Source organism: Pelagibacterium xiamenense (assembly GCF_021166475.1).
GTDB lineage: Bacteria > Pseudomonadota > Alphaproteobacteria > Rhizobiales > Devosiaceae > Pelagibacterium > Pelagibacterium xiamenense.
Window position 1 is genome coordinate 562712 of sequence record NZ_JAJOYS010000002.1, and the last position, 57671, is coordinate 620382.

At 62.8% G+C, this 57671-nt stretch carries 52 protein-coding genes (2 of these 52 running past the window's edge); 21 read left to right on the forward strand and 31 right to left on the reverse strand.

Annotation, left to right across the window (positions count from 1 at the left end; translation table 11 throughout):
• Positions 1-206, reverse strand: partial view of an SRPBCC family protein gene (locus LSG43_RS10695; RefSeq protein ID WP_231803916.1) — the 5' end (the start) only. Its footprint begins 235 nt before the window's first position; the window shows 206 of its 441 coding nt (coding positions 1-206); its start codon is at positions 204-206; the stop codon falls past the left edge of the window.
• Between the two features lie 49 nt (positions 207-255).
• Here LSG43_RS10695 and LSG43_RS10700 point away from each other — a divergent pair, with 49 nt between their 5' ends.
• The 3 genes from LSG43_RS10700 to LSG43_RS10710 all read left to right on the forward strand — a co-directional run bounded on the left by LSG43_RS10700 (position 256) and on the right by LSG43_RS10710 (position 2376).
• Positions 256-579 carry an ArsR/SmtB family transcription factor gene (locus tag LSG43_RS10700; protein ID WP_231803918.1) on the forward strand — a complete coding sequence of 108 codons (324 nt, stop codon included), beginning with the start codon at positions 256-258 and terminating at the stop codon, positions 577-579.
• 469 nt (positions 580-1048) lie between these two features.
• A complete protein-coding gene (locus tag LSG43_RS10705; RefSeq protein ID WP_231803920.1) occupies positions 1049-1879 on the forward strand; it encodes a bifunctional allantoicase/(S)-ureidoglycine aminohydrolase in 831 nt (276 codons plus the stop codon).
• Positions 1876-2376 (forward strand): ureidoglycolate lyase, encoded by a 501-nt coding sequence (locus LSG43_RS10710; RefSeq protein WP_231803922.1) that lies wholly within the window; start codon positions 1876-1878, stop codon positions 2374-2376. Before LSG43_RS10705 ends, LSG43_RS10710 begins: the two co-directional genes overlap by 4 nt.
• Here LSG43_RS10710 and LSG43_RS10715 read toward each other — a convergent pair.
• The 3 genes from LSG43_RS10715 to LSG43_RS10725 form a co-directional block, all read right to left on the reverse strand.
• Positions 2373-3158 carry a molybdopterin-binding protein gene (locus tag LSG43_RS10715; protein ID WP_231803924.1) on the reverse strand — a complete coding sequence of 262 codons (786 nt, stop codon included), beginning with the start codon at positions 3156-3158 and terminating at the stop codon, positions 2373-2375. The genes LSG43_RS10710 and LSG43_RS10715 overlap by 4 nt on opposite strands.
• Complete coding sequence (locus LSG43_RS10720) at positions 3155-4012, reverse strand: cytochrome b/b6 domain-containing protein (protein WP_231803926.1); 858 nt, start codon at positions 4010-4012, stop codon at positions 3155-3157. Before LSG43_RS10720 ends, LSG43_RS10715 begins: the two co-directional genes overlap by 4 nt.
• A 90-nt stretch (positions 4013-4102) precedes the next feature.
• Positions 4103-4744 carry a ThuA domain-containing protein gene (locus LSG43_RS10725; RefSeq protein ID WP_231803928.1) on the reverse strand — a complete coding sequence of 214 codons (642 nt, stop codon included), beginning with the start codon at positions 4742-4744 and terminating at the stop codon, positions 4103-4105.
• Between the two features lie 266 nt (positions 4745-5010).
• Between LSG43_RS10725 and LSG43_RS10730 the strand changes: the two genes are divergently transcribed.
• On the forward strand, positions 5011-6633 hold the full coding sequence (locus tag LSG43_RS10730) for a bifunctional metallophosphatase/5'-nucleotidase (protein WP_231803930.1): 1623 nt from the start codon (positions 5011-5013) through the stop codon (positions 6631-6633).
• Between the two features lie 54 nt (positions 6634-6687).
• On the opposite strand, the gene LSG43_RS10735 is transcribed toward LSG43_RS10730, so the two are convergent.
• The 10 genes from LSG43_RS10735 to aptA all read right to left on the reverse strand — a co-directional run bounded on the left by LSG43_RS10735 (position 6688) and on the right by aptA (position 18175).
• Positions 6688-7782 (reverse strand): Gfo/Idh/MocA family protein, encoded by a 1095-nt coding sequence (locus LSG43_RS10735; protein WP_231803932.1) that lies wholly within the window; start codon positions 7780-7782, stop codon positions 6688-6690.
• A gap of 48 nt (positions 7783-7830) precedes the next feature.
• Positions 7831-8616, reverse strand: coding sequence for a ThuA domain-containing protein (locus LSG43_RS10740; RefSeq protein WP_231803934.1), 786 nt, complete (start codon positions 8614-8616; stop codon positions 7831-7833).
• 276 nt (positions 8617-8892) lie between these two features.
• On the reverse strand, positions 8893-9885 hold the full coding sequence (locus LSG43_RS10745; RefSeq protein WP_231803936.1) for an ABC transporter substrate-binding protein: 993 nt from the start codon (positions 9883-9885) through the stop codon (positions 8893-8895).
• Between the two features lie 84 nt (positions 9886-9969).
• Complete coding sequence (locus tag LSG43_RS10750; RefSeq protein ID WP_231803938.1) at positions 9970-10845, reverse strand: ABC transporter permease; 876 nt, start codon at positions 10843-10845, stop codon at positions 9970-9972.
• Positions 10842-11723, reverse strand: a complete 882-nt coding sequence (locus tag LSG43_RS10755; RefSeq protein ID WP_231803940.1) for an ABC transporter permease — start codon at positions 11721-11723, stop codon at positions 10842-10844. Before LSG43_RS10755 ends, LSG43_RS10750 begins: the two co-directional genes overlap by 4 nt.
• Before the next feature lie 4 nt (positions 11724-11727).
• Positions 11728-12519: an ABC transporter ATP-binding protein gene (locus LSG43_RS10760; RefSeq protein WP_231803942.1), complete on the reverse strand. Its 792-nt coding sequence runs from the start codon at positions 12517-12519 to the stop codon at positions 11728-11730.
• A 40-nt stretch (positions 12520-12559) separates the two neighbouring features.
• A complete protein-coding gene (gene hydA / locus LSG43_RS10765; protein ID WP_231803944.1) occupies positions 12560-14011 on the reverse strand; it encodes a dihydropyrimidinase in 1452 nt (483 codons plus the stop codon).
• A 58-nt stretch (positions 14012-14069) separates the two neighbouring features.
• On the reverse strand, positions 14070-15320 hold the full coding sequence (locus LSG43_RS10770) for a Zn-dependent hydrolase (protein WP_231803946.1): 1251 nt from the start codon (positions 15318-15320) through the stop codon (positions 14070-14072).
• 30 nt (positions 15321-15350) lie between these two features.
• Entirely contained in the window at positions 15351-16844 is a 1494-nt protein-coding gene (locus LSG43_RS10775) for a CoA-acylating methylmalonate-semialdehyde dehydrogenase (RefSeq protein WP_231803948.1), read from the reverse strand.
• Between the two features lie 2 nt (positions 16845-16846).
• Positions 16847-18175 (reverse strand): omega-aminotransferase AptA, encoded by a 1329-nt coding sequence (aptA, locus tag LSG43_RS10780; RefSeq protein WP_231803950.1) that lies wholly within the window; start codon positions 18173-18175, stop codon positions 16847-16849.
• 201 nt (positions 18176-18376) lie between these two features.
• On the opposite strand from aptA, the gene LSG43_RS10785 reads away from it, so the two are divergent.
• Positions 18377-19015 (forward strand): TetR family transcriptional regulator C-terminal domain-containing protein, encoded by a 639-nt coding sequence (locus LSG43_RS10785; RefSeq protein WP_231803952.1) that lies wholly within the window; start codon positions 18377-18379, stop codon positions 19013-19015.
• A gap of 1 nt (position 19016) precedes the next feature.
• On the opposite strand, the gene LSG43_RS10790 is transcribed toward LSG43_RS10785, so the two are convergent.
• The 6 genes from LSG43_RS10790 to rirA form a co-directional block, all read right to left on the reverse strand.
• Positions 19017-19373 carry a DoxX family protein gene (locus LSG43_RS10790; protein ID WP_231803954.1) on the reverse strand — a complete coding sequence of 119 codons (357 nt, stop codon included), beginning with the start codon at positions 19371-19373 and terminating at the stop codon, positions 19017-19019.
• Between the two features lie 114 nt (positions 19374-19487).
• Complete coding sequence (locus LSG43_RS10795) at positions 19488-19916, reverse strand: DUF1353 domain-containing protein (RefSeq protein WP_231803955.1); 429 nt, start codon at positions 19914-19916, stop codon at positions 19488-19490.
• A gap of 185 nt (positions 19917-20101) precedes the next feature.
• A complete protein-coding gene (gene preA, locus LSG43_RS10800; protein ID WP_231803956.1) occupies positions 20102-21421 on the reverse strand; it encodes an NAD-dependent dihydropyrimidine dehydrogenase subunit PreA in 1320 nt (439 codons plus the stop codon).
• Positions 21422-21430: 9 nt separating this feature from the next.
• Positions 21431-22777 (reverse strand): NAD(P)-dependent oxidoreductase, encoded by a 1347-nt coding sequence (locus tag LSG43_RS10805; protein WP_231803957.1) that lies wholly within the window; start codon positions 22775-22777, stop codon positions 21431-21433.
• A gap of 84 nt (positions 22778-22861) precedes the next feature.
• Positions 22862-23950: a sodium:calcium antiporter gene (locus tag LSG43_RS10810; RefSeq protein WP_231803958.1), complete on the reverse strand. Its 1089-nt coding sequence runs from the start codon at positions 23948-23950 to the stop codon at positions 22862-22864.
• A gap of 238 nt (positions 23951-24188) precedes the next feature.
• On the reverse strand, positions 24189-24647 hold the full coding sequence (gene rirA / locus LSG43_RS10815; RefSeq protein WP_231803959.1) for an iron-responsive transcriptional regulator RirA: 459 nt from the start codon (positions 24645-24647) through the stop codon (positions 24189-24191).
• Positions 24648-24879: 232 nt separating this feature from the next.
• On the opposite strand from rirA, the gene LSG43_RS10820 reads away from it, so the two are divergent.
• Both LSG43_RS10820 and sseA read left to right on the forward strand, forming a co-directional pair.
• Positions 24880-25821, forward strand: a complete 942-nt coding sequence (locus LSG43_RS10820) for a nucleoside hydrolase (protein WP_231803961.1) — start codon at positions 24880-24882, stop codon at positions 25819-25821.
• Positions 25822-25832: 11 nt separating this feature from the next.
• Positions 25833-26675, forward strand: a complete 843-nt coding sequence (gene sseA / locus LSG43_RS10825) for a 3-mercaptopyruvate sulfurtransferase (RefSeq protein ID WP_231803964.1) — start codon at positions 25833-25835, stop codon at positions 26673-26675.
• Here sseA and LSG43_RS10830 read toward each other — a convergent pair.
• Positions 26672-27823, reverse strand: a complete 1152-nt coding sequence (locus LSG43_RS10830; RefSeq protein ID WP_231803966.1) for a GGDEF domain-containing protein — start codon at positions 27821-27823, stop codon at positions 26672-26674. The two genes, sseA and LSG43_RS10830, sit on opposite strands and share 4 nt — an antisense overlap.
• 431 nt (positions 27824-28254) lie before the next feature.
• On the opposite strand from LSG43_RS10830, the gene LSG43_RS10835 reads away from it, so the two are divergent.
• The 8 genes from LSG43_RS10835 to LSG43_RS10870 all read left to right on the forward strand — a co-directional run bounded on the left by LSG43_RS10835 (position 28255) and on the right by LSG43_RS10870 (position 39375).
• Positions 28255-29022 carry an ABC transporter ATP-binding protein gene (locus tag LSG43_RS10835; RefSeq protein ID WP_231803968.1) on the forward strand — a complete coding sequence of 256 codons (768 nt, stop codon included), beginning with the start codon at positions 28255-28257 and terminating at the stop codon, positions 29020-29022.
• Between the two features lie 71 nt (positions 29023-29093).
• Positions 29094-29846 (forward strand): transporter substrate-binding domain-containing protein, encoded by a 753-nt coding sequence (locus LSG43_RS10840; RefSeq protein WP_231803970.1) that lies wholly within the window; start codon positions 29094-29096, stop codon positions 29844-29846.
• A gap of 63 nt (positions 29847-29909) precedes the next feature.
• Positions 29910-30710, forward strand: coding sequence for an ABC transporter permease (locus LSG43_RS10845; RefSeq protein WP_231803972.1), 801 nt, complete (start codon positions 29910-29912; stop codon positions 30708-30710).
• A gap of 3 nt (positions 30711-30713) precedes the next feature.
• A complete protein-coding gene (locus LSG43_RS10850; protein WP_231803974.1) occupies positions 30714-31472 on the forward strand; it encodes an ABC transporter permease in 759 nt (252 codons plus the stop codon).
• 1 nt (position 31473) lies between these two features.
• Positions 31474-32613 carry a succinylglutamate desuccinylase/aspartoacylase family protein gene (locus LSG43_RS10855; protein WP_231803976.1) on the forward strand — a complete coding sequence of 380 codons (1140 nt, stop codon included), beginning with the start codon at positions 31474-31476 and terminating at the stop codon, positions 32611-32613.
• Positions 32614-32733: 120 nt separating this feature from the next.
• Positions 32734-36072 (forward strand): transglutaminase family protein, encoded by a 3339-nt coding sequence (locus LSG43_RS10860; RefSeq protein ID WP_231803978.1) that lies wholly within the window; start codon positions 32734-32736, stop codon positions 36070-36072.
• 42 nt (positions 36073-36114) lie between these two features.
• The gene (locus tag LSG43_RS10865; RefSeq protein WP_231803980.1) at positions 36115-38484 is read left to right on the forward strand and encodes a circularly permuted type 2 ATP-grasp protein; all 2370 of its coding nucleotides are present in this window, start codon (positions 36115-36117) and stop codon (positions 38482-38484) included.
• 12 nt (positions 38485-38496) lie between these two features.
• On the forward strand, positions 38497-39375 hold the full coding sequence (locus tag LSG43_RS10870; protein WP_231803982.1) for a transglutaminase family protein: 879 nt from the start codon (positions 38497-38499) through the stop codon (positions 39373-39375).
• On the opposite strand, the gene LSG43_RS10875 is transcribed toward LSG43_RS10870, so the two are convergent.
• From LSG43_RS10875 to pdxR, 6 genes are all read right to left on the reverse strand, one after another.
• A complete protein-coding gene (locus tag LSG43_RS10875; protein WP_231803984.1) occupies positions 39372-40124 on the reverse strand; it encodes an ABC transporter permease in 753 nt (250 codons plus the stop codon). The genes LSG43_RS10870 and LSG43_RS10875 overlap by 4 nt on opposite strands.
• Positions 40121-41056: an ABC transporter ATP-binding protein gene (locus LSG43_RS10880; protein WP_231803986.1), complete on the reverse strand. Its 936-nt coding sequence runs from the start codon at positions 41054-41056 to the stop codon at positions 40121-40123. Before LSG43_RS10880 ends, LSG43_RS10875 begins: the two co-directional genes overlap by 4 nt.
• Positions 41053-42255 carry an ABC transporter permease gene (locus LSG43_RS10885; RefSeq protein WP_231803988.1) on the reverse strand — a complete coding sequence of 401 codons (1203 nt, stop codon included), beginning with the start codon at positions 42253-42255 and terminating at the stop codon, positions 41053-41055. Before LSG43_RS10885 ends, LSG43_RS10880 begins: the two co-directional genes overlap by 4 nt.
• 112 nt (positions 42256-42367) lie before the next feature.
• The gene (gene osmF / locus LSG43_RS10890; protein ID WP_439652025.1) at positions 42368-43276 is read right to left on the reverse strand and encodes a glycine betaine ABC transporter substrate-binding protein OsmF; all 909 of its coding nucleotides are present in this window, start codon (positions 43274-43276) and stop codon (positions 42368-42370) included.
• A gap of 343 nt (positions 43277-43619) precedes the next feature.
• Positions 43620-47345, reverse strand: a complete 3726-nt coding sequence (gene metH / locus LSG43_RS10895) for a methionine synthase (RefSeq protein ID WP_231803990.1) — start codon at positions 47343-47345, stop codon at positions 43620-43622.
• A 200-nt stretch (positions 47346-47545) separates the two neighbouring features.
• On the reverse strand, positions 47546-48982 hold the full coding sequence (gene pdxR / locus LSG43_RS10900) for a MocR-like pyridoxine biosynthesis transcription factor PdxR (RefSeq protein ID WP_231803992.1): 1437 nt from the start codon (positions 48980-48982) through the stop codon (positions 47546-47548).
• An 84-nt stretch (positions 48983-49066) separates the two neighbouring features.
• On the opposite strand from pdxR, the gene LSG43_RS10905 reads away from it, so the two are divergent.
• Complete coding sequence (locus LSG43_RS10905; protein ID WP_231803994.1) at positions 49067-49723, forward strand: pyridoxamine 5'-phosphate oxidase family protein; 657 nt, start codon at positions 49067-49069, stop codon at positions 49721-49723.
• 10 nt (positions 49724-49733) lie between these two features.
• Here LSG43_RS10905 and LSG43_RS10910 read toward each other — a convergent pair whose 3' ends face one another.
• Both LSG43_RS10910 and LSG43_RS10915 read right to left on the reverse strand, forming a co-directional pair.
• A complete protein-coding gene (locus tag LSG43_RS10910; protein ID WP_231803996.1) occupies positions 49734-50885 on the reverse strand; it encodes a coiled-coil domain-containing protein in 1152 nt (383 codons plus the stop codon).
• A 196-nt stretch (positions 50886-51081) separates the two neighbouring features.
• On the reverse strand, positions 51082-51663 hold the full coding sequence (locus tag LSG43_RS10915) for a DUF1134 domain-containing protein (protein ID WP_231803998.1): 582 nt from the start codon (positions 51661-51663) through the stop codon (positions 51082-51084).
• A 245-nt stretch (positions 51664-51908) separates the two neighbouring features.
• Between LSG43_RS10915 and LSG43_RS10920 the strand changes: the two genes are divergently transcribed.
• The 3 genes from LSG43_RS10920 (at position 51909) to LSG43_RS10930 (ending at position 53581) form a co-directional block, all read left to right on the forward strand.
• Positions 51909-52334 carry a YHS domain-containing (seleno)protein gene (locus LSG43_RS10920; RefSeq protein ID WP_231804000.1) on the forward strand — a complete coding sequence of 142 codons (426 nt, stop codon included), beginning with the start codon at positions 51909-51911 and terminating at the stop codon, positions 52332-52334.
• 117 nt (positions 52335-52451) lie between these two features.
• A complete protein-coding gene (chpT, locus tag LSG43_RS10925; protein ID WP_231804002.1) occupies positions 52452-53111 on the forward strand; it encodes a histidine phosphotransferase ChpT in 660 nt (219 codons plus the stop codon).
• A 110-nt stretch (positions 53112-53221) separates the two neighbouring features.
• Positions 53222-53581, forward strand: coding sequence for a response regulator (locus LSG43_RS10930; protein ID WP_231804004.1), 360 nt, complete (start codon positions 53222-53224; stop codon positions 53579-53581).
• 31 nt (positions 53582-53612) lie between these two features.
• Here the strand turns inward: LSG43_RS10930 and LSG43_RS10935 are convergent, their stop codons facing one another.
• Positions 53613-54128, reverse strand: coding sequence for a DUF2867 domain-containing protein (locus tag LSG43_RS10935; protein WP_231804006.1), 516 nt, complete (start codon positions 54126-54128; stop codon positions 53613-53615).
• 315 nt (positions 54129-54443) lie between these two features.
• Between LSG43_RS10935 and LSG43_RS10940 the strand changes: the two genes are divergently transcribed.
• Positions 54444-55247: a DUF2189 domain-containing protein gene (locus tag LSG43_RS10940; RefSeq protein WP_231804008.1), complete on the forward strand. Its 804-nt coding sequence runs from the start codon at positions 54444-54446 to the stop codon at positions 55245-55247.
• Between the two features lie 80 nt (positions 55248-55327).
• Here the strand turns inward: LSG43_RS10940 and ctrA are convergent, their stop codons facing one another.
• Positions 55328-56029, reverse strand: coding sequence for a response regulator transcription factor CtrA (gene ctrA, locus LSG43_RS10945; RefSeq protein ID WP_231804010.1), 702 nt, complete (start codon positions 56027-56029; stop codon positions 55328-55330).
• 419 nt (positions 56030-56448) lie between these two features.
• Between ctrA and fliI the strand changes: the two genes are divergently transcribed.
• On the forward strand, positions 56449-57671 hold the 5' portion of the coding sequence (gene fliI, locus LSG43_RS10950; protein WP_231804012.1) for a flagellar protein export ATPase FliI. Its footprint extends 115 nt past the window's final position; 1223 of the gene's 1338 nt are visible here — the first part of the coding sequence; it begins with the start codon at positions 56449-56451; the stop codon falls past the right edge of the window.

Genomic DNA, 57671 nt, shown 5'->3' on the forward strand with positions numbered 1-57671 from the left:
TTGTCCTTTTCGACCTCAACCACATGGACGGGGAACGCGCCCGGAAAGTCGTGAAAATCCCATGTCACCGTCGCGCCGGTCTCCAGCCGTCCTTTGGCCCCGCCGGTCGTGAAGTATCCAGAAAGTTCCTTGGGGTCGGCGACCGCCTCGAACACCTCGTGCACGGGCTTCGAAATCCGCCCCGATACCGTGAATTTGAGTTCCATCTGAGCAATCCTTCTTGTCGATACGCGCATTATGTTATAAAAATATAACATGTCAATCACCGATGATTCGGACAGGATTTTCAAGGCGTTGGCGGATCATCGTCGCCGCGCCATACTGGACGCGTTGCGGGACGAACCCAAAACCACTGGCGCCCTGTGCGAGATGTTCCCGCAGATCGACCGCACCACGGTCCTTCAGCACATGCGCGTCCTCGAAGCGGCCGGTCTCATCATCCCAGAACGCCGCGGCCGCGAGCGCTGGAACCACTTGAACGCCATGCCGATCAAGGAGATTCACGACCGCTGGATTGGTGACTACGCCCAAAACGCCGTGAGTCTGATCTCACGGCTCAAGACGAACCTTGAGGAATAGGCCCCGATTCCGAGGCTTCTCAAGCACTCGGAAGAAACTTATCTCCCTTCCCGAAGCCTCGCATATTCTCTCTCCCACGGACCCGCTTATATGGGCGCAGGCGCAACGAACGTTTGGGCGGGACCGGTCCGGGTCCGATGGGAGTCGTCCCAGCGGAGGCCCAAACGTCACCAGAGCCGGTCGTCGCGCTGCGACGGCGTACTGGCGAAAGCCAGCGGGGATTGACCCCAGCCTGTAAGATGGGCGGACAAGCCAAAAACCCCGGATGTATGCGGCGAGGCGGGCCTCGCTCTAGATCTACTCAGTATGAGGCATCGTCTCGCCGCATACCGTCCACACTCGATGAACCTGAAGGCATTCGCCGGAGGGCATGTTGTCATGTCCGCCAAAATGTGACCGCCTGTTCCGGCCCGCGCCGTTCTGCGCTATCAAGAACGCGGCACCAACACCGACAAAGACAAAAGAGCAAATGGCCGAACGCACCTACGCCACTCCACCCGGCGGTCTCCCGCCCCAGTCGCAGCTCCTCACCGGTCGAGCCGTCTTCACCGAGGCCTATGCCGTCATCCCCAAGGGCGTGATGACCGGCATTGTCACGAGCTATCTCCCCTATTGGGACGAGACGCAGCTCTGGATCATCTCCCGCCCCCTTTCGGGTTTCGCCGAGACCTTTTCGCAATACATCATGGAAGTCGCGCCCGGCGGCGGCAGTGACAATCCCGAGCCCGATCCCGAAGCCGAAGGCGTCCTCTTCATGACCGAGGGCGCCATGACGCTGACCCTCGCGGGCACGCCCCACGAAATGACCGCAGGCGGCTACGCCTATATCCCCTCTGGAACGGCGTGGACCCTCCGCAACACCGGCAACGCCCCCGCCAAATTCCACTGGATCCGCAAGGCCTACGAGGCCGTCGACGAAATCGACAAGCCCGAGCCTTTCGTCGCCAGCGAGGCCGACATCGCCCCCATCCCGATGCCCGATACCGACGGCGCCTGGGCCACCACCCGTTTCGTTGATCCCGCCGACATCCGGCATGACATGCACGTCAACATCGTCACCATTGAGCCCGGCGCCGTCATCCCCTTCGCAGAGACCCATGTAATGGAGCACGGGCTCTACGTTCTTGAGGGCAAGGCCGTCTACCGTCTCAATCAGGACTGGGTGGAAGTCGAGGCCGGCGATTATATGTGGCTCCGCGCTTTCTGCCCGCAGGCCTGCTACGCGGGTGGCCCCGGGCCCTTCCGCTACCTCCTTTATAAAGACGTCAACCGCCACGCCAGGCTGCGGATCGGCCAATGAGCGGCGACCGTACGGTATTGATCGAGCCGCTCACCAAGACCGGCTTCGCCCCCTTCGGCCAGGTCCTCACCACCGAAGGTGCCCACCACTACCCGATCAATAACGGGATGACCGAGCGCTATCACGACCTCGCTAACGTGGCGCTCGCGGGCGAAAACGCCCGCCCGCTCATCTCGATCTTCCGCGGTCGGCCCTATGCTCTGCCCTTGACCCTCGAAATGGTCGAGCGCCACCCGTTGGGCTCGCAGGCTTTCATGCCGCTCAGCCCCCGCCCCTTCCTCGCCATCGTCGCCCCTGATGCCGACGGCACCCCGGCCCAACCGCGCGCCTTCCTCGTCCCCTCAGGCATCGGCGTCAATATCGGCATCAATGTCTGGCATGGCGTGCTGACAGCGCTGGAAGCACAGAGCGACTTCCTCGTCGTCGACCGCGGCGGCGACGGCAATAACCTCGAGGAGCATTTTTTCGAACGGCCGTATACGGTCAGAATGTCCTAAATCCCGGCATACCACTCATACCCGCGGTCTTCCCAATACCCGCCATTCCCGCCATGGAGCCGGGCAAAGTTATCCACCACCTCGATCCTGCGGATATACTTGGCCATCTTGTAGCCGAGCTGGCGCTCGATCCGCACGCGTAGCGGCGCACCGTTGGCCACCGGCAGGGCTTCCTCGTTAAGCCCATAGGCAAGGATGGTCTGAGGATGCCGCGCATCGAGCATATCGATACTCTCGTAATACGGCCCGCGGCTGAATCCGCCCCCGAGACTGTCGAAACAGTGAAACACGCAATACCGCGCGTTCGCCTGCACACCGACTTCATCGAGAATGTGTGCCAACGGCACGCCGGTCCATTTGGCGATACAGCTCCACCCCTCGACGCAATCGTGCCGCGTGATCTGCGTCCGCGAGGGCATATTGCGCAGTTCGGCCAGCGAATACCGCGCCGGCGCCGCGACAAGCCCATCCACCACCAGCGCATAATCGGCAAAATCATTCGCCTTGAGCGCCAGATAGTCCTCGGAGTTGGGGTCCGTCGACCCATTCGGCCGTTGCCCCTGCCGGATCTCGCTTTCCGAGAACTCCTTGGCCAGCGCCTCGCGGCCGAGCAGCGCCCGCTGAACGCCCATCGTCAGTTCGTTGGCGCCGATCATGAAGTCGCGCACCGGATGGCCCCCGCGCAGCACGGCGTCGAACTGATCGCAACCCGAAAGCGCCACCCCGGCGATCCCCGCCGCCGAAGTGGTCAGGAACTTGCGGCGCGAAACAAGACGGCTCATGAGCGGTCCTCCTTTCCCGGATCGACGCGATACCACCCGGTGATCATCGAACGCAGCTCGTTGATGGGGCCGGCCAGCACGACCATGACAATATGAACGATGAAGAACAGAACCAGCACCAGCATGGCGGTGAAATGGATCGTCCGCGCCGTCTGCCGTCCGCCGAACACTTCGATAAGCCATGGCCAGGCTGTGTTCATGCCCGGCGACATGGACAGCCCGGTCAGGATGATCGCTGGAAAGACGATGAAGAAGATAAACGCGTAAGCCAGCTTCTGGAGCGCATTATACCCTTTGTGATGACGGAACCGGAACCGCGCGTGCTCGGCGGCATCCGCCGGCAGCGCTTTGAGATCGGCCCCCTTGGGTACGATATCGCGCCGCAAATGCCCGTTGAAAAAACTCGCGACCGCCCAGACAAAGAGCACGCCCACCAATATCCACGCAAAGAAGAAATGCACGACGCGCCCCGTGGCGAGGTCGCGGTAGGACGGAATGGTCAGCCAGCTCGGAAAGCCCCGGAACTCCGGATTGGCCTCGGTCCCCGAATACCCAAACACCCCCGAGGTATCGATCCTGTTGCCAAGGACCGTCGTATAGCCGGCGTATCCACCTTCGGGGCGTCGCTCGGCGTGCATCGAAAGCACGGAGTTGTCGTATTCGAACCCCGATTCCTGCCCGATATAGAGCGTCGGGTGCGCGTTGAAGATTTGCAGCCCGGAAAACAGCAGGAAGAACAGGCAGATGACCCACACCCAATGGGTCACGCGCGTCCAGATCGACTGGCGGTAGACCAGCGGCCCCTTCGTGCGGTGCGGCTGGGTATCGTCGCGTTCCCCGGTCGTCGCGCTCATCCGCAGCAGTTCTCCCTTTTGTCCGGAACCTACGGTCACCATTTCGCGGGAGTTTCAGAAATTGTTACAGACCGGGCAACGCCGTTCACGTCATCGTGCGGCCCAGTTCAACCCGCGCCGGAGGATCGTCGCCATTTCCGGCACTTCGAATTCCGCTGCAACATGGCCCAGCGCCGAATAAAAGACCTTGCCCTCGCCGTGCCGGCGTTTCCAGGCCACGGGCATCACCGTGCCCTTGAGCCAGGGCGCGTGCGTGCCATCGAACGTCGTCGTCGCCAACACCTCGTTGCCCGGATCGACGTGCATGAAATACTGCTCGGAGCGATAATCGAAACTGCCAATCCCTGCCATGATCGGGTCGTCCGGCGCCGTCACGTCGACGCGATAGTCGATGATGTCCCCCGGATGTGCGACCCACTGCCCGCCCACCATGAAATGATAGGCGATCTGATCCCGGAACGAGTCTCCCATCCCGCCGTGAAATCCGCCAAGCCCGACACCACCCTCGACGGCAGCACACAAATTGCTGAGCTCGGCCTTCTCGATCTTTGCCTGCGTGATGACCGGCACGATGAGCGAAAGGTCCGCGAGCCCTGCATCGGCGAAAGCTGCCGTGCCCTCGACGACCTCGACTGCGAAACCGTCTTCCTTGAGCATCCCCGCAACAGTCTCGGCGCACTGCTTGGGTTCATGCCCTTCCCAACCGCCCCAGGCGATCAATGCCTCACGCATAATGTGATTCCTCCCTCAATTTCGCCCGCAACCTGCACCGGCAAAGCGTTTGTGACAAGGCGTCGGAAACACATGACAAATCCGTCACAAATTGACCGCATGGTCAAAATATATGCTTTTCGCCCTTCCCATTCTGCTGTTTACTTCAGCCAAGTGCATTGTGGTTTTCAACAGCGGGGCGCTTCGCGTCCGGCTGTAATCCAAGCGTCGCAAATGCATGGAATAGAAGGCTCCGTATGCCTTTCATAACAAAGGGAACAAGGGACATGAAACATCTGCTGCTGGGCGCCTCCGCGCTGGCGCTGACCCTGGGCACGGCGGGCACCGCCGCCGCCCAGTCCGAGGGCGAGTTCACGCTCAACATCCTGCACATCAACGACCTGCATTCGCGCATCGAGTCGATCAACGCGTTCGATTCCACCTGCGGCACTGAAGATGAGGAGGCCGGCGAGTGCTTCGGCGGCATCGCGCGCGTCAAAACCGCGATCGACACGCGCCGTGACGCGCTGACCGAAGCTGGCGAAAACGTCATCGTACTGGACGCCGGCGACCAGTATCAGGGCTCGCTTTTCTATACGACCTATAAGGGTGACGAAGTCGTCGAGTTCATGAACATGATCGGCTTCGACGCCATGGCCGTGGGCAACCACGAATTCGACGATGGGCCCGAAGGCCTCGCCGTCCTGCTCGACGGGCTAGACTTCCCGATCATCTCGGGCAACACCGATGTAACCGAAGACGCAACGCTGGCGGGGCGACTCCCGGGCGCGGTCGTTCTCGAAGTCGGCGGCGAAAAGATCGGCATCGTATCGGTGCTCGCCGAAGACACCGCTGAAACCTCATCCCCCGGCGCTGGCGTGCGCTTTATCCAGGCCGAAGACTACCTGATGGGTGCCGTTCAGGGCCTCGAAGCTGCTGGCATCAACAAGATCATCGCTCTGACTCACATGGGCGTCACGCGCGACATCGACATCGCGTCGGCGGTCCCAGGGATCGACGTCATCGTGGGCGGACACTCGCACACGCTGTTCTCGAACACCGAGGAAGCGGAGTACTCCTATCCCTTCATGGTAGAGAACCCCGCAGGCGTCGAGGTTCCCATCGTTCAGGCCTACGCCTATTCGAAATATCTCGGTGAACTCTCCGTAACGTTCGACGCTGATGGCAATGTCGTCTCCGCCGAAGGCGATCCGCTGTTGCTCGACGCGTCCATCGAACCCGATGCCGATGCTGCCGCACGCGTTACCGAGCTCAAGGCTCCCATCGAAGAATTAATGCAGCAGGTCGTCGGCACGGCCACCGATGAAATCGACGGCAGCCGCGAAACCTGCCGCATCGAGGAGTGCGAAATGGGCAACCTCGTTGCCGACGCCATCCTCGACCGAGTTGCCGATCAGGGCGTCCAGCTTGTGATCCAGAACGGCGGCGGCCTGCGTGCTTCGATCGACGCTGGCGAGATCACCATGGGCGAAGTCATCACCGTTCTGCCCTTCCAGAACACACTGGCAACCTTCGAGCTCGATGGCGCGGGCATCCGCGAGGCGCTCGAAAACGGCGTCAGCGACTGGGAGAACGGCGCTGGCCGCTTCCCACAGGTCGCGGGCATTCGCTACACTTGGGAGCGTGACGCCGCCGTCGGTGAGCGCATTGTCTCGGTGGACGTGATGCAGGACGGCGAGTGGATGCCGCTTGAAGACGATACCGTCTATAAGGTGGCTACCAACAACTACATGCGCAACGGCGGCGACGGCTACGCCATGTTCGCAGGCGACGATAAGAACGCCTACGACTTTGGCCCGGGCCTCGAAATCGTCCTCGCCGACTACATCGCCGAACTCGGCGGCGAGTACACCCCCTACCTCGACGGCCGTATTTCCGAAGTCGAGTAGGTCGGGTCCTCCCAACAAAGCAAAGGCGCGCTCGGCAGAGCGCGTCTTTTTCGCTTAGACCGAGCGCAGCGACGCGGCCCGATCGGCGCCCCGGTCGTCACTCAGGCTCACCGTTACCTCGCGCCGGTCGGCATCAGAAACCATCCCCAGATCGAGAACGCGCTGAAGGTTGGCCGCGTGACGGAACGTCGGCTTCTGCGCTACGCCCGTATTCACCGCCTCAACGAACCGGTGGTAATTCGTCGGCACCGGCTCCACCGCAACGTCCTCCCAGCGCGCCTGGTCGATCCCGTCCCCGATACACGCGCGCAGCGTCGTACCCTCGAAGCCGTGATGAATCTCGAGCCCGCCCTTGTCGCCATAGACGCGAAGGCGCAAGGCGTTGTGGTATCCGGGCGCCCACCGCGTCGCATGCACGACCCCCAGCGCTCCGTTCTCGAACTCGAGCGACATGGTGAAGCTGTCGTTCGCATCAAGGACATAGTCCCCGATCCGCCCGTCGGGGACCTTGTCGAACGCCTTCAACCGGCAGAACGCCTTCTCCACTGCCGAGCCGATCCCGTACCACGCGAAGTCGAGGATATGGATACCGATATCCCCCAACGTCCCGTTCGACCCGTGCCGCGTGGAAAGCCGCCACAGCCAGGTCGGATCGGTTCGCCAGTCGCCCCACGCCTTCGAGACCAGCCAGCTCTGCAAATAGCTCGCCTCCACATGCTTGACCGTACCGATCTCCCCGGCGTCCACCATGTCGCGAAACTTCTGGAGTTCGGGAATATTGCGATAGGTCAGGTTGACCATGCCGATGAGCCCCGCCGCCTCCGCGGCATCGGCCATCTCCTGCGCGTGCTCGTAATGCGTCGCCAGCGGTTTCTCGCACAAGACGTGCTTGCCTGCATTGAGCGCCTGCATTGTGGTTGCGTAGTGGAACCGGTCCGGCGTCACATTTGCAACCGCATCGAACTGCCCCCACCCGATCGCTTCCTCAAGCGAGGTGAATACATGCGTAATGCCGTATTCGGCTGCGAATGCCGTAACGCGCTCGTAGTCGACATCGACTGCCCCGACGAGCCGCACGCCGTCGATAGCCGCGAAATGTGCTGCATGGTGCGCGGCCATCTTGCCGGTACCCAGAATGACAAGCCTCATAGGCTCTCCCCAAAGTGTATGATTGAACGCCGCGCAAGGGGCCGGCTGCTACCGGAACCCTGCCTCGCCGGCCTTGTGCAGTTTCAGTCCTCGCTCCTCGATCGGCTCGATCGCCTTTTCGACAGGCACATTCGGCGCATCGTGGATGGCCGTGTACGCGGGCTGCGGGTTGTACGCCCAGTTGACCGCATTGCGCAGCACCTGCCCGACCGTCTTGTCGAAATAGGTCGGATACGTTTCGTGTCCAGGCCGGAAGTAGAAGATATTGCCAGCACCCCGGCGATAGGTCAGCCCGGAACGGAACACTTCTCCGCCCTGGAACCACGAGACGAACACCGTTTCGAGCGGTTCAGGCACCGAGAACGGCTCGCCGTACATCTCCTCGTTCTCGAGTTCAAAATAGTCGCCCACCCCCTGCGCAATCGGATGGCCGGGATTGACGACCCAAAGCCGCTCGCGTTCCCCCGCCTCGCGCCATTTGAGCGCGCACGGCGTCCCCATCAGCCGCTTGAACGGCTTGGAGAAGTGCGAGGAATGGAGCGCGATGAACCCCATTCCCTCATAAACCCGCTTCGCGACGCGTTCGACAATCTCGTCGGCCACGGCGCCATGATCCGCATGTCCCCACCAAAGAAGCACATCCGTCTTTGCCAGCTTCTCCTCGGTCAGCCCGTGCTCGGGGTCCTGCAGAACTACCGTGGACGCGGATATCCCGCTATCCTCGCGCAGCAGATCCGCAATCGCTTCATGCATGCCCTTGGGATAGAGCTGGCCTACCTCGGCATTCTTGTGTTCGTGGATGTTCTCGCCCCAAACGAGTGCATTGATCGTCATGACACACCTTTCTGTTCCTACCGGTGGTACAACAAAACCACCATCCAAAGCGCTTTGGAAGCTAAGCTTCGACCCGGCAGCGTTCTCTCCCCCTATCGCCGTCGGTTATCTGGGAAATCCGTTGAACCCCCTTTGAAGCGTGCATGGCTCCCCCGTTCAACGTTCAGACTCGCTCTATCGCGTTTCGCGTTGGATTTGGAGGGGGTAATTGAGCCCAGAACAAAAAAAGAGGCGGATTGCTCCGCCTCCTTGCAAATGCGCAACGGGTATTCCGAACTATTCGAGCGCGTCGGTGATGACCGTGGTGTAGGCGCCCTCGGGCTCCTCGGTGATCGCCGGATTGTCCGGAGACACTGCCGAAAGGAGCGTATCGACGGTCTGCTGATAGGCGTCCATATCGAGTGCCGGCCCGCCGATCATCTCGCCAACCACGCCAACCTGATAGATCTGGCTTTCAAGGCTCAGCGCGCCCGACATATCGTTGTTGATAACAATCTGTGCGGCTTCTTCGGGATTGTCGATGGCGTATTGCCAACCCCGCATCGAAGCCTCGACGAACCGCGTGATCTGGTCGACGAACTCGGGATCCTCGAGCCGGTCCTCCATCACGTAAAGCCCGTCCTCGAGCATACCTACGCCTTCGTCCGAGAAGTTGAACAGCGTGAGGCTCTCCTCGGGAATGCCCGCATCGAGGACCTGCTTGTACTCGTTGTACCGCATCACCGAAATGCAGTCCGCCTGCCCCTGGAGCAGCGGATCGGCCGAGAACGCCTGACGCAAGACCTCGACGCCGCCCTCGCTGCCGTCGGTGGCGAAGCCCAGCTTCGCCATCCATGCATAGAACGGATACTCGTTGCCAAAGAACCAGACGCCGAGCGTCTTGCCCGGGAAGTCCGCAGTGGTTTCCACTCCGCTTTCCTCCGAGCACACCATTTCTAGCGCCGTGCCCGCAAACGGCTGCGCGACGTTGACGAGCGGCACACCACGCTCGCGCGCAGCCAACCCCGCCGCCATCCAGGTCGTGATGATGTCGGCGCCGCCACCGGCGATCACCTGCTCGGGCGCAATGTCCGGCCCGCCGGGATTGATCGTAACGTCGAGACCGGCTTCCTCGTAATAGCCGAGATCCTTGGCCACCAGATATCCCGCAAACTGCCCCTGATTGACCCACTTGAGCTGGAAGGTCAGCGGATCGAGATCCTGCGCGAACGCGGGAGCCACCGAGGCCATCAGGGCGCCGACGAGCGCCGTCGAAAGAAGTGATTTCATTTTGCCGTTTCCCCTTGTTGTGCGACGCCTTGTTGAGGGTCGTCGAGTGTTGCCGCCGAAGTCGGGCAGGTTTGCCGTCCCGCCCTACCCCGTCCGTCCCGAGCGTATGGACGGATGCCAGAAGGTGACGGCCCGTTCGATAAGGGCAATCACCCCATAGAAAAGCGAGCCGGCAACCGCGGCAAGCGCGATTTCGGCCCAGACCATATCGACATTGAGCCGTCCGATGGCCGCGGATATCCGGAACCCCATTCCCACCACTGGTGTCCCGAAAAACTCGGCAACGATCGCGCCAATGAGCGCGAGCGTTGAATTGATCTTGAGGGCATTGAAGATGAACGGCCATGCCATCGGCAAGCGCAATTTGAAGAGCGTTTGCCAATACCCGGCTGCATAAGTCCGCATCAGGTCCTTTTCCATCTGCCCGGTCGCATTGAGCCCGGCAACGGTATTCACCAGCATCGGAAAAAAGGTCATGACAACGACGACGGCGGCCTTCGACTGCCAGTCGAACCCGAACCACATCACCATGATCGGCGCGATGCCCACGAGCGGCAGCGCGGAGACGAAATTGCCCACCGGCAGCAGCCCGCGCTTCAAAAAAGGCGAGCGATCGATAGCAATTGCAGTGACGAATGCCACCGAACAGCCAATTGTGTAACCAACCAGAACCGATTTCAAAAAAGTCTGCTGGAAGTCCGGCCAAAGTGGGTTGGGGATGGAGAGCAGAATCCGCTCCCAGATGACACTCGGCGGCGGTAGCAGAACCGGTGGCACGTTGAGCCCGCGCACAAGCGCTTCCCACAAGACCAAAAGCGTGACGCCGAACACGACCGGAATGATGAGGCCAATCGCCAGCCGCTGCGGCCGCCCGCGCACGGTTACGCGCACGAGAAATTCATTGAGCCCCCAAGCGGCAAACCAGAACACGAGCGCAAATAGGATCCAGCCGGTATTCATGCCCGCGCCCCCATCGCCCTCTGTGTCAGCACCTGCACGGCTCCAATCAGCATGATCAGTCCCGCCGAAAGCGCCGCCGCCATCAGAAGCGCCGCCCAGATCTGCGTCGTCTGCCCATAGTACGAGCCCGCCAGGAGCCGCGAGCCGAGCCCGCCGGCGGCACCAGTCGGCAATTCACCCACAATTGCGCCGACAAGCGAGGCCGCGACACCAACCTTCATCGACGTGAAAAGATACGGTATCGCGGATGGCCATCTGAGCTTCCAAAACACCTGGGCACCGCTCGCGTTATAGGTTCGCATCAGGTCCAGTTGCAGCGCGTCGGGGCTCCGAAAGCCTTTCACCATCCCCACGACCACGGGAAAGAACGAAAGGTAGGTCGATATCAACGCCTTGGGAATAAGCCCCGTGAGCCCCACCGAGTTGAGTACGACCACGATCATCGGCGCGATGGCAAGAATCGGTATCGTCTGGCTCGCGATGACCCACGGCATCAGCGAGCGATCCACCGCACGATTATGAACGATCAGAACCGCAAGCACGATTCCCAGCACCGTGCCGAAGAGGAACCCGAGCCCGGTCGCGGAAATCGTGATCCACGCGTGAAAAATCAGACTCCGCGGCGTCGCGGGATTGGCATTGACCACCGAATTCCAGAACTCCACCGCCACCTGATGCGGCGCAGGCAGCACCGGACGCTGCTGGGAGTAGACGTCGGCAAGGTACTGGAAAAGCCCCACGCCGGCCTGGTCCGCCCGCGCATACACCCCCTGCTGCCAGGGCGTATTGAGCAGCACGGAAAACCCGTACCAAATGACGACGATCGCCAGGACGACGGTAAGAACGGGAACAAGTCTGCCCTCTGCCAGCCGCCCCATCGCCTCAAGCCTCCTCGTAGGAATGCCCCGCCCGCAATCCCTCTCGGACACGAGCCGCGATTTCAAGAAATTCAGGCGCCTCTCGGATATCGAGCGGCCGCACTTTGGGTAGCGGGCTGTCGATCACGTCGGTCACCCGACCCGGCCGCGGGCTCATCACGACGATCTTGGTGGAGAGATAAACTGCCTCGGGGATCGAATGCGTGACAAAGCAGATGGTCTTTTCCGTCTTTGCCCAAAGGTCGAGAAGCTGCTCGTTCAAATGGTCCCGCACGATTTCGTCGAGTGCCCCAAAGGGTTCGTCCATGAGCAAAAGATCGGCATCGAATGCCAGCGCCCGCGCAATGGATGCCCGCTGCTGCATCCCGCCCGAAAGTTGCCACGGATATTTGTTCTCGAACCCGGTGAGATTGACCATATCAAGCGTTGAAGCGATCCGCCTCTGCTGCTCGCCCTTCGAATATCCCATGATCTCGAGCGGCAGCGCCACATTCCGCGCAATCGTCCGCCACGGGTAAAGCGCGGCGGCCTGAAACACATAGCCGTAGGCTCTATCCTTGCGCGCCTTATCCGGCGTCGTGCCATTGACGGTGATCGTGCCTGCAGTCGGTTGTTCGAGATCGGCGATCACCCGCAGAAACGTCGTCTTCCCGCATCCAGACGGTCCAATGAAGGAAACGAACTCGCCCCTGGTGATATCGAGATCGACATCCGAAAGCGCCTGCACAGCGCCGTCGCCGGTATCGAAAGTCAGCCCCAACCCTTTGGCCGCGACGACGCTTGTACTCTCTGTCAAATCCGTAACGCCCCTCAGCTAGCCGGATGATTTGTCTTGCCTACACCCCGCTCGCCGGAATGCCTGCTCGCTCGACCTTACGCGGCGCAGTCAGCTCCTTCCATTGCGAAAGCGCCTTATTGACAGGCATGTTCGCCTCGCGCGGCACGAATTTGCCGTGCCCCGGCTCGTGCTTCATGGTCGCCTCCTCGACCGAGACATTCCCGCGTGTCAGAACGAATCGCGGCAGTCCTTTAACCGCAATGCCCTCGAAAACATTGTAATCGATCGCCGACTGTTGATTGGCCGCCGAGATCGTCTTCTCGCGCTTGGGATCCCATACGACGATATCGGCATCCGCACCCACAAGGATCGCCCCTTTCTTGGGGTAGCAGTTGAGAATCTTGGCGATATTGGTGGACGTCACCGCAACGAACTCGTTCATCGTCAGCCGCCCAGTATTAACCCCGCGCGTCCACAAGACCGGCATCCGGTCCTCGAGCCCGCCTGTGCCATTCGGAATCTTGGTGAAATCGCCGACGCCATAGCGCTTCTGCTCCGTCGTAAACGCGCAATGGTCGGTTGCCACCACCTGCAGCGAGCCCGACGCCAGTCCCGCCCAAAGCGAATCCTGATGCGCTTTGTCGCGGAAGGGCGGGCTCATCACTCGCCGCGCGGCATGGTCCCAATCGGGGTTCGCATATTCACTGTCATCGAGCACCAGATGCTGAATGAGCGGTTCGCCATAGACCCGCATTCCCTTGGCGCGCGCCCGCCGGATTGCCTCGTGGGCTTGCTCGCTGCTCGTATGCACCACGTAAAGCGGCACGCCCGCCATGTCGGCAATCATGATCGCCCGGTTCGTTGCCTCGCCTTCGACTTCCGGAGGCCGCGAATAGGCATGCGCTTCCGGGCCGTTATTACCCGCCGCCATCAGAGACTGCTGCAGCGAGGCGACGACGTCGCCGTTCTCCGCATGCACAAGCGGCAGCGCGCCGAGTGCCGCACAGCGCTGGAACGAGGCGTACATCTCGTCGTCCTCGACCATCAGCGCGCCTTTATAGGCCATGAAGTGCTTGAAGGTCGTGATCCCGCGCTTGACCACTTCTTCCATCTCGTTGAACACCTGCTCTCCCCACCACGTGATCGCCATGTGGTAGGAATAATCGCAGGACGCCTTGCCGACCTTGTTGTCCCACATCGATATCGCTTCGAGCAGCGACTGATTGGGGCTCGGCAGGCAGAAGTCGACAACCATCGTCGTGCCCCCCGAAAGCGCCGCGCGCGTACCGCTCTCGAAGTCGTCGGTCGAATATGTGCCCATGAACGGCATTTCGAGATGGGTATGCGGATCAATCCCGCCGGGCATCACATAACAACCAGTCGCATCGAGCACCTCGTCGCCGGAAAGATCCGGCCCGATCTCTACGATCGTATCGCCCTCGATTTTGACGTCCGCGGCATAAGTCAGGTCTGCGGTAACGATGGTGCCGTTCTTGACGACTTTGCTCATGATATTCCCCTCTAAGTTCGCGTTAGGGTTGCGTCGTCACAGCGCGACCTCCCACCCGTCACTCCACGATCTCCGCCGTCTCGACAACGGCGTGCAACAAGACATCCGCCCCCGCCACCGCCCATTCTTTGGAAATCTCCTCCGCTTCGTTGTGGCTTAGCCCGTCAACGCACGGACACATCACCATCGCGGTCGGATAAAGCCGGTTGATCCAGCACGCATCATGCCCCGCACCCGAAACGATATCGCGGTGCGAATAGCCCAGCCGGTCAGCCGCGTTGCGCACGGCGGCGACGCAGCCAGGGTCGAACGTCACGGGATCGAAATGCCCCGAGACCTCGATATCCACCGTGAGCCCCAGTTCCTCGGCAATCTTCGGCGCCTCGGCCTCGAACCGCGCCTTCATGGCGTCGAGGATCTCCTGGTTGGGCGAACGGAAATCGATGGTGAAGACCACCTTGCCTGGAATGACGTTGCGCGAATTGGGATAGACGTCGCAGTGCCCGATGGCACCTACAGCCTGCGGCTGGTGGCTCATGGCGATCTCGTGAACGAGTTCGGTCATCCGCGCCATGCCGAGACCGGCATTCCTGCGCATCGGCATCGGCGTCGAACCGGTATGGCTCTCCTTGCCTGTCACCGTCACCTGCAGCCACCAGAGCCCCTGCCCGTGCGTGACGACGCCAATATCCTTACCCTCTGCTTCGAGGATCGGCCCCTGCTCGATGTGAAGTTCGAAGAACGCCTTCATCTTGCGCGCCCCGACTTCTTCGTCGCCCAGCCAGCCGATCCTCTTGAGTTCGTCGCCGAATTTCAGCCCCTTGGCGTCCGTCCGGTCATATGCCCAATCCAGCTCGTGCATGCCCGCGAATACGCCCGAAGCGAGCATGGCCGGTGCGAACCGCGTGCCCTCTTCGTTCGTCCAGTTGGTGACGACAATAGGATGTTTGGTTTTGACATCGAGATCATTGAGCGTGCGGACCAGCTCGAGCGCACCGAGCACTCCGAGCACACCGTCATACTTTCCACCCGTAGGCTGCGTATCGAGGTGCGAGCCGACATAGACCGGCAGCGCGTCCGGGTCAGTGCCCTCGCGGCGCGCGAACATCGTCCCCATCTTGTCGATGCCCATAGTGAGCCCGGCTTCGTCGCACCATTTCTTAAAGAGGTGCCGCCCCTCGCCGTCTTCGTCGGTCACCGTCTGGCGGTTGTTCCCGCCCGCAACACCCGGCCCGATCTTGGCCATTTCCATCAAGGTGTCCCAGAGCCGGTCGCCGTTGATCTTGAGGTTGTCACCGAGTATCGCCATGCTCTTTCGCGCTCCTTGAATTGAGACGTCTTATAGGGTCGGGAATGTAAACTGGGCACCCGACTTGATCCCAGCGGGCCACCGTGTCGTTACGGTCTTGAGCCGGGTATAGAAATGCACACCCTCGGGTCCATAAATCGAATGGTCCCCAAAGAGCGAACGCTTCCAGCCACCAAAGCTGTGATAGGCCACAGGCACCGGAATCGGCACATTGACCCCGACCATACCCACCTCGATGCGATCCGCAAAATCGCGCGCCGCATCGCCGTCGCGGGTGAAGATTGCGGTGCCGTTGCCGTATTCGTGTCCGTTGATCAACCTGACCGCATCGGCATAGTCCGGCGCCCGCACGACCGACAGCACAGGCCCGAAGATCTCCTCGCGATAAATCGTCATCTCCGGCGTCACGCGGTCGAAGAGCGTCCCGCCGACATAGTAGCCGCCCTCATAGCCCTGCAACGAGAACCCGCGACCGTCGACGACAAGCTCAGCGCCTTCCTCGACGCCTTTGTCGATATAGCCCAACACCTTGTCGCGATGCTGCGCGGTGACCAACGGCCCCATCTCCGAGTCCGAATCCGCCGCAGGGCCAATCTTGAGGCTTTCCACCCGCGGCTTGAGCTTCTCGACAAGCGCATCGGCGGTCTTCTCGCCCACCGGAACGGCTACCGAAACCGCCATGCACCGCTCCCCAGCCGACCCGTACCCGGCCCCCATCAGCGCATCGGCTGCCTGGTCCAGGTCGGCATCGGGGAGGATCACCATATGGTTTTTCGCGCCGCCCAAGGCCTGGACGCGTTTGCCTGCCTTTGTGCCCCGCTGATAGACGTATTCCGCAATCGGCGTAGAGCCGACAAAACTCACCGCCTTGATATCCGGGTGGTCCAGAATGTGGTCGACGGCTTCCTTGTCGCCGTGGACGATATTGAGCACGCCTTCCGGAAGCCCGGCCTCCATCAGCAGCTCCCACGCCAGCATCGGCGCGGACGGATCGCGCTCGGACGGCTTGAGGATGAATGTGTTCCCGCAGGCAATCGCCGCCGGATACATCCACATCGGCACCATCGCCGGAAAGTTGAACGGCGTAATCCCCGCGACCACGCCAAGCGGCTGGCGATCGGCATAGGCATCGATGGCCGGGCCGACATTGCGGGTGAACGTACCCTTCAAGAGCTCGGGAATACCACAGGCGTATTCCACGCATTCGATGCCGCGCTGCACCTCACCGAGCGCATCGTCGTGCGTCTTGCCATGCTCTGCGGAAATCGCTCGGGCGAGGTCGGCGGCGTGCCGGTCCAGCAACTCCTTGAACTTGAACATCACCCGCGCGCGCTTGAGCGGCGGCGTATTCCCCCAAGCCGGCTGCGCAGCTTTGGCGCTCGCGACCGCGGCGTCGATCTCTGCCGCCGTCGAAAGCGGCAGCTCGGCGATCTGCTCGCCGGTCGCCGGATTATAGACCGCGCCCTTTCGGGCCGAATTCGAGGTAATTTTTCCCCCGCCGATGGCGTTCTGAATCGTTTCCATCGCTAGTCTACCTCCCCGAGGACCGTGCGGATCGTTTCAACGATCGTGTCTATGTGCTCTTTCTGCACGATCAACGGCGGCGAGAGCGCGATGATGTCGCCGGTGGTGCGGATCAGGACGCCCTTCTCATAAGCTTTAACGAACGCCGAGAAGGCCCGTTTGGTCGGCTGGCCGGAAATGCCCTCGAGCTCGATCGCGCCCACCAGTCCGATATTGCGGATATCGATGACATGCGGCGCACCTTTAAGCGAATGCAGCGCATCCTCCCAATACGGCCCAAGTTCCGCACCCCGCGCCAAAAGCCCTTCCTGCTTATAGGTCTCGAGCGTCGCCAACCCTGCCGCCGCGGCGATCGGATTGCCCGAATAGGTATAGCCGTGGAAAAATTCGATCAGATGCTCGGGCCCGGTCATGAACGCGTCATGGATCTTTGAACTCGTGAACACCGCGCCCATAGGGATAACGCCATTGGTCAGCCCCTTGGCGGTGATCATGATGTCCGGCGTCACACCGAAATAGTCAGCGCCAAACGGCGTTCCGAGCCGCCCATACCCGGTGATGACCTCGTCGAAGATCAGCAAAATGCCGTATTTGTCGCAAATCTCGCGCAGGCGCTTGAGATAGCCCGGCGGCGGAATGAGCACGCCGGTCGAGCCCGCGACCGGCTCGACAATGACCGCCGCGATGGTCGATGCGTCGTGCAGCGCGACGATCCGCTCGAGCTCGTCCGCCAGTTCCACCCCATGCTTGGGCTCTCCGCGCGAAAACGCGTTCTTTTCAAGATCATGCGTATGCGGCATGTGATCGACGCCGCCGAGCGTGGTGCCGAACATCTTGCGGTTGGCCACGATCCCGCCAACGGAAATGCCGCCGAAATTGACCCCGTGATAGGCTCGCTCTCGACCGATGAGCCGCGTCCGCGCACCGTCTCCTTTGACCCGATGATAGGCAAGCGCGATCTTGAGCGCCGTATCGACCGATTCCGATCCCGAATTGGTGAAGAACACGTGGTCGAGCCCGTCCGGCGCGATGTCGGTCAGCCGATTGGCCAACTCGAACGCCTTTGGATGCCCCATCTGAAAGGCAGGCGCGTAGTCGAGTTCCGCTGCCTGCTTCTGGATCGCCTCGGTGATCAGCGGCCGGCAATGCCCTGCATTGACACACCAGAGCCCAGCCGTGCCGTCGAGCACCTGCCGCCCGTCGGCGGTCGTGTAGTGCATGTCCTTGGCGCCCACGAACATGCGTGGGGCGGATTTGAACTGCCGGTTGGCCGTAAACGGCATCCAGAAGGCGGAAAGATCATTCGGAATGGACGTGTCGCCCTCTGTCATATGCCCCTCATTGCATGGCCCGCGCTGTGTAAAAATCCGCACGGCGGTCCGAAATTTTTTGACCGATTGGAAAAATTCTAGCACTCTGGATATAAGGTTCAAGGCAATAATTATGCCGCTGCGCTCCGATTAGCGGAATACCTCACGCGCGGTTCGATATGAGGTTTGACGCCACCCCAAATTGGAGGCATTTGAGTTTTCATGAGCGCAGATACAGACCCCGGCCGCCCAACCACCCGTATTCAGCGTGAAAAGCAGGAAGTGATTCTCGAGGCTGCCCTCGAAATCTTTTCCCAATACGGGTTTCGAGGTTCGACGATTGACCAGATCGCCGAGGCCGCTGGCATGTCAAAGCCCAACCTGCTTTACTATTTCAAGTCCAAGGAAGACATCCTAGCGCCCATTCTGGCGCGAATTCTGGACACCTGGCTCGAACCGTTGCGCGAGTTGGACGCCGAGGGCGATCCCCTGCCCGAACTCCAATCCTATATCCGCCGCAAGCTCGAAATGAGCCGCGACTATCCGCGCGAGAGCCGGCTGTTCGCCAACGAAATGCTACGCGGCGCACCGGATTTCTCCAACGTGCTCCATAACGAGTTGAAAGACCTGGTGGACGAGAAGGCCAAGATCATTAAAGGTTGGATGGCTAGGGGTAAGATCGCCAAATGCGATCCCTACCATCTCATTTTTGCGATCTGGTCGACGACGCAACACTACGCCGATTTTGACATTCAGGTGCGCGCCGTGCTGGGCAAGGAACGGGGCGGCGATGGCCGCTTCGAAGACGCCGCCCGGTTTCTCGATCAGCTCTTTCTCCACGGGCTGAGCCCGAAGAAGTAGCCTAGAGCGCTGTCCCCATCGCCAGGACGAAAGCGCCAAACAGCGCGGTGTTGGAAATGAAGGCGTTGACGTGAGCGAACCGCTCATCGCCCTCATAGGTCCAGTATCTGTGGACGATCAGGGTTGCCAACAGCACGAACAGTGCGAGCCCGGCGGCGGCATAGGGGACCAGAAGTCCGGTCGCAAGCGCCGCGCCACAGACAATCTGCGTTCCCACCCCGATGATCGCACACACCCGGGCAAAGGGGACACCTTGCGCATCCAGGACGGCTGTCAGCGCGGGAATGCTGCGCGCATTGCGCAGTCCGGCTATGAGAAACGCGCCGCCCAGCAGGCCGCGCGCTACAATTATCGTCAAGGAAGTCAATTCGGTCGGCATGAAGTTTCTCGCTACTGAAATGCGTTAACGCCCTTAGGACGATTGAACGCCGTCTTTTGCGACATCAGGCGAAAAAAACGCGCTATGGAGCCCCTACTCGGTACCGGGAGGCACGCCCGGCGTGCTCACCTGCGCCATTACCTCTGGACTTGTCTTGCTGACAGCCCATGTATTGGCAGCTCGCACCGCGAGATACATGATGACCGCCTTCCAGGCCGGAACGCCGAGAATACGCATAGCCTCGTAAAAGATGGCGTCCGCGACCACTCGCGTGAACGCACCGCCTTTCCAGGTGTAAAGATAGTCGTGCAGTACCGCGGCCGCGGCATAATCGGGATCGTGCGGCGGAAGGAGGCTCCAGAGCACCCGCGGGACTGACGCAAGGTCCGTCATGAATCCGTCCGGCACGGTGACTGTAACGCCCGACCCCATGAACCCGACCTGATAGCGCACCGGCTGGACGAGAACATATTTGCCCGTGCCTGGCGCCGGCATGAGATGGACTGGATCGGTAAAGCGCATTTGTCTGTCTCCCGCTGCCTGAGCGGCAAAACAGTGCGCCGGTCCCCGGATCCCGTCAACGGGGCGCGCCAGCAGCCACGCCGAGCCCGTCGCAGACGAACCTTTGCGATCACCGCTGGTTAGTAGCGCGTCGCTACCGCGCAGTAGTAGACGGCAGCGTCCGCGCGTCTGCCGCCTCTAAAACGCTATTCCGCCGGCTCTCTTACCTTGGCCATTGGATTGTTTGGATGCGTCGTCCAGTTCGCATAATCCTCGGCGACCCGTTTGCCCGTGCGTTCGTCCAACTGGCCGGGCGCGAGCTGTTCCATCGTGATGCAGTCCTCGACCGGACAGACGTTGACGCACAGATTGCAGCCAACACACTCTTCGTCGTTGACGACGAACATGCGCTTGCCGTCGACCTCGTTGAAGATCGCTTGGTGCGAGGTGTCCTCGCACGCGATATGGCAGCGCCCGCAGGAAATGCACAGGTCTTGATTGATCCGCGCCTTGGTGACGTAGTTGAGGTTGAGATACTGCCAGTCGGTCACGTTGGGTACAGCACGTCCAACAAGATCGTCGACGGACGTGAACCCCTTTTCGTCCATGTAGTTCGAAAGCCCGGTGATCATCTCCTGGACGATCTTGAACCCGTAGGTCATCGCCGCCGTGCATACCTGCACGGTCCCCGCCCCGAGCGCCATGAACTCGGCCGCATCGCGCCACGTCGTGATCCCGCCGATACCGGAAATGAGCTTGCCCCGCATCTCCGGGTCGCGCGCGATTTCCGAAACCATCGAAAGCGCGATGGGCTTGACCGCAGGCCCGCAATACCCGCCATGGGTACCCTTGCCGTCGATCGAGGGTTCGGGTGAAAAGCTGTCGAGATCGACCGCGGTAATCGAATTGATCGTATTGATGAGCGAAACAGCGTCGCTCCCGCCGCTGAACGCAGCGCGCGCGGGCTTGCGGATGTCGGTGATGTTCGGCGTCAGCTTGGTGATCACCGGCATGCGCGTATACTGCTTGCACCAGCGAGCGACCATCTCGACATACTCGGGAACCTGACCCACCGCCGAACCCATGCCGCGCTCGCTCATGCCATGCGGACAGCCGAAATTGAGTTCGATTCCGTCTGCCCCGGTCTCCTCGACAAGCGGCAGGATGGCCTTCCAGCTTTCCTCTTCGCAGGGCACCATGATGGAAACCACGAGCGCCCGGTCCGGCCAGTCTCGCTTGACCTGCTTGATCTCGCGCAGGTTGGTCTGCAGGTCCCGGTCAGTGATGAGCTCGATGTTGTTCAGTCCGAGGAGTCGCCGGTCGGCGCCCCAGATCGCGCCGTAGCGCGGCCCGTTGACGTTGACGACCGGCGGCCCCTCTTCCCCCAAAGTTTTCCAGACGACGCCACCCCACCCCGCCTCGAAGGCTCGGACGACGTTATAAGCCTTGTCCGTCGGTGGCGCGGATGCGAGCCAGAACGGATTGGGCGATTTGATACCGGCGAAAGTGGTCGTGAGGTCTGCCATTTTCTCCTCCTACGCGCCGAGCGCGCGGTTGATGCTGTCGGCGGCATCACGCCCCATCGCGACCGCCGAAACGGTAAGGTCTTCACCTCCGGCGACGCAGTCGCCGCCGGCCCAGACGCGATCAAGCGACGTACGCCCCTCCGCATCGACCTTGATGCGGCCGTTCTCGAGCGCGATGACCGGCCCGCTGCCGTTAAGTGCCGACGATGCAAAGGTTTGACCGATGGCCTTGAAGACCTGATCCGCCGGCAAGATGAGGACCTCTCCCGTGCCCGTCAGCCGGGCGTTGTCGAGCATCGTATATTCTAGCTCGATGCCCGTGACCTTGCCGTCCTCGGTCAGAACCCGCTTCGGGGCGAGCCAGTGCCGGATGGTGACGCCGTTGGCCGCCGCCAGATCCTGCTCGAAGACCGATGCGTTCATGTTTTCCTTGCCGCGCCGATAACAGATCGTGACGTCCTCGGCACCCAGGAGCTTGGATTGAACTGCGGCGTCGATCGCCGTCATACCCCCGCCGATGACGACGACGCGGCGACCGACTGGCAATGCCGAAAGGTCCGACGCCTGGCGCAATTCGGCAATGAAATCCACCGCGTTGACCGCAGCATCCTCGCCTTCGGCATGCAGATCGTTGACCCCGCCAAGGCCCATCCCGAGGAACACCGCATCATAATCGGCGACAAGGCCGGACAGCGCGATCTCGCGGCCCAACGCCTTACCATTCTCAATCGCGATGCCACCGATTTCCACGAGATAGTCGACTTCCGCCTGCGCGAATCCGTCAACCGACTTGTAGGCGGCAATGCCGTATTCGTTGAGTCCGCCGGGCTTCTCCCGGGCGTCGAAGACCGTCACATCGTGCCCGTGCATCGCCAGCCGATGCGCGCAGGCGAGGCCCGCAGGGCCGGCGCCGACGACCGCTACGCGCTTGCCGGATCGCGGCGCGCGCTCGTAAAACTGCACGTCCTGGGAAATCGCGACGTCTGTCGCGTAACGCTGGAGCCGCCCGATCTGCACCGGCTTGCCCTCCGCCGCCTCGCGGACACAGGCCTCTTCGCAAAGCGTTTCGGTCGGACACACCCGCGCGCACATGCCGCCCAGAATGTTCTGGTCGAAAATCGTCTTGGCCGAACCGAGCGGGTTTTCCGTCGCGATCTGGCGGATGAACATCGGAATGTCGATCTGTGTCGGACACGCGTTCATGCAGGGCGCATCGTAGCAGAAATAGCACCGGTCGGCCTCGACCCTCGCCTCATGCTCGGTAAAGGGCTCATGCAGGTCGGAAAAATTCTCGGCGTACTGCTCGGGATCGAGCCGTCCCGCCGCTACGCCTTTAGCGAACTGGCCTATGGCCATGACAACACCCCCTCAGATGTTCCACTGAGGTTGACGCTAGCGCGGAACCGATTTTTTATCAATCGGTAAAATTTTGAGGCACCCTCAGGCTGTGAAGGCCTGGATGACAACCGCGATGACGTATACCAGCACCATCGCCATGCTTTCCCCGCCGATCCGGGCCGGCCCGCGCTTTTGCCGCAGAATCAGCCCGCCGAGCAGAATGCCCGTCATCAATATGCCGAGCGCGGCCCAGAACAGATCGCCGGGACCAATCGCGTGATAGAGCGATCCCGGGCGATAAAAGACATCGGCGAGAGTGAGAAAGAGGGTGTCGAACGTATTACCGCCGATAATCCCGCCGACGGCCAGTTGCAGGGCGCCGCGCTGCACCGCGCCCACGGTCGTCACCAGTTCGGGCAGCGATGTGACAACAGCGGTAGCGAGCGCGCCGACGAGGCTTTCGGAAACGCCCGCCCTGTCGATGAAGGCCAATGCCGATTCCGCGACTGCCCAGCCTGCAATCCCCATGAACGCCATCAGCACGCCGAACGTCGCAAAAAGCCTCGGTGTGCTGACCTTCGGAGCGCGCAAATCCTCTTCGTCGGGCGTATCTGTCCGCGTCTCGTCCGTTTCGACCGGCTCCCACATCGGCTCAGCGCGAACCCGGCGGCTGCCCGATAGACCGAACAGGTAGACGACCGGGATGGCGAAAGAGACCGGATGCACCCCGAAAACGGCAAATTCGGGCGTGGTGAATGCGACGAATGGCAGGGCAAGCAGGACAACCAGAACCAGCCCCTGAAAGACATTCGCCAGATCGGCGGCGGCGTGTTCGAGATTGGTCTTGCGATAGAACATGTCGGCGACCGCAAGGAACACCGTTTGAGCGGCAATGCCGCCCACGCTGTTTGAAAACGCCAGCGACGCCCGGCCCTCTACCGCCGCTGTGACGGAAACGACGGTGCCGCTGAGGGATGTTGCCGCGCCCAGGAGCACGGCGCCGACAAGCGCCTCCCCCAGCCCGGTGCGGTCTGCAATCTTGTCCACAATCCCCGTCAGTCGGAGCCCGCTGACGAAAATCATGAGCCCGGACACAACGAAGATCGCCGCGAGTGCGGCCGTGGGCATGGCATTCCACATCGAACATTTCTCCTCAACGGCCCGCACGCCGCCAGCGGCGCTGGCGATCATCGTGACAGACCCTAACCAATGATTGGCTACGGAAAACGTTCGCGCGCGGACCGGAAAATGCCTGAAATGAAATGAAAAATGGCCCTGTATGCGGCTTTGGCGCTCCGCATACAGGGCCAAGGGGCAGGCCTCACTCCTGCAGGACTGTGTCTAGCAGCCTAAAACCTGACTGTAAAGATCATATTTTGAAAAATGAAAAAGCCCCGCGATTCAGGCGGGGCTTGGAGGGACGTCCGGCTTAGTTCAGTTCCATGCCGCCGAGCATTTCGATGCCCAGGCGCGAGCGCATGGCGCGGCGCTTGTCGGTGAGATCGGCGATCGTATAGGACTGCAACACGGCGAAGAACGCCTCGAGCGCTTCGGTGAGTGCGCCGTTGAGTTCACAGCCGCCGACCAGCGGGCAGGACGTCTCCCCGCCCTCGAAGCACTCGGCAAGCGCGAAATTTTCTTCGGTGAGCTTGATGACGTCCAGAAGCGATATCTCGGAGGCCGGCCGCGCCAGCCGGATGCCGCCATGCCGCCCGCGCACGGTCTCGAGCATGTGGTTTTCCACCAGCGGCTTGATCAGCTTGAAAAGAAAAAGTTCGGAAATACCGTAGGCCTTGGCAATATCGCTGACGCGCGAGAGCTCCGGCGTGTTGATGGCGCAATACATCAACGTCCGGACGGCGTAGCTTGACTGGCGTGTGAGTCTCATTATCCAAAGCCTCGCTCTTTCAAAGGCCACCGCACAATGCGACGGCACCGATTCGGCATCGCGTCACCGGATGGCATGGCCCGCAGATTATAACAATTCTAAACTGTGTCAAGAAAAGCTGATGGCAAGCATCATGTTTAAATGCCCATTCACGTGACTTGCCCCCCTTCCCTTTTGATCTTCGCCCGGTAGGATCGCGCCGCCAACTCCTCAGTTACCAAGGGACCACCCCGTGCCCGAAAATATCATCATCGACACCGACCCCGGTCAGGACGACGCTGTTGCCATTCTACTCGCACTTGCCTCCCCCGGGGATATCAACGTGCTCGGCATCGTCGCCGTCGCGGGAAATGTCAGCCTCGGACAGAACGCCAAGAACGCGCTCAAGGTGGTCGAGCTCTCGGGCCGGACGGACATTCCGGTCTTTGCCGGCTGCGCCCGGCCCTTGCGCCGGCCGCTGGTGACCGCCGAACACGTCCACGGCCAGACCGGCCTAGACGGCCCCGATCTGCCCGAGCCTCAAAAGCGCATAGAAGATGGGCACGGCGTCGATTTCATCGTGGACACTTTGCGCCGCGAACCCGAAGGCTCTGTGAGCCTATGTGCTCTCGGCCCGCTCACCAACATCGCTATGGCGCTCATCAAGGCGCCCGAAATCGCAAAGAAAATCAAACAGATCGTTCTTATGGGCGGCGCCTATTTCGAGGTCGGCAACATCACCCCGACCGCCGAATTCAACATCTATGTCGACCCCGAGGCCGCCGACGTGGTTTTCTCCTCGGGCGTCCCCATCATCATGATGCCGCTCGACGTCACCCACCAGATGCTCTCAACCCACAAGCGCATCGAAGCGTTCGAAGCCCTCGGCAACAGGACCGGCGCCGCAGTGGCTGCAATGCTTGGATTTTCCGAGCGTTTCGACCTTGAAAAATACGGCTGGAACGGCGCGCCGCTGCACGATCCATGCGTAACCGCCTACCTGATCGCCCCGGAGATATTCGAGGGCCGGCAGTGCAATGTCACGATTGAAACCGCGAGTGAATTGACCCGCGGGATGAGCGTAACCGACTACTGGCACGTGACCGACAGGCCGAAAAACACCTTCTTCGTCCGCTCGGGCGATTCGGACGCGTTCTACGCGCTTCTGACCGAACGACTCGCCCGGCTTCCCTAGGATTTTTCGCTATGACGCACTTCGTTTCCACCCAATGGCTGGCCGATCATCTCGATGACGACAATGTAACAATCGTGGACGGCACCTGGCACATGCCAAATGCCGGCCGCGACGCGCGTTCGGAGTTCGAGCAAAGCCATATCCCCGGGGCGATTTACTTCGATATCGACGCGGTTGCCGATACATCGCGAGACCTCCCCCACATGCTCCCGGATGCGGCGACGTTCGGGGCCATGGCGGGTGCTTTGGGGATTTCATCGAGCGCGACGATGGTGGTCTACGATGAATACGGCCTTTTCTCCGCCCCACGCGTGTGGTGGACCTTCAAGGCGATGGGCGCGCGCGAGGTGAAAATCCTCGACGGTGGCGGCCCCAAATGGCGCGACGAGGGACGCCCGCTCGAAGCCGGATGGTCCCGTGCTCCAGCGGCGACATTCGACGCGCGGCTGGCCGAAGGCGCCGTCTCCGACTTCGCCGCCGTCCTCGAAGCCTCCCGCACCGGCGACGCGCAAATCCTCGACGCCCGCCCAGCGGCGCGGTTTACCGGCGACGCCGCCGAGCCGCGCCCCGGCCTCGCGTCCGGCCACATTCCGGGCAGCCGCAGCCTGCCGTTCATGGAGGTGATCGCGGACGGGCACATCAAATCCGAGGCCGACCTGCGGGCTTTGATCGCCGATGCGGGGATCGACCCGCAAAAGCCTGTCATTACGTCTTGCGGATCGGGCGTGACAGCGGCCGTTCTGAACCTCGCGCTCGATATGATCGGCGCGCCGAGGGTCTCGCTCTATGACGGCGCTTGGGCCGAATGGGGTGCACGCGCGGATGCGCCGGTCGAAAAAGGCGAGGCGCGCTAGGCCGCGCTCGACTTGAGTGGCGTCACCCGGTTGCGTCCGTTGCGCTTGGAAAGATAGAGCGCGTTGTCGGCCTTGCGCATCAGCATATCGAGGCTGATGCCGGGTTTGTGAGCGAAGGCGACTCCCGCGCTGACCGTACAGAACACCTCATCGTCCCCGAAGCCGTGCGACGTCTGCGCCATGGCGTTCCGGATCCGCTCGGCCACCGAAAAGGCAAAAGCGGCGTTGGTCTCGGGAAGGACCAGCGCAAACTCCTCGCCGCCAAGACGCACCGCGAGGTCGCCGGCCCGCACGTTGGAGGAGATCAGCTCCGCGAAGCGCTCGAGGACGGTATCGCCGAAACCGTGCCCGTAACGGTCATTGAGCGCCTTGAAGTCGTCGAGGTCGAAAATGACCAGCGCGGTCCCTTCGGGCACCGCTTCGTCCCTGAACCGCTCGAACAGCGCACGGCGGTTGTTGAGCCCCGTGAGCGGATCGGTCAGCGCAGCGGCGCGGTGCAGTCCGGCAATCCGCTCCTGATGCATCGTGTTCAAGAGCCCGCCAATGCCTGTAACGGCAATGATCGAACATACGAGGTTCGCCTTCTCGGCCCAGTTGTCGGGCATCCCGCCGTCGGTATAGAGCGGCGCCTCGACGAGCCCCATGACGAAACACAGGAAAAATGAAACCGCGAGGATAAAATGCAGGCCTGCGATCGCGGAAATCGTCACGACCGACTCCGGGCGCAAGCGCCAGTACTGCCAGCCGATGAAACAGAGCACGCCTGTGGCGATGAGATTGACGAGCCAGATGACCGCGCCGGTATACCCGAGCACAAATGCCGCGATCATCGGGACAGCTACGGCGGCGGCGACAAATCCGATGCCCCGGACGGGAAACACTCCGTCGCGGAATTGAACGAGACCGCCATAGCTCAAGATAAGCCCGGTTGTCAGCAACAGGCATCCTGCCAACATCCAGGCGACCGCCGCGCCCGAATCGTAAACCGCAAAGCTCGCTATCGCGGCCACCACGATCCCCATCGCGGCCGCCCAACTTGCGAGAAATGCCGACTCGCGCTGCCGAACCCAGCTCATCACCAGTGTGACACACAGCGCCGCGCTCGCTGCGCCGACGGCAACCAGCACGGAAATGTAATCAAAGACCATCGATCTGCCGGAATGTCTTGCGTCCAGGGTGGACCATACAGGCTGCATCCGCCGGCGTCGCGCCCGGACATCGAGGCTGGTATCTAAATCCTTTCAATGCCGGTCCGCTTAACCGTACACGAAAAATTTTACCCCCATCCACCCGGTATTCCCCCTCGGATTTCTTTTTCGCTTTGTAAATAACCAAAAGTCTGATTTGCTTAATCCTTAGCCGTTCCGCATCCACGACGGACCGGAGCTGCGGGTCACGGGCGGACGTGACCGAGGAACATCGAAACCAGGGCCGGCCCGTTCGGACACGGACCCTGACCGGGCGAGACTACCGCTGCGCGCGTCGGCTTGTGTCAGTGCCGCGGGCAGCAAGGTATACATCCCGGCCACCGGCAAAGGTTGGCGGCCGTGATGCAACAACAAGGGGAAAACCCGCGCGCATGGTGCCGATACTGGAGCTGAGGAACGTTCACAAGTCCTTTGGCGCGCTCGAAGTTTTAAAAGGCGTCACGCTCGAAGCCATGCGTGGCGATGTGGTGACCCTGATCGGCTCGTCCGGATCGGGCAAGTCCACCCTCCTGCGCTGCATCAACATGCTCGAAATCCCTACCCAGGGCGCCGTCGCCATCGACGGCGAAGAGATTGCACTCTCTCCCGAAGGCCCCGACCGGCACCCCCTCGACAGCCATCAATTGCGCCATATCCGGTCCGAACTGGGCATGGTCTTCCAGCAGTTCAATCTCTGGTCGCACATGACGATTCTCGAGAACGTCATGGAAGCCCCGCTCAAGGTGCAAAAGCGCAAACCCGAGGAAGTGCGGACCCAGGCGCAGGAATTGCTCGAAAAGGTCGGAATCGGGGACAAGGCCGACGCCTTCCCCGCGCAGCTTTCCGGCGGTCAGCAGCAGCGCGCCGCGATTGCCCGTGCGCTCTGCATCAATCCCAAGATCATGCTCTTCGACGAGCCCACATCGGCGCTCGACCCCGAACTCGAAGTCGAGGTGCTGGGTGTGATCAAGATGCTCGCCGACGAGGGCCGCACCATGATCCTCGTCACCCACGACATGAAATTCGCCCGCGAGGTCTCCGACAAGGTCGTCTTCCTGCATCTCGGCAAGATCGAGGAGGAAGGCACGGTCGACGAGGTCTTCGGGGCCACCAAATCCGACCGGCTGCGCCAGTTCCTCGGCGCCGCCGGTCACGCCTGACCGGGATAAACCATCATGCAAGAAGGGATCCCGGCCCATTCACCAAAAACGCTTACCAAAGGGAGCACAAAATGAAGAAGGTGATTATCGCCGCTGCCGCGCTGGCAGCCCTGACCTCGGCCGTATCGGCGCAGGAAACCGTGCGCATCGGCACCGAGGGCGCCTACGCGCCCTGGAATTTCGTCAATGATGACGGCGCACTCGCCGGCTTCGAGATCGACCTGGGCAATGCGATTTGCGAACATGCGGGCCTCACCTGCGAGTTCGTCCAGAACGAATGGGATTCGATCATCCCCAACCTTCTGGCGGGCAACTACGATGTGATCATGGCCGGCATGTCGATCACGCCCGAGCGTGACGAGACGATCGACTTCACCCAGGACTATTTCCCGCCCGATCCGTCCAACTTTGCGGCACCCGCGGGCTCGAGCTATGACTTCGATGCGCTATCCGGTCTGCGCATCGGCGTTCAGGGCAACACGATCCAGGCGGCCCACGCCGAGGAGAATTTCGGCGCCGACAACACGATCGTCGCGTTCTCGACCTTCGACCAGTCTGTGGCCGACCTTGCGGCGGGCAATGTCGACGTGGTTCTCGCCGACGGCTCCTCGCTCGACCCGGTGGTCGCCAACTCGGGCGGCGCGCTCGAGTTCATCGGCCCCGATATCCTGATCGGCGGTGGCGTGGGCGCAGGCCTGCGCGAGGATGACGACGACCTCGAAGAGACCTTCAACGCGGCTCTCGACGCGCTCAAGGCCGACGGCACCGTCGACGCGCTGATCGCCGAATGGTTCGACGGCCAGGGTCCGTACTACAGCGAATAACAATCAAACAGGCGCCCCGACGACATCGCCGCCGGGGCGTCATCGACCGACAGGCCGATCCTTATGGGTGAAGATTTCGCCTTCTGGCTTGCCTACCTCACGAACGGCAAGCACCTCGCCTTTTATGCGAGTTTCCGGTTCACCATCCTCGCCGCCGTTTTCGGCGCGCTCCTGGCGCTCGTCTTCGGGCTGTTGGGCGCGATGGCGCGCAATTCCCGCTTTGCGCCGTTGCGCTGGCTCGGGACGATCTACATCATGATGGTCCGGGGCATTCCGGACGTGCTCTTCTTTCTGTTTTTTCCCCTGGCGTTCGAGCAATCGGTCGAATGGGCGTTATCGCTTTCGGTCTGCTCCGCCGAAGCGCGCGCGGGGTCCGCCTGGCCGCCTTGCCCTGCCGCAAACTTGTTTTTCTCGACAACGGAATACCTGATCCTCGCCTGCGTCTCGCTGGGCATCATTTTCGGTGCGTTTACGGCCAACGTCATCCACGGCGCCATGCGCGCGGTGCCGCGTGGCCAGCTGGAGGCCGGGCGCGCTTACGGCATGAGCGAATTTCAGGTCTTGACCCGCATCCATGTCCGTCAGATGTGGATCTACGCCCTGCCGGGGCTTTCGAACGTCTGGCTGCTGCTGATCAAGGCGACCTCGCTGCTCTCGCTCCTGCAGATCAACGATATCGTCTGGTGGGCGGGACAGCTGGGCTCGCCCAATTTCCTGCCGCAGGCCGGGCTGGTGCACGGGGACTGGCGCTGGGCGTACTATACGGTGCTGTTTGTCTTCTACATCTTCGTAACGCTCGGCTCCGAGCAGGTCTTCAGACGCCTCACCGCCTGGGCGCGGCGGGGCATGCCGCTGGAGGCTTGAGCGATGGGTTTGCTTGAAGCCATCTGGACGGATATCCAGCTCCTCGCCTTCCCGGCGCTCTTCAACATCTATTTCGCCGCATCCTCGCTGCCGATCGGCTTCGGGCTCGCGGTGCTGCTCGCGCTCGGCAAGAACTCCAGGAACCCGGTCGTCTCGCGCCTCTCGTCGGCCTATATCTACGCCTTCCGGGGCTCGCCGCTCTTCATCCAGTTCTTCATGTTCTATTCGATCATGCTCGCGCTCAACCCCATCTGGTGGCGCCCGATGGGGATCGCGTGGTTCGCGATGAGTCCGCTTTTTATCGGCCCGCTCGCGCTGGTGATGAACACCACGGCCTATACCGCCGAGATTTTCTATGGCGCCTTGCGAACCGTCCCCAAGGGGGAACTCGAGGCCGCCCGGGCCTTCGGCATGTCGCGTTTGCAGGTCTTCCGCACCGTGACCTGGCCGAACATGATCCGCGTCGCATGGCCCGCTTATACCAACGAGGTCACCTTCCTGTTCCACGCCACCGCGCTCGTCTATTTCACCCTGCCGGTGATCGGCAATCAGAAGGACATCATGAACAAGGCGACCGAGCTGTTCGAGCGCGACTTCAACGTCTTCCTGCACTTCTCCGTCGCCGGGCTCTACTTCCTCGTCATCACGATGGCGATCTTTTTCGTCTTCGGCCTTGTCTACGCGCGCATGATGCGGCACATGCCCAAGGAACGGCAGCCCCACCGGCCACGCCTGCGCTTCGGCCCCAAATACATCCGGTAAGATGGCTTTCGAACGCTTTATCCACCGCATCCCGCACGACGCCCCCGGTACGGCGACGGATCTCGTATTCTTCCGCGCCGGGCCCGCCAATGCAGCAAAGAAGGTCTATCTCCAGGCCGCGCTTCACGCCGACGAGCAGCCGGGGATCATGGTGATCCACCACCTTCTGCCGCTGTTGCAGAAGGCGGATGCGGAAGGCGCGCTCAACGCGCGCTTCGTCATCTTCCCCATGGTCAATCCGCTCGGGATGGACCAGATCCATTTCCAGGTCCATGGCGGGCGCTACGACGACCGTTCGGGCACCAATTTCAACCGCAAATGGCCGGACCTCTATAAAGAAACCGCCAAGCGCATCGCGCCGAAACTGACCGGCGACGCACAACCCAACGTCCGGATCATCCGCGAGGCGGTGAAGGCCTGGCTCGACAGCCTCGATCCGGCCCCGGCGCTGCAAAAGCTGCGGCATTTCGTGATGACCGAGGCGTACGATGCCGACTACGTGCTCGACCTGCATTGCGACAACGAGGCGCTCAGCCATCTGTTCGTGACGCCCGACTCCATGGCCGAGCTGACCGAACTCGCAGACTGGATGGGCTCGGCCGCGCAGTTGACGGCGGAAGATTCGGGCGGCGGGTCGTTCGACGAGGTCTGGCCCTCGCTCTGGACGCGGCTGCGCGCGGCGCATCCGGACAAGCCCATCCCCTTTTCCGCGGTCGCCGCGACGCTCGAATATCGCGGCAGCGCGGACGTTTTCGACGATCTGGGGCAAAAGGATGCGGAGAACCTTTTTAGCTTTTTCCAGTCCAAGGGCCTGATCGCCGGCACGCCGGCGCGGACGCCGGAAAAAGCCCCCGCGGCAACCCCGCTCAACGCCACGCAGATCGTGCGCGCCGCCAAGGCCGGGCTCCTCGCGTACCGCGTGAAACTCGGCGAGCGGGTCGAGAAAGGCCAGCCTATCGCCGACCTCATTGCGCTCGAAGGCCCGGACGCCTTCACAGCCCGCACGCCGATCCTCGCGGGCACCGCGGGCCTCGTGCTTTCGCGCAAGCTCACCAAATACGTCGTACCGGGCGATTCCATCGCCAAGATCGTGGGCACCGAACCGCTCGACGAACGCGGGGGGTATCTGTTGGAAGACTGATTGCCCTTTCTCCCGCTTTCCCGCTATCGTCCGATCTGCGAGGTGTGGATGGAGCGTTTTCAGCAGTAATGGATTTGCTGTTCGAAACCGCGACAAAGGCCGAAGTTCGGGAGTACGACGATGGCGATCAAGGCCGCGATCTATCACCTTACGCACTATAGATACGATCGCCCGGTCACCCTCGGCCCGCAGATCATCCGCCTCCAGCCTGCTCCCCATTCACGTACCAAGGTGCTGAGCCATTCGCTCAAGGTGGCGCCCGAAAACCACTTCGTGAATATCCAGCAGGACCCCTACGGAAATTTCCAGGCCCGCTACGTCTTTCCCGAACCGGTCCGCGAGCTCAAGATCGAGGTCGACCTCACCGCCGACATGACGGTGTATAATCCGTTCGATTTCTTCGTCGAGCCGGAGGCCGAAACCTGGCCGTTCGACTATCCCGAAACCATCGCCCCGGACCTCGAGATCTACCGCAAGACGGACGAGGTGAAGGGTCCACGCCTCGAAGCGCTTCTGGCCTCCATCGACCGGACGCCCCGGAATACGGTCGATTTCGTCGTCGATCTCAACGCGCGGCTTCAGCGCGAAATCGGCTACATCGTGCGCATGGAGCCGGGCGTGCAGACACCCGAGGAAACGCTCGAGCGCGCCAAGGGTTCGTGCCGGGATACAGGCTGGCTGCTGGTGGAGACGCTTCGGCATCTGGGCTTCGCCGCGCGCTTCGTCTCGGGGTACCTTATCCAGCTCAAGCCCGATCTCAAGGCCCTCGACGGGCCGTCGGGAACCGACCACGATTTCACCGATCTGCACGCCTGGGCCGAAGTCTATCTGCCCGGCGCCGGCTGGGTGGGGCTCGACCCGACATCGGGGCTTCTGACCGGCGAGAGCCACATTCCCCTCGCCGCCACGCCGCACTATGCCAATGCCGCGCCGATCTCTGGGGTGGCGAGCTTCGCCAATGTCGATTTTTCCTTCGATATGCAGGTGACCCGTGTCGCCGAGCACCCGCGCATCACCAAGCCGTTCTCCGAGGAGAGCTGGCAGGCGCTCGACACGCTGGGCAAGGAGGTGGACACCGCGCTCGAGGCGATGGACGTGCGGCTTACCATGGGAGGCGAGCCGACGTTCGTCTCCATCGACGATTTCGAAAGCGGGGAATGGAACGCCGATGCGGTGGGCCCGACCAAGCGCGAGAAGGCGGACATACTGATCAAGCGCCTGCGCCAGCGCTTCGCGCCGGACGGGCTGCTCCACTACGGGCAGGGGAAATGGTATCCCGGCGAAACCCTGCCGCGCTGGACCTTCTCGCTCTACTGGCGCAAGGACGGCGAGCCGATCTGGAAAAATCCCGACCTGATCGCGCCCGAAGCCGGTGGAACCAACCCGCCTCCCGAAAAGGCCGAGGCCTTCATCACCGAAATGGCCCACGCGCTCGGGCTCGACGGCGCGACGATTGCCGCCGCCTATGAAGACCCCGCCGACTGGGTTCTCAAAGAAGGCAAGCTGCCCGAAAACGTCGACCCGTCGAACCCTGAGCTCAAGGATCCCGAGGAACGCCTGCGCATGGTGCAGGTCTTCGCACGCGGGCTGACCGAACCAACGGGCTATGTGATGCCCATCCAGCGCTGGAACGCGCCGGCGCAAAAGCCGCGCTGGCTGACGGAGGTCTGGAAGACCCGGCGCGGCAAACTCTTTCTCGCCGCCGGGGATTCGCCGGTGGGCTACCGGCTGCCGCTCGGCTCGCTCCCCCACGTGCCCGCGACGCAATACCCCCACGTCGTCCCCGAGGACCCGTCGATCCCGCGCGAGGCCCTGCCCCCGCGCGAACTGATCCTGCCCGAGCCCGATGCCCGAGATCTGCCCGAGGCGCGTTTTGCCGCCGACGAGACCATCGCGCAGACGCGGATCGAACAGTACATCTCCGATATCGAGGGCAAGGTACGCACCGCGCTGACCGTCGAGCCGCGCAATGGCCGGCTGACGGTGTTCCTGCCCCCGACTGAACGGCTCGAAGACTATCTCGAACTTGTCGCCGCTGCCGAAAGGGCAGCCGAAAAGCTCGGGCTGCCCGTCCATATCGAAGGTTACGCTCCACCCCATGATCCGCGGCTGAACGTCATCCGCGTCGCCCCTGACCCCGGCGTCATCGAGGTCAATATTCATCCCTCCGCCAACTGGGAGGAGACGAAGGCAACGACCGAGGCGGTCTATAAGGAAGCCCGGCTCTCCCGGCTGGGAGCCGACAAGTTCATGATCGACGGCAAGCATACCGGCACGGGCGGGGGCAACCACGTCGTCGTGGGCGGCGCGACGCCGAACGACAGCCCGTTCCTCCGCCGTCCCGACCTTTTGAAGTCGCTCGTTCTCCACTGGCAGCGGCACCCGGCGCTCTCATACCTCTTTTCGGGCCTCTTCATCGGCCCCACAAGCCAGGCGCCGCGCATGGACGAGGCCCGGCACGATAGTCTTTACGAGCTTGAAATCGCGCTCGCGCAAATCCCCTTCCCGGGTGAAGGCGAGGCGCCGCTGCCCTGGCTCGTCGACCGGCTGTTCCGCAACCTGCTTGTCGATGTGACGGGCAATACGCATCGCGCGGAAATCTGTATCGACAAGCTCTTCTCTCCCGACGGCCCCACGGGGCGCCTCGGCCTCGTCGAATTCCGCGGCTTCGAAATGCCGCCCAATGCGCGCATGAGCCTCGCCCAGCAACTCTTGATCCGGGCGCTGATCGCCCGGTTCTGGAAGGCGCCGGTGACGGGAACGTTTACCCGCTGGGGCACAACGCTCCACGACCGCTTCATGCTGCCCCACTATGTCTGGGCCGACTTCCTCGACGTGCTCGACGACCTGCGCGCCCACGGCTTCGATTTGCGGCCCGAATGGTTCGCCGCCCAGCTCGAATTCCGTTTTCCGTTCTGCGGCGAGGTGGCTGTCGAGGGGCATACGCTCGAAATCCGCCAGGCGCTCGAGCCCTGGCACGTGATGGGCGAAACCGGCGCCATCGGCGGCACCGTGCGCTATGTCGACTCTTCGGTCGAACGGCTGCAGGCCAGGCTCTCCGGGCCGAACCCGGACCGCTACGCCGTCGCCTGCAACCGGCGCCGCCTGCCGCTCACAAAAACGGAGACGCAGGGCACGTCCGTCGCCGGGGTGCGCTACAAGGCCTGGCAACCCGCCTCCGGCCTGCACCCCAAACTGCCGGTCAACGCGCCCCTGATCTTCGACATCTACGACACCTGGACCCGCCGCGCGATCGGCGGTTGCATCTATCATGTCGCCCACCCGGCGGGCCGCAACTACGAGACGTTTCCTGTGAACGCCAACGAGGCCGAAGCAAGACGGCTTGCGCGCTTTGTCCCTGCCGGACATAGTGCGGGCGCATATGATTTGCCGGACGAAGCGCCCGCGCCCGAGTTTCCTCTGACGCTGGACCTAAGGCGGCCTCACCAGTGGCAGTAGATGAGCAAAAAGCCCGTTCCCTCAGGCAAGAGGGTACGCAAGATGCCTGACCTGATCGCGAGCTATCGCCCGATTTCCGGCGTGCCCGACGAAATGGTCGCGGCCGACGGCTCGGTCAAGCCCGGCTGGCTGGACCTGATGCACACACTCGACCGGTTGGGGGGAGAAGAGCTTACAGCCCGCTTCCAGCGCGCCGACCAGTATCTGCGCGACGCCGGTGTCTTCTACCGCATGTATGAGGGCTCCGAGCAGGGCGAACGCGCCTGGCCGCTCGCCCATATCCCGCTCCTGATCGCCGACAGCGAATGGCAGCAGATCGAGGCTGGGCTCACCCAGCGCGCCGACCTGCTCGAAACCGTTATCGCCGACATCTACGGCAATAACGAACTCGTACGCGAAGGGCTGCTGCCGCCCGAGCTGATTGCGCAGAACCCTGCATTCCTTCGGCCCATGGTCGGGATCAAGCCCGCTTCGGGCCATCACCTGCATTTCTGCGCCTTTGAGCTCGGCCGCGGGCCGGACGGCCGTTGGTGGGTTCTGGGCGACCGCACGCAAGCGCCCTCTGGCGCAGGCTTTGCGCTCGAAAACCGCGTCGCAACCACCCGCGCGCTCTCGGACGTCTACGGGTCCCTGCATGTTAGGCGCCTCGCGGCGTTCTTCCGCGACTTCCGCAACAATTTAACGCGCCTTTCCGGTGACGGATCGGGCCGCGTCGGCATTCTGACGCCGGGGCCGCTGAACGAAACCTACTTCGAACACGCCTATGTCGCGCGCTATCTGGGCTTCCTGCTCGTTCAGGGGGAAGACCTCGTCGTGGTCGACGGCGAGGTGATGGTGCGCACGGTTTCAGGCCTCAAGCCCGTATCGGTTCTCTGGCGCCGCCTCGACGGCGAGTTCACCGACCCGCTGGAGTTGCGCCAGGACAGCGAAATCGGAACGCCAGGCATGGTCGAAGCCGTCCGGCGCGGGACGATCAATTTCGTCAACGCGCTGGGCGCCGGCGTTCTTGAAACCCGCGCCCTTGGCGCGTTCCTGCCCGCTATCGCACAGGCGCGCCTCGGCACGGACCTCCTGCTGCCCAATATCGCAACCTGGTGGTGCGGCGGCACCTTGGCGCGCGACTATGTCCGCGAACATCTGCCCGACATGCTTGTCGGTCCGGCATTCTCGACCTTGCTCGCTATCGATGACGATGGCGCCACACAGGCAGCGGCGAACTTGAGCGAGCCCGACCATCAAGCATTGCTCGAAAGGATCGAGGCGGCGCCCAAATCCTTTGCCGCCCAGGAAGCGGTGACGCTCTCGACCGCCCCGGTCTATATCGGCGGCGTGCTAGAACCGCGGCCGGTTACGCTGCGGGTCTACGCCGCGCGGACGGAAAACGGCTGGTCGATCATGCCGGGCGGCTTTGCGCGTGTCGGCTATTCGCTCGACACCTCCGCCATCGCCATGCAGCGTGGCGGCCAGGCCGCCGACGTCTGGGTGGTGAGCGAAAAGCCCGTCGAGCAGGTGTCCTTGCTCGCCGGGTCCAGCACCATGGTCGAACGGACCCCATCGGGCAATCTCCCCTCGCGCGCCGGGGACAACCTGATCTGGCTGGGACGTTATGCCGAACGCTGCGAAGCGATGGTGCGCATCCTGCGCGCCTACCATTTGCGGCTGGCTGAAACCGGGTCGGAGACCCACCCGCTTCTGGTGGCGACCAGCGAATATCTCGAAGCATTGGGCCTCGATACGGCGGAACCGGTTCCGCAGGGCCTGCTCTCGACATTCGACGGCGCCGTACGCTCGGCAAGCCAGATCCGCGATCGGTTTTCGCCCGACGGGTGGCTGGCCCTGACCGACCTGCAAAAAACCGCGCAGCGCTTTGCCAGGGTCATAAAGCCCGGCGACGACGCAACCCGCGCCATGACGGTGCTGCTGCGCAAGCTGGCCGGTTTTTCCGGCCTCGTGCACGAAAACATGTACCGGTTCGCCGGCTGGCGCTTCCTCGAGATCGGCCGCCGCCTCGAGCGCGGCATCCAGATTGCCGATGCGGCGGCCTGGTTTGGGCGCGACGACGCCCCCGACGGCGCCATCGACATGCTTCTCGAAATCGGCGACAGCGTCATGACGCACCGCCGTCGCTATGGCTACAGCCTTGGCGGCCTCGGCGCGACGGAGCTTCTGATCACCGACCCGCTGAACCCGCGCTCGGTGATCTTCCAGATGACCGAATTGCTCGAACAGCTCAAGGCGCTGCCCCACGGGGTTGTAGAAGGCCAACTCTCGGAAACCGCCAAGCTCGCGCTTCGGCTCCACACCCAGCTCGCTGTCATCGATAGCGCCGAAGTGACCCCTGAAAACCTCATCGAGGTCGCAAACGGGCTCGGGGAGATTTCCAATTCCATCGCTCAGGCCTATTTCGGCTGAGGGGAAGGCGCCATGCTCTACGACGTCAAGCTCACCCTCGACTACGGATACGACCCTCCCGTGTCCGGCGGGCGGCATCACGTGCGGGTATGCCCGCGCACACTGCCCGGCATTCAAAGGGTCGTCGCCTCGACCCTGACGGTGTCGCCAACACCCTCGGAGCACACCGAATTCACCGATTTTTTCGGCACGCGCGTCGCGGCTCTCGCGTTCCGCGCCCCCCACGATGCGCTTCAGGTCACCATGACCGCGCGGGTCGATGTTGAGCGCTCGGACGGCGACATAGACCTTACGCCCGACCTCGGCACACTCTATTCCGACATCGAGAAGTGCCCGAGCATGGGGGCCACATCGCCCCATCATTTCCTAGGCGCGAGCCCACGCGTCGCGGCCTCTCCCAGCGTCACAGCCTATGCCCGGCAAAGCCTTCACGCCGCGCGGACCGTGCGCGAGATCGCCAACGATTTGTGCCTGCGCATCAACGCCGACTTCGCCTATGACGGGAACGCCACCAAGGTGGATACGGCCCTCGACGAAGCCTTCGAACTGCGGCGGGGCGTGTGCCAGGATTTCGCGCACATCATGATCGCGGGGCTGCGCGGACTGGGAATACCGGCGGGTTATGTTTCGGGCTTTCTGCGCACCATCCCGCCCGAGGGCCAGCCCCGGCTCGAGGGCGCCGACGCCATGCACGCCTGGGTGACCGTCTGGTGCGGGCGCGAGGCCGGCTGGATCGAGTTCGACCCCACCAACGCCATGCCAGCTGGGCGGGACCATATCGTCATCGGCTATGGTCGGGACTATGCCGATGTGAGCCCGATCGTCGGGGTCCTGCGCAGCGCCGGCGGGCATGAAACCTCGCAGGCGGTGGACGTGCTCGAGGTCGCCTAGGCGGTCCCCGGCACGCTTTGTCCCATGCGCCGCGCCGCGATCTTCTCGATGGCGACGAAGCCGTCGTAAATCAGCACCGCCAAGACGCCGACGACCAGCCCGCCCTGGAGCACGAAGGCCGTGTTGTTGGACAAGAGCCCGGCGATGATCACCTCCCCCAGCGTCTTGGCCGCCACTGTGGACCCGATCGTGGCGGTCGAGAGCGAGATGACGACCGAGAGCCGGATGCCGGCGAGAATGACCGGGAAGGCGAGCGGCAACTCGACCCGGACGAGCCGCTGCAGCCCCGTCATCCCGCTCCCGCGCGCCGCCTCGCGGACGGAGGGCGAAAGACTCTCAAGGCCCGTAAGTGCGTTTTCGAAGATCGGCAGGAGACCATAAAGAAAGAGCGCAACCAGTGTCGGCCCGGCCCCGAAGCCCATTGCCGGTACGGCCAGTGCAAGGACGGCGACCGGGGGAAACGTCTGTCCGATATTGGCGAGCGAACGCGAAAGCGGCAGGAACTCGGCCCCGAAGGGGCGCGTGACGAGTATGGCCAGCCCGACCGCGAGAATGGTGGCCGCCAATGTCGCCGCGCCCACGAGCATGAGATGGCTCAGGGTCAGATCGAGAATCGCACTCTGGGTATAGATCGGCGGCGCGCCGAACTGGGTGAGCGGCGCAAATACGGGCGCGAACATTTCCGGCGCGAAGATAAACGCCGCCAGAAGCACAACCGCGACAAGCCGGAGCCCGAGCGCCCACTTCATTGCGGTGCCGCCGCTTTGTCGTCGAGCGCGGCGCGCGTAACGCGGCCGATGATTTCGCCGTTGCGTATGACCGGTAATGCGTCGCGCCGCGTCCAGAGGAGCAGCGCATAGGCCTCGCGCAGGGACGCGGTGCCGGCAATCGGCTCGCCATCGGCCGCGCCGGGTTCGACGAGTTCGTCCACATGGGTGAGGGACAACATTCTGAAGGCGCGCTCGCCGCTCGCCAGGAGCGCCTCGACGAAGTCGGTAGCGGGCTTGGCGATGATGTCCTGGGGCCGCGCGTATTGCAAAAGCTTGCCCTCGTCCATCACCGCGATGCGGTTCCCCAGCTTGATCGCTTCGTCCATGTCGTGGGTGACGAGCACGATTGTGGTTCCGAGCCGGCGCTGGATGTCGAGAAGATCGTCCTGCGCCTTGGCGCGAATGATGGGATCGAGCGCGCCGAAGGGCTCGTCCATCAAGAGAAGCGACGGCCCCGCCGCGAGCGCGCGAGCGACGCCCACGCGCTGCTTCTGCCCACCGGAAAGTTCGTGCGGCATGCGGTCCCGGAAATGCGCGGGATCAAGCTGGAAAAGGTCGAGCAGTTCGTCGACGCGCGCGGCAATCTTCTGCTTGTCCCAGCCCAAAAGCTTGGGCACCGTTCCGATATTGCGCCCGACCGTATGGTGAGGGAAAAGCCCGTGCCCCTGGATAGCGTAGCCGATGTGGCGGCGCAATTCGTAAGGCGCGACCTCCCGGTTGTCCCGGCCCTCGATCCTGACCGTACCGGAGGTCGGTTCGACCAGCCGGTTGATCATGCGCAGAAGCGTCGTCTTGCCCGAGCCCGAGGTGCCGACCACGGCGGCGACCTCGCCGGCCTCGACGGAAAGCGAAACGTCGTCCACGACCGTCGTCGTGTCATAGACCTTTGTGAGGCCGTCGATTTCGATCATCTTTGCGCTCCCGCGCCTTTGGGACGGCTCAGTTCGACGCCGGCGTCGAGAACGATGGCGGCGGCGAAGGCCATCGCGACCGCCGGGATGGCGCCGAGCAGGACGAGGTCCATCGCCGTCTGGCTGATGCCCTGGAAAACGAATGTGCCCAACCCTCCGCCGCCGATGAGCCCGGCGATGACGGTGAGGCCAATGTTCTGGACGAGCACGATACGGATACCGGTGAGGATGACCGGGAAGGCCAGCGGCATTTCGATCCGCACCAAGCGTTGAAGGTCGGTCATCCCCACGCCGCGCGCCGCGTCGTTGGGCTCGCGCGGGACCGTATCGAGCCCGACAACGGTATTCGAGACGACGGGCAGCAGCGAATAGGCGAAAAGCGCAAGGAACGCAGGGGCGACGCCGATACCGCCGATCCCCAGTTCCGCCGCGCCGGGGATCGTTGCCCCAACCCATGCCATCGGCGCGATCAAAAGCCCGAACATCGCCATCGACGGGATCGTCTGGACGATGTTGAGGGCGTTGAGGATCGCCGCCCGGACGCGCACGATGCGATAGCTTACGATCCCGAGCGGGATACCGAACACGGCGGCAGCGGCCATCGAGCCGAGCGCGAGCACGAGGTGGACCTGCACCTGTTGCCAGAAGCTGTTGGCGCGGCCCGCATACTCTTTGAGAATCGAGAGGTCGCTCCAGAGCCCGGAATAAAGGATCGCCGCGAGCACAACGCCGACGGCGGCCAGCGCGAGAACGCGCGGCACCGGACCAAGCCTGAGCCGCGCGACGCTATCGGTGACGGAAAGCGCGAAGGCAAATATGAGTATCCAGAACCCGCCACCGGGCGAAACGCGTGCGAAGCTATCGCCCTCGGGGGTGAGATAGGACGCCGAAACGCCCACGACGACCGCAAGCAGCGCGAGCACGGCAACGCCGGCCGAAAGACGCACAGTACGCGGCGTTTTCACCAGCGTGAGCCCGATACCGGCGAGGATGACACCAAGCGTCGGCACCCAGACGAACGCGGGCAGCGACTGCCAGAGCTCGAGCGGATCCCCCAGGACGATCCGATTGGCGCGGAACAGCATGAAGGGCTGGAGGAACAGCCCCGCAAGCGCGATCAGCGTCGTGACCACGCCGAGCTTGTCGAGCCGCGAGATCGAAACGGGAGACAGTCCGGCGCGTCCGGTCGCAAGGCTCATGAGTGAGGCGTTCCCGAATCGATCACATGCGCTGAGCGTAGACACACGCGGCGCCAAACGGAAACCGCCCGGCGCCGCATATGTTCAGAACGGATCGTGGCGACCCCGGTCCTTAAAGGAACCCGTTGGAGGTGAGGTAGTCCTCGGCCACCGCCCCGGCAGGCTCGCCGCCGACCTGCACACGGCCGTTGAGCTCCTGCAGCGTTTCAAGCGAAAGCGATTCGAAAACCGGCGCGAGAATCTCCTCGATGGCCGGATATTCGCTCAGGACCTCCTGGCGTATGATCGGCGCGGGCAGATAGACCGGTTGCACGCCCTTGTCATCGTCCATGACCACAAGGCCCGAAGGCGCGATGCCGCCGTCGGTGCCGTAGACCATGGCCGCGTTGGCGCCCGAGGTCTGCCGCGCCGCCGCCGCGATGGTCGCTGCCGTGTCGCCGCCCGAAAGCGTGATGAGCTGATCGGAGGAAAGCTCGAACCCGTAGGCTTCCTGGAACGCCGGCAGCGCAGCGGGCGAGGTCACGAATTCGCTCGAGGCTGCAAGGATGATCTCCCCGCCGCCCGAAATGTATTCCCCGAAATCCGAGAGAGTCTCGAGCCCGTTTTCCTCGGCGATCTCCGAGCGCACGGCAATCGCCCAGGTGTTGTTGGCCGGAGCCGGCATCAGCCAGACGATGTCGTTGGCCTCAAGGTCGAGCTCGGCCGCTCGCTCATAGCCTGCCTGCGCATCGTTCCAGATCGGCTCGTCCGCCTGATTGAAGAAGAACGCGGCATTGCCGGTATATTCGGGATAGATATCGATCTGCCCCGAGGTGATCGCCTCGCGCACGATGGGCGTGCCGCCGAGCTGGATCCGGTCCTCGACCGGGATCTCGTTGGCCTCGAGCATCTGGTAGATGATGTTGCCCAGAACGCCGCCCTCGGTGTCGATCTTCGACGAAACCACGACCTGCCCGAAGCTCGCCGTCGCCGTCATCCCCACAAGCGCCGCAGCGCCAAAAAGTGCAATCGTGGAACGCATCGTTTCTCTCCCGGTCCGATTGTTCGTTCACTTTTGCATAGCCTACAGATTGCAGCGCGATTGGCTACCCCAAAAAGAACAAAAAGTGATCAAATCGATCGCACCAGTGTCGCCCGCCCTACGGCTTCCTGCGTCTTTGCTCTTTCTCCCAGGGGATCGCTTTTGCGTTCGCGGTCATCTCGGCAAAGACCAATGCCAATCCAAGCGCGCCAAACGCGACGGTGATGCTGACGACAATCCAAAGAGGTTCTGCGGGCACGCCTACGGCTCCTTTCAACAGGTTGCCGCATTGTCCCGCCGCAGGTTGGATTGGTCGTTGATCCAGATCAAGGACCGGGCTTGCCTACCCTGCCGCCTTCTCGTCCCCGGGCACGTAGTTGAGCACCGGCCCCAACCACCGCTCGACATCGGCCACGGCCATGCCTTTGCGCGCGGCGTAGTCTTCGACCTGATCGCGCTCGACCTTCGCGACCCCGAAATAATAACTTTCGGGATGTGCGAAATAGAGCCCTGAGACCGAGGAGCCCGGCCACATCGCATAGCTCTCGGTGAGCTTGACCCCGATCTTCTCCTCGGCTTCGAGCAGGTTGAACAGCGTCGTCTTTTCGGTGTGGTCGGGCTGGGCAGGATAGCCGGGAGCCGGCCGGATGCCCTTATAGGGCTCCCCGATCAGTTCGTCGGGGGTGAAGGCTTCGCCGTCCGCATAACCCCAGAGCTCCTTGCGCACCTTTTCGTGCAATCGCTCGGCGAGCGCCTCGGCGAACCGGTCTGCTAGGGCCTTGACGAGGATCGAGGAATAGTTGTCGTTCTCCTCGTCGAACCGGTCGGCGATCTCGATTTCCTCGAACCCGGCGGTGACGCAGAACCCGCCCACGTAGTCCGGCGTGCCCTCGGGCGCCATGAAATCCGCCAGCGCCACATTGGGCTTGTCGCCGGACTTGGTGAGTTGCTGGCGCAGCGTGAAGAATTTCGCCAATTCCGCGCTCCGGTCCTCGCCGGTAAAAAGCTTGACGTCGTCCCCGTCGCGATTGGCCGGCCAGAACCCGACGACCGCCTTGGGAGTGAACCACTTTTCCGCAATGATCCGCTCCAGCATCGCCTTGGCGTCGGTGAAGAGCTGCCGCGCGGCCTCGCCCTGCTTTTCGTCATCGAGGACCTTTGGGTAGACGCCCTTGAACTCCCACGCCTGGAAGAAAGGCGTCCAGTCGATGTATTGCGCCAATTCGCCCAGGTCCCAGTCGTCGAGCACCTTCGTCCCAAGAAAGGACGGCGCCTTGGGCGTATAGGCCGAGAAATCGGCCTTGAACGCGTTCTCGCGCGCGGTGGCGAGCGGCATGCGCGTCTTGTCGGCTTCGGACTTCCGGTGCTTGGCCGCGACGCCCTCATATTCCTGCGCGATGGTCTTGACGTAGTCGTTCGCCGCTTCCTTCGAGAGCAGCTTGGAGACGACATTGACCGCCAGCGACGCGTCCTTAACGTGGATCGTCGGGCCACGGGAATATTTCGGGTGGATCTTCACCGCCGTATGGACGCGGCTCGTCGTCGCCCCGCCGATCAGAAGCGGTATGTCGAAGCCTTCGCGCTCCATTTCGGAGGCGACATGCACCATCTCGTCGAGCGAGGGCGTGATGAGCCCGGAAAGTCCGATCACGTCGACCTTCTGCTCGCGCGCGGTCTCGAGGATCTTCTGGGTCGGCACCATGACGCCCAGATCGATGATCTCGTAGTTGTTGCACGCCAGCACGACGCCGACGATGTTCTTGCCGATATCGTGCACATCGCCCTTGACCGTCGCCATCAGCACCTTGCCGGCGCTGCGCTGCTGGCCGTCGGCCTCGTCCTCCATGAACGGCAGAAGATAGGCCACCGCCTGCTTCATCACGCGTGCGGATTTGACCACCTGCGGCAGGAACATCTTGCCGTCGCCGAAGAGCTCGCCGACGATGTTCATCCCGTCCATCAACGGCCCCTCGATGACGTGCAACGGCTTTTCCGCCTGCTGTCGCGCCTCTTCGGTGTCCTCTTCGATATATTCGGTGATGCCGTTGACGAGCGCGTGCGAAATCCGCTCGTTGACGGGCTTTTCGCGCCAGGAGAGATCCTTGGCCTTGGCTTCGCGCGTCTGCCCCTTGTAGCGTTCGGCAAGATCCAGCATCCGTTCGGTCGCGTCGGACCGACGGTTGAGGACCACGTCCTCGCATGCCTCGCGCAATTCGGGCTCGATGGATTCGTAAACCGCGAGTTGCCCGGCATTGACGATGCCCATGTCCATCCCCGCCTTGATGGCATGGTAGAGGAACACAGCGTGCATCGCCTCGCGCACGGTCTCGTTACCGCGGAACGAGAACGAGAGATTGGAGACGCCGCCCGAAACATGCGCGTGCGGCAGCGTGTCGGTAATTTCCCGCGTCGCTTCGATGAAGTCGACGCCGTAATTGTCGTGCTCCTCGATGCCGGTGGCGACTGCGAAGATGTTGGGGTCGAAGATGATGTCCTCGGGCGGGAAATCGAGCTCATCGACAAGCAGACGATAGGCGCGCGTGCAGATTTCGACCTTGCGCTCCTTGGTATCGGCCTGTCCGGTCTCGTCGAACGCCATGACGACGACAGCGGCGCCATAGAGCTTGCACAGCCGCGCCTGCTCGCGGAATTTCTCCTCGCCTTCCTTCAAGGAAATCGAATTGACGATGGCCTTGCCCTGGATGCATTTGAGCCCGGCCTCGATCACCTCCCATTTCGAGGAATCGACCATGACCGGCACCTTGGCGATGTCGGGCTCCGATGCGACGAGGTTGAGATATTCGACCATCACCTTTTCGGAGTCGATCAGCCCCTCGTCCATATTGATGTCGATGACCTGGGCGCCGTTCTCGACCTGCGCCAGCGCAACTTCGAGCGCTGTCGTGTAGTCGCCTGCCGTGATCAGCTTGCGGAACCTGGCCGACCCCGTGACGTTCGTGCGCTCACCCACGTTGACGAAGGGAATGTCGTCGGTAAGCGTGAACGGCTCGAGCCCGGAAAGCCGCAGGCGCGGTTCGGGCTTGGGCGGCACGCGCGGGGGGTATTTCGACACTGCCTCGGCAATGGCCTTGATATGTTCCGGCGTGGTGCCGCAGCAGCCGCCGACGACGTTCAGCAGCCCTTCCTGCGCGAAGCCCTCGATCTGGCGCGCCATGAATTCTGGGCTCTCGTCATACTCGCCGAATTCATTGGGCAGCCCGGCATTGGGATAGGTGCACACGAGCGCATCGGCGATTTCCGAAATCTCGGACACGTGTGCACGCATCGCGTTGGCCCCGAGCGCGCAGTTGAGCCCGAAGGTGAAGGGCTTGGCGTGCTTAAGCGAATACCAGAACGCCGTCGGCGTCTGCCCCGAGAGCGTCCGGCCCGAAAGGTCGGTGATCGTGCCGGAAATCATCAGCGGCAGGCGGATGCCGCGCTTGTAAAAGACCTCCTCGGCCGCAAAGACCGCCGCCTTGGCATTGAGCGTATCGAAGATGGTTTCAATCAGCAGGAGGTCCGACCCGCCGTCGATCAGCCCCTCGATCTGCTCGGCATAGGCGATGCGCAGTTCATCGAAGGTGACCGCGCGGAAGCCGGGGTTGTTGACGTCCGGGGAAATCGACGCCGTTCGGTTGGTGGGCCCCACGGCGCCCGCGACATAGCGCCGGCGTCCATCGGCCGCTTCGGCCCGGATCGCCGCCCTGCGCGCAGCATCGGCGCCCGCGACGTTGATCTCGTAGGCGAGCGCCTCCGCGGCATAATCCGCCTGCGCGATGGTCGTGCCGGAAAACGTGTTGGTTTCAAGGATATCCGCGCCCGCCATGGCGTAGTCGAAATGGATGTCCTCGATGGCCTTGGCCTGGGTGATGCACAGAAGGTCGTTATTGCCCTGGAGCGGCTTTTCCCAATCCTTGAACCGGTCGCCCCGGAAATCGTCCTCACCCAGCTTGAGCCGCTGGATCATCGTCCCCATGGCGCCGTCGAGCATCAGGATACGCTCCGAAGCAGCCTTCTGAAGGCTCGCGAGAACCTCTTGATAATCCTGCGCCGTCCGCTTTTCCGCCATGGCTCTCTCTCCTGAAACCCGTCCGCGCACTCGATACCCCGCCGAAGGTTAAGCTCCGGCTATGCGCGGCCCAGAATGGGCCCATTATTTAGGTGTTCGTCGGATCGGCACAAAGACATAAAGAAATCTTTATGTCAATAAACGGACCGGTCCGACGCCGGGATCCCTCATGCTGTCATTGCCGTCGCGCAGGTGGACGACTAAACCGCAGCGGCCAGCGTCCGCGCAAACCGTGCGGCGATATCCGGCGTCGCCTCGGCAAACCCCACGATCAACCCGACGCGGGGTTCGCCGATACAGTAGCCCGACAGCGCGGGCGTGTTGAACCCCGCCTTCTGCATGCGCAGCGACACCGCCTCATCGTCCACCGCGCCGCGGAAAGTGACGACGGTCTGCACGCCGCCCATGGGCATTTCCACCTCGACCCGGTCGCCTAGGACCAACCGCAGCGTTTCGACCAGCAGCCGCCCGCGCGCCTCGTAGGTCCTGGCGATACGCCGCAGATGCGTCGTGAGCGCGCCGGTTTCGATGAATTCGGCGAGCGCCGCCTGCGCGTGGATGTTGACGCGCAGCCCCATATGCCGCTGCACCTGAGAAAAAGCCTCGACCAGTGGTTCGGGCACCACCATATAGGCCAGCCGCAACCCCGGCAGCAGGCTCTTGGAGGCCGTGCCGAGATAGATGACCTCGGCCCCCGCGCTGATCCCCTGCATCGCCGCGATGGTCCGGCCGCGCCAGAGGAACGCGCTGTCGTAATCGTCCTCGAGGATGACCGCGCCGCTCCGCCGCGCCCGCTCGAGCAGCGCCATGCGGCGCGTCAGCGGCATACGGGCGCCGGTGGGAAACTGGTGCGAGGGGGTGACGTAGATGAGCCGGGCATTGGCATCTGCGGCGCAGTCAGGGTCAGCCCCATCGGCATCGACTTCGAGCGCGCGCAATTGAAGCTGCGCCTGCGCGAACGCGATACGCGCGCCCCAATAGCCCGGGGACTCAACAAGCGCCGTATCGCCCGGATCGGCCAGGCACAACGCCGCGAGGGTAAGCGCCGCCTGAGCCGAAGGCACAACGATCAATTGCTCGGGCGTCGCCACAACGCCCCGCCAGCGCTGCAGATGCTCCGCTAGCGCCACGCGCAGGCTCTGCAGTCCGGCGACATTGGCATACATCGCCTCCGCCCCGTACCGCCGCCGCGCGACCCGCCGCAGGCAGCGCGCCCACTCGTCGGCGGGAAAGAGATCCTCGACCGGCGCGCCGGGCTCGAGCAGCCCGACATCGGACATGGCCTGGCGCCGCCGTTCGGCAAGGTGCGCGCCGCGCGCCGAGAGCCGAGGGGCATGAACACGCGGCGCGCTCCGCGCGCGCTCGATCTCGGGGCCGGCCCCAATTCGCGGTGCCGCGCCTTGTCGAACCGCAATGATTCCGTCCGCGCGCAGCAATTCGTACGCCGCATTGACCGTATTGCGCGAAACGCCCAGCTCCCGCGCCAGCGCACGCGAACTCGGCAATGCGCCTTCGGGCGGAATGCGCCCGGTGCGCACCGCATCGCCCACGGCATGGTAGATCTGCTCGGGCAAGGCCCCACCGTCCCGGTCGAGCGCGATCAGGTCGGCAACAAACTGGTCCTCGGAAAATGTCATCTACTGGCCCTTTCGGAAGGCCAGTTTAAGGCGCTAACTGGTCCGCGATCAAGAGCCCATTGCTTTCAATCGAAAGATCCGGTGATGAACGTCCACACGCCCCCCGATTACGCCCGGGCCCGTCAGCCCCGCCGCGCGCACTACGACGCGGCGACCGTCAACGCCATTCTCGATACCGGGCTCGTCGGCCACGTGGGCTTCATCGCCGAGGGACGCCCCATGGTGATCCCGATGGCCTATGCCCGTCATGGCGACACGATCTATCTCCACGGCGCCTCCAAGGCGCGCATCGTCGCCATGCACAAGGACGGCGACCCCATCACGATGACCGTCACACAGCTCGACGGCATCGTCGCCGCGCGCTCGGGATTCCATCATTCGATGAACTACCGCGCCGCCGTGGTGCACGGCCACACCCGGCTCGTGACCGACCTCGAGGAAATCGAACTGGCGCTCAAGCTCATCACCGAGCACCTTTTGCCCGACCGCTGGGAGGAAGTGCGCCCCATGCTGCCCAAGGAGCGCAAGGCCACCGGCGTCCTGGCGCTCGAGATCGAGGCGACCTCCGCCAAAATCCGGCACGGGCCGCCCGTCGACGAGCAGGACGACCACGCACTGCCCATCTGGGCCGGTGTCATCCCGATCGTGACAGGGCTTGGGCATCCGGTCGGGGACGGTCTCTATCCGGGAGAATTGCCTCCGCCGCCCTCGGCCGCCAAGGCGCGCGCGAAGTTCGCGTAGGGCGGAGCGCCTACCGCTCCTGCAGGTTGCGCAACGCGGCCATCCGGTCGGCGACCGAACCGCGCGCGGGCGCCGTCTGCTCGGCTTCGAGGGGCATATCCTCGAACTCGACCCCATCACCGGCAAACTTCCGGACGCGGTCGAAAAGGCTTTCGGTTTCCGCCGCCTCGATCTCGCGCGCGTCTTCGCTATAAACGAGCCGCGCGGTATCGGCCGCGACCTCCGCGAGCCGCGCCCGCAGTGCAGCCGGGTCGTATTTCTTCGTCCCCCAGCCGCGCGCCGCGTCTTTTTCGAGCGAGAGAACGGCGTCCTTGAGCGTATCGAGCCGCTCGGCCTGGCCCAATTCGTCCGCAAGCGAGAGCGCCGCGTGTCCGTTGGCATCGCCGCCTGCCTCGTCGGCATCCGACAGAAGCGCGCTCAGCCGCGCCTCGGCATTGGCGATACGCGCCTCCGCGTCGTGCAGCGCCAGCCGCGCAGCGCTCGAAGGATCGCCCTTGGCGAGCGTATCGCGCAGGAGCGCAATGGCCTCGTCGCTCGCCGTGTCCCGCTTTTTCTTCTTGTCGAGCCGCGCCAGAAGCAGTTCGGCCTGCTCTTCAAGAAAGGAATTGCGCTGCCGCTCCAGCGAAAGCGCCGTCAGCAGGTCCTCGACGTCCGACCGGTAATCCCCCGTCAACTGGTCGCCGCGGATGTCACTCTCATCCTCGTCCGGCCCGAGCAACCGCTCCGCGGGACCGGCCGATGCCTCCCGGTGCACCATCGCCGCGAGCGATGCCGCGTCGCGCTCGAGATTGCGGATCTGCGCCACAAGCTCCTGCTCGCGCACCTTGAGGGCGCTGATCGCATCATACTGCTCGTCGCGCTCGGCCTTGAGCGCCGCGATTTCCTGAATCTGGCTGTCGATCGCAACGCTGGCCTCGACGAGTTTGCCGCGCAGCCGCTCGATGCGCATCTCCAGCCGCCGCGTCGCAATCGCGAACTCGGCCCGCAGCTTGTCCTTGTCGGCGCGGAATTCGTTGAGCGTCACCGGCGTCACCGCCTCGATGCGGCGCTTGGTGAGACGCACGGCGCGGTTCCAGATGGCCGGCACGATCGCGACGGCCAATAGTCCGGCAGCCAGAAACCCCAGCGCAGCATACATGATATGCTCGATACCGATTCCCATAGACCTCGTCCCCAACGGGGCTTTTTACGTCCCTCGCAATCTGCCACGGTCCTGAAATTCCGGCCAGATTGACCTTTGTTTAACCTTACCGGAACCGAGACGCCGCGTCATCCGCCCGGAGGCGCATTCGCGACAATGCCGCACCCGGCGCCCGGATGCGGCATCAATTCTGCTTTATCGGGTAAATGAACGCGCCCTAGAAGGGGTTCCAGGTCGGCTCGCGCGTGAAATTGAGATAGCCCACGGAAATCCCAGCGCGCACCCCGATGCCGGCGCTGATCGGCACGACGACCACGTTGTGCCGCTTGAGCGCCGTCATGCCCAGCCCGCCGACCGCGTAGATCGACCCGTCGACGCCCGGATACCGGTCGTAGATCGATTCGATCGCGGGCAGGTTGTAGACCAGCATCATCACCCGGCTGCCGTCGGCGCCGATATTGAGCCCCAGGCTCGGTCCCTGCCAGAAGACGTTGTGATTGCCGGCGTTGCGGGTATACATCACCCCCTCGCCGTAGCGGGCGCCGACAAAGAGCGCGCCCGAACCTTCCTGCCCCAGTATGTAGGCGTTCGGCTGGCCATATTGCCCAACCGCACGCTCGATCAGTGAGGCCAGGCCCGACGCGACCGACCCGAAGAACTGGTGCCCGGCGTCGAGCAATTCATTGGTGGAATAGGTGTCCGAGAGCGAGCCTTGCGGCTGTACCTGCGACTGCGCGGCAACCGGCAGGCTTAAAAGGCACAGCAACAGACTCAGGGTCCCGATGAGGCGTTTGAACATCAAAATACGTGCTCCCAACTCGCGTTTGCCACCCCGGCCGAGCCCCCGCCGGTTAACCAAGCCCATACGGCCAGCTGCTAGTATCGGACTTGCCCGCTGTTTCGATGCAATAGCGGAAATCTGGGGCGATCATGCGGCAAAGAAGTAAACAAATCTTAACCCTTACAAAGTCTTACCAAATCGTCTTGATGGCAATCGTATGCCTTTTCGCCCCCATCCCGGCGTACGCGCAGGAACAATCCATTGTGACCAACGTCTTAACCGGCGTCGCCATCGACGGGTACGATCCCGTGTCCTATTTCACGGGCCCGGAACCCCGGCGCGGCTCCCCCCAATACGTGCATGAATGGGCCGGCATACCGTGGTACTTCGCCTCCGCCGCCAATCGCGACGTCTTCGCCCGCGCGCCCGAAATCTATGCCCCGCTCTTTGGCGGGCACGGCGCAATGGCGATGTCCCGCGGTTACCTTTCGGACGGCAATCCGCAGATTTACCGCATTGTCGGCGACCGGCTGCTGCTGTTTTTCTCGGTGGGCAATCGCGAAGCCTTCGACCTGGCCGGGCCGGCGGCGCTCGCCCAGGCCCTCGACAATTGGGAGCGCCTGCCGCCGGCACGCGGCGCTGCGCCCTTCGTTCCACCCGCCGGGGCCGCGGACGCGATGGCCGAATGACGGCCCGGGGCAATATTGGGCAAAGTCTTCGCCGTGCGGGTACAAAACGTTGCCGCGGCGGGTCTGGCCTGTAAAGTGCGAACAAGTGATTCTCAATTCCAGGACAGGACCAAGGCCATGACGAGCACGGTCGAACTCGAAGCGGCGGATCTGGCGGCATTGCTGTGCTCGCGCGTATGCCACGATCTGATCAACCCGGTCGGTGCGATCGGCAACGGGCTCGAGGTCCTCTCCGATCCCTCCCAGGCCGAAATGGCCGATTTCGCCAAGGAACTGATCGAGAATTCGACGCGGCAGGCCCGCGCCAAGCTCGAATATGCGCGCCTTGCCTTCGGCGCCTCCTCGACCGCCGGGACCGATATCGATACCCGCGAGGCCGAGCGCGTCGCCAAGCTCCTCATTGCGGGGGAAAAAGCCGATCTCGACTGGCAGATACCCGCGCTCATCATCCCCAAAAACAAGGTCAAGCTCGTCCTCAACATGCTGCTGATCGCCATCGCGGCGGTGCCGCGCGGCGGCAAGATCACGGTCGAAATCGGCGGCGAACCGGGCACAGAGAATTTCGCCATCACCGCTGCCGGACCCAAGACGCTGATCCCCAGCGGCACCGCGGGATTGCTGGCGGCAACGCCCGAAGACGGCAGCGTCGACGCCCGTGGCATCCAGCCTTATTACACCGGCGTTCTCGCCCGCCTGTGCCATATGGGGCTCAATATCGGTGTCGAGAACGAGGAATTGCGCTTTACCGCCGATCCCCTGCCGCACGATATCGACTGAGGACCTGCGCGCCGGTTCCTAAGCGTTCGATAACCATTGCGGGCTAGAGTGCCGGAGCGCCCTTGTGCGGGCGCCTACGGTGGCAACGGGCCCGCTGGGGAGTACGCATCATGAAATCGTGCCTGATCGTCGATGACTCGAGCGTCATTCGCAAGGTCGCGCGCCGCATCCTGGAAAACATGGACTTCGTCGTCGACGAAGCCGAGGACGGCCAGGAAGCCTACGAAAAATGCGGCCGCGAGATGCCCGATGTCATCCTGCTCGACTGGCAGATGCCGATCATGAGCGGGCTGGAATTCCTCAAGGCCCTGCGGGGATACGACGACGGCGACAAGCCTATGGTGGTCTACTGCACGACCGAGCGCGACATCGGCCAGATCGCCATGGCCCGCAAGGCCGGCGCCAACGACCACATCCTCAAGCCCTTCGACCGGGCCACGCTGGAAGCCAAATTCCAGCCTTTCCTCTAGTTCGAAGCGCCCGCAGCTGTAAGCGTGTGACCTAGGTGGCCTGCCCCGCCTCGTCCTTGAGATTGGCAAGCATGCGCCAGACGATCAGTTTGTGGAACGGCAGCACGCCCCAGAGATAGAGCCGCCCCCAGACATTGTGCGGATGCACCCATGTCGCAAGCGCGACATGACCCGACGGCGCGCGCGTCTTGATGACTGAAATCCTGAAATCGAGATGCCTGTCGCTCGACCCGAACGTCACCTCCTCGGGGCTCACATGATCCACTGCGAACGCCCCGGAATACCGGCGTTCGAGAATATCCTCGCGCGTCGGGGGCGCGTAACCATGCTCTGTACCGGTCTTGAGCCCAAACGGTTTGACAAGCGCATTGCGAATGCCAAGAAGCACCATCACCCAGCGCGGCATGGCAAAGACCGTCAACAGCGCAAGGTCGGCCGCCGAAAGGCTCGGCTCGGGGACCGGTGCGATCTGGAAATCGAGAAAATCCCCTTCGCTGTAGTGGCGCATCAGCGCGCCGGTCTGAGGATAACGAAACGCTTTAGGCACCTGGTTCTCCGCCGCAAGAAGTGGGGCAATCCTACCGCCCGGCGCGCACCAATCACTCTGCCCCGATGTCGCATGCCAGCGCAGCGCTGCACGACGCAACCTGTAGCTCATTGAACTCGCTGCACTTTATCCCACGATGCGCGGAATCGTCGCAACTGGTGCGGGCGCCGCCGGCCGCCGCACATTGGTGTGAGTTCCCCGCGACAATTTGTCCGTTTCGCGCTATCGTTAAGTTTGGCTGGAGCCTGGATGGTCCGGCTCCGGCGCTACAGGCGCAGCGCGATGGCGTGCGCCCAACCGTCAAAGGAGGCGGATATGCCGGCACTTGAGGCTGAACATGTCGACAATGCCACCGGCCGGGCCGAGGGGCAGGTCGACGGAATCCGTTCGATAACGCTCGCTGATGTCTTTGCCGCTCTCAAAAAGGGCGCGTCCGATTTCTGGGAACGGCCCTCCCACTACATTTTCCTCGTGATCATCTATCCTATAGTCGGTTTCGTTCTGGCCGTCTGGACGGCAGGCGGGGAAACCTTCTCGCTGCTTTACCCCATCGCCACCGGCTTCGCGCTCGTCGGCCCCATCGCCGGGATCGGACTTTACGAGATCAGCCGAAGGCGCGAACAGGGGCTGGACGACCACCCGGCATACGCCTTCATGGTGCTGCGCTCGCCCGCGATCGGTTCGATCCTCGCGCTCGGACTGGTACTGGCGGTGATGTTCGGGCTGTGGCTTCTTGCCGCCAACGCGATCTACGGCGCCTTCTTCGGCGAAACCGGCCCGACCAACCTGCCCGGCCTTCTGGCGGCGGTCTTTACGACACCCCAGGGCTGGGGCCTGCTCTTTTGGGGCAATCTCGTGGGCTTTTTCTTCGCCTTCGCGGTCCTGGCATCGACCGTCGTGGCCTTCCCGCGATTGCTCGACCGCGGCGGCACCGCGGCGGACGCGGTCGCGCTCTCGCTTCGCGCGGTCATGGCCAATCTTGTTCCCATGCTCGCCTGGGGCCTGATCGTCGCGGCGCTGCTCTTTATCGGGTCGCTGCCCCTCTTTGTGGGACTGGCGATCGTGCTGCCGATCCTCGGGCACGCGACCTGGCATCTCTACCGCGCCGTCGTGGTTTAACCGGAACAGGCAAAGAGAAAGGCCCCGCACCTGGACGGTGCGAGGCCTGTTCTCTTGCCTCCAGAAACGCGCGGAAGGGGTTACGCGCTTTCGGAAAACTCCGCCTCGTCGGGCTCGCGCAGCACATAGCCGCGGCCCCAGACGGTTTCGATGTAATTCTTGCCTGCCGTCGCCACTGAAAGCTTCTTGCGCAGCTTGCAGATGAAGACGTCGATGATCTTGAGCTCGGGCTCGTCCATACCGCCATAAAGGTGGTTGAGGAACATTTCCTTGGTGAGCGTGGTGCCCTTGCGGAGCGAGAGGAGCTCCAGCATCTGGTATTCCTTGCCCGTGAGGTGCACGCGCTGGCCGCCCACTTCGACGGTCTTGGTGTCGAGATTGACGCTGAGATCGCCGGTGTTGATGACCGACTGGGCGTGACCCTTGGAGCGTCGCACGATCGCGTGGATGCGCGCCACCAGTTCGTCCTTGTGGAAGGGTTTGGTCATGTAGTCGTCGGCGCCGAACCCGAGGCCCCGGACCTTGTCCTCGATACCCGCGAGACCCGAAAGGATGAGGATCGGCGTCTGAACCTTCGCAACGCGGAGCGTGCGCAGCACTTCATAGCCGCTCATGTCGGGCAGATTGAGGTCAAGCAGAATGATGTCGTAATCATAAAGCTTGCCCAGATCGACACCTTCCTCGCCGAGGTCGGTGGTGTACGCGTTGAAACTTTCGGATTTGAGCATCAACTCGATGCTCTGCGCGGTCGCGCTGTCGTCCTCAATCAAGAGTACACGCATGCCTATCCCCTTAACCTTAGGTTCCTACTGGAACCGGGAAGACGCGATCTTTCCCGTCAACCTTAACCAAACCCTACTGGGTACGATTCGAACCTACCGGCAATTAGTTAACAAAGTTTAATTCGGTTGGGCAATATGCAATCCGGATTAACGCTGAAACTTATTAAGCCTATGATTTTGCTTAAAATTTTCCAGAAATTTTTCTTAATTCTTTACGTTAAGAAAGCCCTTCAAGCGACTCTTGGGACTCGGTGAATTGCCGGCTATGTCGGGGAAATGAGCATACCTCGCCCGGAGGAGAAAATTTTGCTCAACACCTCCCAATATCGCACCGAAATTAACGTCCGGTTACCGACGCGACAGGCAAGGCCCGAATCATACACAATCAGATTGGGGCACCATGAGGATAGGCGGACGCCGTGCAGTCTTTGATTTCCGACATCGAGGCCATCGACGAGATCGAGGTGTTCGGGCGCGTCAAGACCGTCCAGGGCTTGCTGATCGAGGTCGTGGGCCCGGTGCGCGAATTGCGCGTCGGGGGTCGCGTTTTCATCGAAACCCAGTCCGGCGCAACGCTGCCGTGCGAAATCATCGGCTTCCGCGACGGGCTCGCGCTCTGCCTGCCCTTCGGCCCAGTCGAGGGCGTCCGCCTCGGCTGCAAGGCGGTTTTTGCCGGCCATGACGGCGCGGTCTACCCCGACCAGAGCTGGCTCGGCCGCACGATCAACGCCGATGCCCAGCCCATAGACGGCGGCGCGCCGCTCCTGCGCGGCGCCGAACCGTACGGTCTGCGCAACACGCCCCTGCCCGCCCACGAGCGCGCCCGCGTCGGCGCGCCGGTCGACCTGGGGGTCCGTGTACTCAACACCTTCACCACCTGCTGCGAAGGCCAGCGCATGGGCATTTTCGCCGGCTCGGGCGTCGGCAAGTCGGTGCTGATGTCGATGCTCGCGCGCAATACCGATGTCGACGTCGCCATTATCGGGCTCATCGGCGAGCGTGGCCGCGAGGTGCAGGAGTTCATCTCCGAATATCTTGGCGAAGAGGGGATGAAGAAGGCCATCGTCATCGTCGCGACCTCCGACGAATCCGCGCTGATGCGCCGTCAGGCGGCGTATCTCACCATGACGCTCGCTGAATATTACCGCGATCACGGCCAGCGCGTCCTGTGCATGATGGACAGCCTCACGCGCTTTGCCATGGCCCAGCGCGAAATCGGGCTTGCCATCGGCGAGCCGCCCACAGCCAAGGGCTACCCGCCGACGGTCTTCACCGAGCTGCCGCGCCTGCTCGAACGTGCGGGCCCCGGACTCAAAGATTCCGGCTCCGTTACCGGTCTGTTTACCGTTTTGGTGGAAGGTGATGACCACAATGAACCCATTGCGGACGCTGTGCGCGGCATCCTCGATGGCCACATTGTCATGGAGCGGTCCATTGCCGAACGCGGGCGGTTTCCGGCGGTCAATGTATTGCGCTCCGTATCGCGGACCATGCCGGGTTGCGTGCCGGAAGACTTCAGGCCGACGCTCAGCAAGGCAAGGGAACTGATGTCGGTTTTCGCCGACATGGAGGAACTGATCCGGCTGGGGGCTTACCGGAAAGGATCGGATCCAAAGGTTGACCGCGCCATCGCGCTCAACCC

Coding starts and splice junctions, on each gene's coding strand:
- LSG43_RS10940 (WP_231804008.1), top strand. CDS start 54,444: ATGCCGGCACTTGAGGCTGAACATGTCGACAATGCCACCGGCCGGGCC.
- LSG43_RS10930 (WP_231804004.1), top strand. CDS start 53,222: ATGAAATCGTGCCTGATCGTCGATGACTCGAGCGTCATTCGCAAGGTC.
- LSG43_RS10830 (WP_231803966.1), bottom strand. CDS start 27,823: ATGGTCTTTGATTACATTTCCGTGCTGGTTGCCGTCGGCGCAGCGAGC.
- LSG43_RS10740 (WP_231803934.1), bottom strand. CDS start 8,616: ATGACGATCAATGCACTCGTTTGGGGCGAGAACATCCACGAACACAAG.
- LSG43_RS10905 (WP_231803994.1), top strand. CDS start 49,067: ATGAACGTCCACACGCCCCCCGATTACGCCCGGGCCCGTCAGCCCCGC.
- LSG43_RS10910 (WP_231803996.1), bottom strand. CDS start 50,885: ATGGGAATCGGTATCGAGCATATCATGTATGCTGCGCTGGGGTTTCTG.
- LSG43_RS10775 (WP_231803948.1), bottom strand. CDS start 16,844: ATGGAAACGATTCAGAACGCCATCGGCGGGGGAAAAATTACCTCGAAT.
- LSG43_RS10715 (WP_231803924.1), bottom strand. CDS start 3,158: ATGAGCCGTCTTGTTTCGCGCCGCAAGTTCCTGACCACTTCGGCGGCG.
- LSG43_RS10875 (WP_231803984.1), bottom strand. CDS start 40,124: ATGAAGTGGGCGCTCGGGCTCCGGCTTGTCGCGGTTGTGCTTCTGGCG.
- LSG43_RS10755 (WP_231803940.1), bottom strand. CDS start 11,723: ATGGGGCGGCTGGCAGAGGGCAGACTTGTTCCCGTTCTTACCGTCGTC.
- LSG43_RS10795 (WP_231803955.1), bottom strand. CDS start 19,916: ATGCGCTTTACCGATCCAGTCCATCTCATGCCGGCGCCAGGCACGGGC.
- LSG43_RS10745 (WP_231803936.1), bottom strand. CDS start 9,885: ATGAAATCACTTCTTTCGACGGCGCTCGTCGGCGCCCTGATGGCCTCG.
- ctrA (WP_231804010.1), bottom strand. CDS start 56,029: ATGCGTGTACTCTTGATTGAGGACGACAGCGCGACCGCGCAGAGCATC.
- LSG43_RS10860 (WP_231803978.1), top strand. CDS start 32,734: ATGGCGATCAAGGCCGCGATCTATCACCTTACGCACTATAGATACGAT.
- hydA (WP_231803944.1), bottom strand. CDS start 14,011: ATGAGCAAAGTCGTCAAGAACGGCACCATCGTTACCGCAGACCTGACT.
- LSG43_RS10915 (WP_231803998.1), bottom strand. CDS start 51,663: ATGTTCAAACGCCTCATCGGGACCCTGAGTCTGTTGCTGTGCCTTTTA.
- LSG43_RS10845 (WP_231803972.1), top strand. CDS start 29,910: ATGGGTGAAGATTTCGCCTTCTGGCTTGCCTACCTCACGAACGGCAAG.
- preA (WP_231803956.1), bottom strand. CDS start 21,421: ATGGCAGACCTCACGACCACTTTCGCCGGTATCAAATCGCCCAATCCG.
- LSG43_RS10705 (WP_231803920.1), top strand. CDS start 1,049: ATGGCCGAACGCACCTACGCCACTCCACCCGGCGGTCTCCCGCCCCAG.
- LSG43_RS10855 (WP_231803976.1), top strand. CDS start 31,474: ATGGCTTTCGAACGCTTTATCCACCGCATCCCGCACGACGCCCCCGGT.
- chpT (WP_231804002.1), top strand. CDS start 52,452: ATGACGAGCACGGTCGAACTCGAAGCGGCGGATCTGGCGGCATTGCTG.
- LSG43_RS10805 (WP_231803957.1), bottom strand. CDS start 22,777: ATGGCCATAGGCCAGTTCGCTAAAGGCGTAGCGGCGGGACGGCTCGAT.
- LSG43_RS10700 (WP_231803918.1), top strand. CDS start 256: ATGTCAATCACCGATGATTCGGACAGGATTTTCAAGGCGTTGGCGGAT.
- LSG43_RS10810 (WP_231803958.1), bottom strand. CDS start 23,950: ATGATCGCCAGCGCCGCTGGCGGCGTGCGGGCCGTTGAGGAGAAATGT.
- pdxR (WP_231803992.1), bottom strand. CDS start 48,982: ATGACATTTTCCGAGGACCAGTTTGTTGCCGACCTGATCGCGCTCGAC.
- LSG43_RS10710 (WP_231803922.1), top strand. CDS start 1,876: ATGAGCGGCGACCGTACGGTATTGATCGAGCCGCTCACCAAGACCGGC.
- LSG43_RS10835 (WP_231803968.1), top strand. CDS start 28,255: ATGGTGCCGATACTGGAGCTGAGGAACGTTCACAAGTCCTTTGGCGCG.
- LSG43_RS10865 (WP_231803980.1), top strand. CDS start 36,115: ATGCCTGACCTGATCGCGAGCTATCGCCCGATTTCCGGCGTGCCCGAC.
- LSG43_RS10750 (WP_231803938.1), bottom strand. CDS start 10,845: ATGAATACCGGCTGGATCCTATTTGCGCTCGTGTTCTGGTTTGCCGCT.
- LSG43_RS10720 (WP_231803926.1), bottom strand. CDS start 4,012: ATGAGCGCGACGACCGGGGAACGCGACGATACCCAGCCGCACCGCACG.
- LSG43_RS10735 (WP_231803932.1), bottom strand. CDS start 7,782: ATGAGGCTTGTCATTCTGGGTACCGGCAAGATGGCCGCGCACCATGCA.
- rirA (WP_231803959.1), bottom strand. CDS start 24,647: ATGAGACTCACACGCCAGTCAAGCTACGCCGTCCGGACGTTGATGTAT.
- sseA (WP_231803964.1), top strand. CDS start 25,833: ATGACGCACTTCGTTTCCACCCAATGGCTGGCCGATCATCTCGATGAC.
- LSG43_RS10730 (WP_231803930.1), top strand. CDS start 5,011: ATGAAACATCTGCTGCTGGGCGCCTCCGCGCTGGCGCTGACCCTGGGC.
- LSG43_RS10785 (WP_231803952.1), top strand. CDS start 18,377: ATGAGCGCAGATACAGACCCCGGCCGCCCAACCACCCGTATTCAGCGT.
- LSG43_RS10880 (WP_231803986.1), bottom strand. CDS start 41,056: ATGATCGAAATCGACGGCCTCACAAAGGTCTATGACACGACGACGGTC.
- LSG43_RS10870 (WP_231803982.1), top strand. CDS start 38,497: ATGCTCTACGACGTCAAGCTCACCCTCGACTACGGATACGACCCTCCC.
- LSG43_RS10885 (WP_231803988.1), bottom strand. CDS start 42,255: ATGAGCCTTGCGACCGGACGCGCCGGACTGTCTCCCGTTTCGATCTCG.
- LSG43_RS10725 (WP_231803928.1), bottom strand. CDS start 4,744: ATGCGTGAGGCATTGATCGCCTGGGGCGGTTGGGAAGGGCATGAACCC.
- LSG43_RS10770 (WP_231803946.1), bottom strand. CDS start 15,320: ATGGCGATACTCGGTGACAACCTCAAGATCAACGGCGACCGGCTCTGG.
- aptA (WP_231803950.1), bottom strand. CDS start 18,175: ATGACAGAGGGCGACACGTCCATTCCGAATGATCTTTCCGCCTTCTGG.
- LSG43_RS10850 (WP_231803974.1), top strand. CDS start 30,714: ATGGGTTTGCTTGAAGCCATCTGGACGGATATCCAGCTCCTCGCCTTC.
- osmF (WP_439652025.1), bottom strand. CDS start 43,276: ATGCGTTCCACGATTGCACTTTTTGGCGCTGCGGCGCTTGTGGGGATG.
- metH (WP_231803990.1), bottom strand. CDS start 47,345: ATGGCGGAAAAGCGGACGGCGCAGGATTATCAAGAGGTTCTCGCGAGC.
- LSG43_RS10840 (WP_231803970.1), top strand. CDS start 29,094: ATGAAGAAGGTGATTATCGCCGCTGCCGCGCTGGCAGCCCTGACCTCG.